Here is a 54,924-nt window from a genome sequence, read left to right on the forward strand (position 1 = left end):
CCGCAGGTCACCGGGATGGCCTACCGCACCGGCGAGCACCGGTTCGTCGTCGATCCGCACGACGCGCTGGTTCCCGGGTTCGTGCTGCGGTGAGGTTCTTCGACGCGGACGCCGTCGCCGCGCTCGGCCCGGCCGGCGCGGTCCGGGCGGTCACCGATGCACTGCGCGGCGGCCTGGACCCCGCCGCCGACCCACCCCGCACGGCGGTCGGCCTCTCGCACGGCCACTTCCCGCTCATGCCGTCGGAGTCGCCGGCCGTGGCCGGGGTCAAGGTGGCCACCGTCGCCCCCCGGTGATGCGCCACCTCGGCGCGCGCCGCTGTTCGACTCGACGCTGCTCGGCAACGGCGCCGCGGTGGTCGCGGTCGGCTCGCACCAGCCCGACGCCCGCGAGCTCGACGCCGCCCTGCTGGGCCGGGCCACCGTAGTGGTCGAGGACGTCACCACCGCGCTGCGCGAGGCCGGGGAGGTGGTGCTGGCGATCGCCGAGGGCGCTGACCGCCGCCGACCTCGTGCCCGTGCGCGACCTCGTGACCGGCGCGGCTCCCCCGCCGGCCGACCGGCCGCTGGTCTTCACGAGCGTCGGGATGTCCTGGCAGGACCTCGCCGTCGCAGCCGCCGTCGTGCGCACGGCGGCGGCTGGCTGTCCCTGAACGGGCTGCTCTGGGTCATGCGGCCACGTCCCTGTGGGGGGCGACAAGCGGGCTCCCCGGTGGTCCGATCTGCCATGACTGCATCCTGCTCAAGGACTGGAGTCTCCGGACTCGCCGGGGTGGTTCAGGCAGCGATGCTCACCCACGCGCCGATCAGCTGTGCGCGATGTCTGAGGACGTCCTCGTCGAGCAGTGACCGCTCAGGCGAACCGCTTGACGAAGTCGAGCGCCGTCCGGGCGACCTCGCGCCAGCCGTGGTCGATCGTGAGCGAGTGGCCCCGGTTCGGGATCCTCACGATCTCCGTCACGGCGGGGTTGCGCCGCTGCAGCTTGTAGGCGGCGTTCGCGATCGCCCAGGGCACGGTGTGGTCCTTCTCGCCCTCGATGATCAGCAGGGGACCGCGGTCGGGGTTCTTCGTGTCCACCCTCGCCTCGCTCCACGGGTTGAGGTTCGCGGTGCCCATCTGCACGAGGGCCATCCCAGAGCCGGCGACGTGGAACCGGTCGTAGAGCTCCCGCGCCTCCTCCTCGTCCAGCGCGTTCGCCCAGCCGTACGTGAACTGGTCGAACGTGAGGGTGATCGCGCGGCCGCGCGTGCGCGGGTCGACCAGGAACGGGCCCACCCCCTTGAGCACGGAGGCCGGCAGGGGCAGAACGCCGCGGAAGACCCCGGGGTCCATCGCCACCGTGGCAGCCGCGAGGCCGCGGCCCGCGAGCATCTGCGCCAGCAAGCCCCCGGTCGAGTGCCCCATGACAGCCGGCTTCCTGTCCAGGGCCTTGATGACGTCGGTGGTGTGATCGGCGATCTGCTCCAAGGTCTTCCTGGCGAACACGCTTGGCTTCGCCCGGGCCTCGTCAACCGTCTCCGGATCGTCCGGCCAGTCCGGCGTCAGCGGCGCGTAGCCGGCCTGCTCGAAGAAGTCCGCCCAGTTGGCCCAGCTGCTCGGCAGCAGCCAGAGGCCGTGGATGAAGACGACCGGGGTGTTGCCGGAGGAGTTGGCCGCCTCGATCTCCCGGTTCTCCCGCGCGGAGATCGACGCCATGACCAACTCCTCTCCGGTCGGGATGACCTGTCGAGCCCGGCCGACTCGGCGGCCCTGCGGAACCGTCCCAGCTCCTCGTGGAGGTCCGCCAGGGGTTCAGCACTCCCGGCCATGGCTCAGCGTGCCACTCGGCAACGCGGACGTGGTCGGTGGTGCAGCCGCATCAGGGGACGAGGCGTCCTGCGGGCACCGGGCTGACCCAGACCGGGCGCTCAGGAACACCTCGGCGGCATCGCACTCAGCCGAAGGCACCTCCCTCGCTCGCCGTCCTCACCCGGCCGCGGCCGGCCCGAGCGGCCAGCAGTCCGTAGCCGAGCACGTTGGGCACCAGCGCGACGGTGTAGATGCCGGCCTGGACGGCGGGACTGGCCACGTCCAGCCCGAACGGCGCCAGGGCGTAGTGGCCGAGGAACCCGCCGGTGTACGGCTCGCCACCGGCCCGCTCACGCAGCGCCAGCTCCAGGTCGGTGAGCGGGCACGGCGCCCCGGCCAGGTTGACCGCGAGGATCGCTGCGGCCACCGGCGCGTGCACCCACAGCAGCCGGGGCCGGCGCAGCGCGACCAGCGCGCCGGTCACCATGAGGACGACGGCCAGCGCGTGGACCACCGCGACCAGGTGCGCCCACAGCACGCACCCAGCCTGGCACGCCGGAAGGGCGCCGGGGACCCCCCGGCGGGAGGATGAGGCCATGAGCGAGAGCGATGCGGGCGGCCGCGAGAGCGGGTCGGGCAGCCGGGTGAGCCGGTCGGTCGAGGAGTTCGTCGGCCAGCTGCGCAGCTTCACCGACCGGGCGCGCGGCGCGGTGCCGTTCTCGCTGCCGCGGCTGCCCTCGCCGCCCGGTGCGATGTCGGCGGCCCAGCTGCGCGCCATCGACCGGGCGGTGCGCAGCCAGCGGCAGCAGATCGCGGCGATGACCGCCCAGCTGCAGGCCTTCGACGAGCAGCTGGCCGTCTTCGAGCGGATCCTCGACCCGCTGGTGGAGTGGAGCGCGACGTGGGCGCGGCTGGAGGAGTCGGTGGCCGACCTGGTGCGCCGTCCGGGCGACGCCGCCGATCCCGACGACGGGACGGCGGGGACCACGCCGCGCGCCTGAGCTACCGCCGGTCGCGCCGCAGCGGGTGGTCGGGCGGCACCTCGACCAGCGCGATCCGCACGCCCTCGGGGTCGGCGACCCACGCCTCGACCAGGCCCCACGGCTCGGTCCGCGGGTCGCGCAGCACCGTCGTCCCGGCGGCGCGCAGCCGCTCGACCTCGGCGTCGACGTCGCGCACCTGCACCCACAGCGCCATGCCCCGGAGTGGCTCGTCACCGGGCCCGGACACCTCGAGCAGGCCATTGCCCAGGAAGAACACCACCCCGGGGTGCTCGGGCGGACCGAACTCGCGGTACACCGCCAGCCCCAGCACGTCGCGGTAGAAGGCCTGCGACCTCGCGGGGTCGACCGGCCGGAGGAGGACCCGGCTGCTCAGCACGTCCACCCGGGCATCCTGCACCGCTCGAGGGCCTCCCTCGCTACGGCACCAGCTCCTGCTCCTCCCCGGTGAGCCACTCCAGGACGACGATGCTGGCGTCGTCCTGCAGCCGGCCGCCCTGGTGGGCCAGCACGCTGCGCATCAGCCGCCGTACGGTCTCCGGTGCCCGGTCCCCGGCCGCGGACGCCGAGAGGATGAAGTCGGCCAGCCGCTGCTCGCCGAAGAACTCCCCGTCCGGCGAGCGGGCCTCGGTGATCCCGTCGGTGTGGAGCAGCAGCCGGTCGCCGGGCTCGAGGCGGGTCTCGCCGCAGAGCGGCCGGTCCTCCTGCAGTCCCAGCGGCCGGGACGGAGCATGGTGCGGCAGTTGCACGAGCGACGAGCCGCGCAGGATCAGCGGTTCGGGGTGCCCGGCGTTGATCCACCGCAGCCGGCCGGTGTCGATGTCCAGGCGTGCGATGACCGCGGTGGCGAACTGGCTGCCGGGGAACTGGCCGGCGACGGCGGCGTTGACCTCGGCGGCGATCTCGGGCAGGTCGAGCATGTTGCGGCGGGCGTGGCGGTAGGCGCTGATCGCCACGCTGGCCAGCACCGCGGCGGGCAGGCCGTGCCCGACGGAGTCGATGACCAGCAGGTCGGCGGTGTCGCCGTTGACGGCGTAGTCGAAGCTGTCGCCGCCGACGTCGTAGGCCGGTTCCAGGCCCCCGGTGATGACCACCCGCTCGGTGCCGAAGGTCGGCGGCGGGAGGAGCTCCCACTGCATCTCCGCCGCCAGGCTCAGCGTCTTGCGCCGCCGCAGCCGGGAGAACACGTCGCTGTAGGCGTCCTTCGTCACGACGAGCTCGGCGACCAGGCTCACGAAGGCCTTGAGCCGCTCCTCGGACTCCTCGTCCGGAGTCGACGGCAGCGCCAGCTCCACCACGCCGAGGCGCTCGACGCCGTCGAGCAGCGGCAGCCACATCCGGACGGCCGGCCCGGCGCTGCTGGTCAGTACCTCGACCCGGCGGAACGACCGGCCGGCCATCGTGCCCTCGATCGGCAGCTCCTCGCGCTCGGGGACGCCGTCGCCGGGTACCGGCAGGAGGGCGACCTGTTCGTAGTCGGCCCAGGTACAGGACGGTCTCGGCCACCCCCAGAGCCCGGCCGTGGGTGGCCACGGTGGTCGCCAGCCTCGACGGCGACATCAGGTGCGCCGCCCGCAGCAGCGAGCTCAGGGGGTCGGTCACCGAGCTCGTCCTGTCCGTCGGCGGGATCGGGTCGCAGGCAGGGTATCCGCTGGTCGCCACCGCGGCCGGTCTACGGGTCGGGGCCCGGGAGGCATCGTCCGGGCCGCGCCGGGGCAGGGACAGGGAACACCGGCCGACGAGAGGAGACGGGACGTGGCGCAGCGCTACGAGTACCGGGTGGTCGAGCTCCGGGAGGGGCTGATCGGCGGCAAGATGTCCGGTGACAAGCTGGAGAAGGTGCTCAACCAGCACGCCCGCGAGGGCTGGCAGCTCAAGGCCATCACCTCGGTCGAGGTCAAGGGCCGGATCGGCCCGGGCGGCGTCGAGGGCGTGCTGGTGACCCTGGAGCGCCCGACCACCTGACCGGAGGAGCGCCCGTGCCCGACGCCGTCGCGGTCCGCGCCCGGCTGCGCGCGGACTGCACCCGCTGCGCCGGGCTGTGCTGCGTCGCCCCGGCGTTCGCCGCCTCGGCCGACTTCGCGATCGACAAGCCGGCCGGGCGGGCCTGCCCGAACCTGCGGGACGACGACCGCTGCGGCATCCACGCGCAGCTGCGCGAGCGCGGCTTCCCCGGCTGCACGGTGTTCGACTGCTTCGGTGCCGGGCAGCAGACGGTGCAGGTGACCTTCGCCGGCGCCCCGCACTGGCGGGACTCCCCGGAGCAGGCGGCGGCGGTGTTCGCGGCCTTCGGCGTCCAACGGCTGCTGCACGAGCTGCTCTGGTACCTCGCCGAGGCACTCGCGCTCGACGCCGCCGAGCCGCTGCACCGGGAGCTGGCCGCCGCGCACGAGCGCGCCACCGGCCTCGCCGCCGCCGGACCCGACGAGCTCGCGGCCGTCGACGCCGGCGCTCTGCAGGCGGAGGCCGGCGCGCTGCTGCTGTCGGTGAGCGAGCTGGCGCGGGCGGGCGTCCGGCCGCGCGCAGGAGGCCGGCGGCGGGCCGACCGGCGCAACGCCGACCTCGTCGGTGCCGACCTCCGGCGCGGGGACCTGCGCGGCGTCAGCCTGCGCGGAGCCCTCCTGATCGGGGCGGACCTGCGCGGTGCCGACCTGCACCTGACCGACCTGCTCGGCGCCGACCTGCGGGGCGCGGACGTGCGCGGCGCCGACCTCTCCGGCGCGCTGTTCCTGACCCGGCGCCAGGTGGCCGGCGCCCGCGGCGACGCCGCGACCCGGCTGCCAGCCGGGCTCGAGCACCCGGCGCACTGGGAGGCGGCGTGAGCGAGCTCGCGAGCTCACCGGTCGGCACAGCAGCGCCGGGAGCGCGCCCGACGAGCGCCGGCGAGGAGGACTCGTGAGCGACGACGCCCGCCGCTGGGTCGAGCGGCACCGCGGCGGGGCGGCGCCGGCCGACGTCCTGGCCCTCGCCGACCGGCTGCCCGGTGTCGCGGTCGAGGAGATGACCGGCCGCTGGCGCGGCGCCGAGCTGCCCACCGGCTCACCGCTCGACGGTCTGCTTCCCGCGCACCGCTGGTGGGGCAAGGAGGTGCGCGACGCCGACACCGTGCACCCGCTGCTGTTCCCCGACCGGGCGGGCCGGCCGCGGCCGATCGACCCCGCGCCCGCGCCGCTGACCCTGCTGCGCCGCGCCCCCGGTCTGGCCCGTAGCGCCCCGGCCCGGTTGGCGTTCACCGCCGTCCGGCCGCTGCTGACCACCCGCCGTCCCACCGCCCGGCTGCGCGCGGTGGTGCACCGCGGGGTGCCCACGGCGGCGCTGGTCTACGACCGGCTGCCGGTCGTCGACGTCTTCCGCCGGGTGACCCCGGACCTGCTGCTCGGGCTCATGGACATGCGCGGCCTACCCGGCCCGTTCGCCTTCCTGCTCGAACGGGCCCGCGAGACCGCCTAGAGGTCGTCCTCCGGCCGGTCCTTGTTCCCGGGCGCGTGGCGGCGCAGGAAGCCGGTGACCGAGCCGACCCGATCCGTGGCCTGCCGCAGCCCGTGCACCAGCGGCAGCAGGTCGTCGGCGACGGTGCGCAGGGTGTCCGGCACGGTCTCGATGGCCGGGTCGTCCAGCACCCGCCCCACGCGCTCGAGCCCGGGGCGCAGTGCCCGCACCGGCTCCTCGAGTTCCTCGACCAGGCCCTCCAGCCGTTCAGCGGTCCGCTGCGCCGACGCGATGGTCTCGGTCGCCACCCGCGTGGCGGTGATCAGCTCGCGGACGGCGGCGTTGAGGTCGGCGATCGTCCGTGGCAGCTGCGCGAGCGCCTCGGTCTGCTTCTGCAGGACGTCGACCAGCTCGGACAGCCCCGGGATGCGGGGGAGGCCGAGGCCGCGGAAGGGGTCCACGTGCCCACCGTCGGGGACCCGGGCCGCCGCCGCAACCGCCAGTCCGCCGGAAGGGTCACAGGGCCTTGAGGATGTCCTCCACCCGCTCGCGGGCGTCGCCGAAGAGCATCCGGGTGTTCTCCCGGAAGAACAACGGGTTCTGCACGCCGGCGTAGCCGGTGCTCATGGACCGCTTGAAGACGACGACGTGCTCGGCCTCCCACACCTGCAGCACCGGCATGCCGGCGATCGGACTGCCCGGGTCCTCGAGCGCGGCCGGGTTGACCGTGTCGTTCGCCCCGATGACCAGCACCACGTCGGTCTTGGCGAGGTCGTCGTTGATCTCGTCCATCTCCAGGACGATGTCGTAGGGCACCTTCGCCTCGGCCAGCAGCACGTTCATGTGGCCGGGCAGCCGGCCGGCCACCGGGTGGATGCCGAACCGCACCTCCACGCCCTTCTCGGTGAGCGTGCGGGTCAGCTCCGCCACCGGGTACTGGGCGTGGGCCACCGCCATGCCGTAGCCGGGCGTGATCACCACCGACTCGGCGTCGCGCAGCAGCTCGGCGACCTCCTCGGCGGTGATCTCGGTGTGCTCGCCGTCCTCGGTGCCGGAGGCGGTGCTGCCCTCGTTGCCGAATCCGCCGGCGATCACCGACAGGAAGGAGCGGTTCATCGCCCGGCACATGATGTAGCTGAGGTAGGCACCCGAGGAGCCGACCAGCGCGCCGGTGATGATCAGCAGGTCGTTGTCGAGCAGGAAGCCCGACGCCGCGGCCGCCCAGCCCGAGTAGCTGTTGAGCATCGACACGACGACCGGCATGTCGCCGCCGCCGATCGAGGCGACCAGGTGCCAGCCCAGCGCCAGCGCGAGCACGGTGACCGCCGCCAGCACCCCGAGCGACGGCGAGACGACGAAGACGACGGTGAGCGCGGCGAAGGCCACCAGCGCGCCGAGGTTCAGCCAGTTGCGGGCAGGCAGCATGAGCGGGTTGCTCTTGATCCGCGCCGAGAGCTTGAGGAAGGCGACGATGGAGCCGGTGAGGGTGACCGCGCCGATGAAGACGCCGATCACGACCTCGGCGGAGTGGATGCCGAGCAGGTCGGCCGGCACCTCGGTCTGCTGCCCGGCGTCCGCCTCGACGGACAGGTAGCCGTTCCAGCCGACCAGGACGGCGGCCAGGCCGACGAAGCTGTGCAGCAGCGCGATCAGCTCGGGCATGCCGGTCATCTCGACCCGGCGGGCCCGCCACAGTCCGATGGCTGCGCCGCCGGCCATGGCGACGACGATCAGCCCGACGGCGGCGGCCTCGAGGCTGCGGGCGGCCAGCCCGACGGTCGCGGCCAGGGCGATCGCCATGCCGGCGATGCCGAAGGCGTTGCCCGACTTGGCGGTCTCGTGCCGCGACAGCCCGGCGAGGCTGAGCACGAACAGCAGCGCGGCGACGATGTAGGCCGCGGCAGCGGCTGAGGTGGCGGTCATGTCAGCGCTCCGTGGTGGCGCGGGCCGGCCCGCGGGTGAACATGCCGAGCATGCGGCGGGTCACGGCGAAGCCGCCGAAGACGTTGATGCTGGCCACCAGCACGGCGACCGTGGCCAGCACGGTGACCACGGCACTGGTGTGGCCGATCTGCAGCAGGGCGCCGACCACGATGATCCCGGAGATGGCGTTGGTGACGCTCATCAGCGGCGTGTGCAGCGCGTGGTGCACGTTGCCGATCACGTAGAAGCCCACGACGACCGCCAGGGCGAACACCGTCAGGTTGCCGATCAGCTGGTTCGGGGAGAACGCGGCGGCCAGGAACAGCAGCAGCGCCGCGACGCCGACGACGGCCGCGGTCCGGGCGGGGGAGCGCGGCTCCCTCGGGGCGGGCGCGGGCGGGGCCGGGCGCGGTGCCGGCGCAGCAGCCGGTGCCGCGGACACCTGCACCGGCGGCGGGGGCCAGAGCAGCTCGCCGTCCCGCACCACGGTCATCGAGCGCTGGACGACGTCGTCGAGGTCGAGCACCAGCTGCCCGTCCTTGCCGGGGGTGAGCAGCTTGACCAGGTTGACCAGGTTCGTGCCGAACAGCTGCGAGGCCTGGCCGGGCAGCCGGCCCGGCAGGTCGGTGTAGCCGATGATCGTGACGCCGTTGCCGGTGACGACGACCTCGTCGGGCACCGAGCCGGCCACGTTGCCGCCCTGCGCGGCGGCCATGTCCACGACCACGCTGCCCGGCGCCATGCTGGCCACCATCTCCTCGGTGATCAGCCGCGGCGCCGGGCGGCCGGGGATCAGCGCCGTGGTGATGACGATGTCGACCTCGCGGGCCTGCTCGGCGTACATCGCCGCGGCTCGCCGGTCGTAGTCCTCGCTGGTCACGCTCGCGTAGCCGGTGCCGCCGCCGCCCTGCTGCTCGGTGCCGTCCGTGGGGGAGGCCGGCACCCCCACGTACTCACCGCCCATCGAGGCGATCTGCTCGGCCACCTCGGGGCGCACGTCGGTGGCCCGCACGATCGCACCCAGGCTGCTGGCCGCGCCGATCGCGGCCAGCCCGGCGACGCCCGCGCCGACGACGAGCACCGTCGCGGGGGGCACCTTGCCCGCCGCGGTGACCTGGCCGGTGAAGGAGCGGCCGAACGCGTGCGCGGCCTCGATCACCGCCCGGTAACCGGCGATGTTGGCCATCGAGCTGAGCACGTCCAGCGACTGCGCGCGGCTGATCCGCGGGACGGCGTCCATCGCCAGCGCGGTGATCGGCCGGGCGGCCAGGGTCGCCAGCAGGTCCGGGTCGAGCGCGGGCGCGAGGGTGCTGACCAGCACCGCGCCCTCGCGCAGCCGCCCGACCTCCTCCGGCGTCGGCCTGGCCACGTGCAGGACGACGTCGGCGCCCCACGCGTCGGCCGCCGTCCCCACCCGGGCCCCGGCCCCGTGGTAGCCGTCGTCGGGGAAGCTGGCCGCCGCCCCCGCGCCGGTCTCGACGACGACGTCGTAGCCCAGCGCGGTCAGCTGGCGCACGGTGGTCGGCGTAGCCGCCACGCGCGTCTCGCCGGGCCGGGTCTCCCGAGGGACTCCGATGAGCACGTCCGGTTCCTCCTGCACGGGGTCGGTCGCCGCCCATCCTCGGCGACGGAGCCGGGGACGGGTCGGTCCGGAACGGCGTGCACCGGTGGCGCAGCCAGGGAGATCATGCCGAACCGCGGAACTCCTCCGTGAGTGGGCTGCGTCACCCTCCGCAGCGGGCGCCGCCTCCGCGCCTGCGGGGCCGAGGGTGCACCCCGGGAGGGTGAGGCCGCCGTCCCACGACTGGTGGACGCACCCCCGGGTGCCGTACTCCTGTCCAGGCGGACGAGGGGCACGGATGCCGGTCGACGCCTGTTCGGGAGGGGGGCGCGTGTCAGCGACGACCGCGACCGCTGAGCCACTGGTGCCGGCGGAGATCGTCTCGTCGGTCTTCTACGGGGCCGCGGTGAGCGACGGCCTCGTGCTCCTGGTGGCCGAGGTCGTGGACGGGACGCCGCGGATCGTCTGGGGCAACGAGGGCGCGACGCAGCTGCTGGGCTACGGGGCGGACGACCTGCGGTGGCTGCCGGTCGCCTCGCTGATGCCGTCGTTGCGCGGCGCGGAGACCGGACTGCTGCTCCGCCCCGAGCGCAGCGCACGCATGAACCTGTCCGTCCGCACCGCCAGCGGCGCCCTCGTCGGGGCACTCGTGCTGTGCACCCCCACGCCCAGCGGACGGACGTGGACGCTGCAGGTGGTCCCGGCCGACAGCGGGTCCGAGCGGGTCCTGCGGGCCACCGCCGACGCCCACGAGCGGCGCCTGGCCACGCTGGCCGAGCGCTCCCCGGTGCCCACGCTGCTCTCCGAGCAGGGCATGCGGCTGGCGCACGTCAACGACGCCTTCTGCAGCCTGGTCGGGCTGCAGGCCGAGCAGCTGCTCGGCACCGGCTGGATGGCCACGGTGCACCCCGACGACCTCGACGCCGTCATCGAGCAGGTCGTCGCCGTCCTCGGCGGGCACGACGGGGAGACCAGGGCCCGGTTGGTCCGCGCGGACGGCACCGAGCGGACGACGGTCATCCGCTTCTCGCAACTGTTCACCCCCGGCGTCGGGGCCGGCTTCGTCGGCACCATCGAGGACATCACCGACCGGCTGGCCTTCGAGGCCCGGCTGGAGCACCAGACGCACCACGACCCGCTCACCGGGCTGCCCAACCGCAGCCTGCTCGCCGAGCGGGTGGCCGAGCGGTTCCGTCCCGGCGCCGGCGGCCTGGCCGTCATCTCCCTCGACCTGGACGACCTGACCGTCGTCAACGAGTCCCTCGGCCACGCCGCCGGTGACGAGCTGCTCGTGGAGGTCGCCACCCGGTTGCGCGCCACGGTGCCGTCCGCTGACCTGGTGGCACGCCCGGGCGGCGACGGGTTCGTCGTCGTCTGCGCGGACCTCGACGAGGACGCCGCGGTGGCGCTGGCCGAGCGCATCGGTGCGGCGCTCGCCCAGCCGTTGCGGCTCAGCGGGGTCGACGTCCGCCCGCACGCCAGCATCGGCGTCACCGTGCAGACCGCCGAGCACGGCACGGCGGAGGAGCTCGTCCGCGACGGCGACATCGCGGTGTGCCAGGCCAAGGCCGGCGGCAAGGGCCGCATCACCGTGCTCGACCCGAGCGCCCGGGCCGAGGCGCGGGACAAGCTGCGGCTGGTCGCCGAGCTGCGCGAGGCGATCGAGCGGCGGGAGATCACGCTGCTCTACCAGCCGATCTTCCGCGCCGCCGACGGCGCCCCGGTGGCCGTCGAGTCGCTGGCCCGCTGGCACCACCCACGCCGTGGCCCGATCAGCCCGGCGGTGTTCGTCGCGCTGGCCGAGGAGGGCGGGCTGATCGGCGCGCTGGGCCTGCTGGTGCTCGACGAGACCTGCCGCCAGTTGGCCGAGTGGGACCGCGTGCTCGGCGACGCCGCCCCGCAGCGGGCCAATGTCAACGTCTCGGCGCTGCAGCTCGACGACCGGTTGCACGGCCACGTGGTCACCGCCCTGGATCGGCACGGGCTGGCCCCGGCGCGGCTGCAGATCGAGATCACCGAGTCTGCCCTGATGGAGGACCCCGCCTCGGCCCGCGAGGTGCTCGTGCAGCTGCGCGACCTCGGCGTCTCGTTGGCCATCGACGACTTCGGCACCGGCTACTCGTCGCTGTCCTACCTGCGCCACCTCCCGGTGGACGTCCTCAAGGTGGACCGCTCGTTCGTCGCCGAGCTCGCCGACGGGCACCCCGAGATCGCCTCGGCGGTGATCGCGCTGGCCCGCAGCCTCGGCCTGACGAGCGTGGCGGAGGGGGTGGAGACCGAGGAGCAGTCCGCGCGGCTCGCCGACCTCGGGGCCGGCTTCCTGCAGGGCTTCGCCCTCGCCCGGCCGATGACCGGCTCCCGCGCCGCCGCCTGGTACGCCGCCCACACCCGATGACCGTCAGCCGCCTCGTCCTCCCGGGAGCAGCCGTGCCCACGACCCTGGCCACCACGCAGTCCTTCGACCTCGAGGCGGTGCTGAGCAGTATCGAGACGATGGCCGCGCAGGAACCGACCGCCGCGCAGATCGTGTCGATGGCCGACTCCGACGACACCGACGCGCGCACCCTCGCCCGGACCCTGGCCTCCGACGTGGCGCTGGCGGGGCGGGTGATGAAGCTGGCCAACTCCGCCTACTTCGGCATGCGCGGGCGGGTCACCTCGCTGCAGGTCGCGGTCACGGTCGTCGGCTTCCCCACCGTGCGCACCATGGCCGCCGTCGCGCTGTCCGGCCTGGACGACGAGTCGCGGCTGCCCGAGGGGTTCTGGGCCATGAGCACCTGCGTCGCACTGGCCGCCGCCACGCTGGCCCCGCGGTTCGGCGAGCGGCCGCAGGACGCGCTGTGCCTGGGGCTGCTCGCGCCCCTGGGCGTCGCGCTGCTGCACCACAGCGACACGGAGGGCTACGCCGAACTGGCGGCCGCCGAGCCGACCGCCGCCGGTCGCCGGGCGGCCGAGGTCCGCCGCTACGGCATCCACGCCTTCCGGCTCACCGCGGTGGCGCTCGAGCAGTGGGGCTTCCCACCGAGCATGGTCACCCCGCTGGGCGCGGTCGACGACCACGGCAGCCAGGACGGCGCGCTGCTGCGGGCGGCCCTGGAGGTCGCCACCCGGCTGACGGTCGCGGACCACGTGCCGGTGCCGGTCGAGGAGCTCACCGGCGGGCAGCTCGGCGAGGACGTCGTCGTCGCGGCGCTGGACCGGGTGTGCGCCGAGGCCGACGAGCTGCGCCTGGGGGTGCTCGGGGAGTAGGGCCGCTCACGACCCGGCGGCCTGGACCCGGTCGGCCACGTCCCGCAGGACCGCGGGCCAGTCGTCGATGCCGTACTCGCGGCCCATCCGGACGACGACCACGTCGGTGGCCGGGTCCACGTAGACGTGCTGGCCCTTGTTGCCCCGCGCGGAGAAGCGCCCCTCCCGCTCGGTGTCGACCCACCACCAGTACTGGTAGTGCTCGGCCGGGTCGGCGGAGGTGTCGCGGGCGGTCGCCTCGGCGATCCGGGCCGCGGACACCACCTGCCGGTCGCCGACCCTGCCCTCGTGCGCGACGAGGTACCCGAAGCGGGCGTAGTCGACGGCCCGGGCGTTGAAGCCGCTCTCCATCTTCGGGAAGCGGGAGGCCTCGCTGTCGGCGCTCCACGACGCGTCGGCCTCGGCGCCGAGCGGCTGCCACAGCACCTCGCTCGCGTACTCGGCCACCGGGGTGCCGGTGGCCCGCTCCAGGACCAGTCCCACGAGCAGCGGGTTGTAGTTGTCGTAGTGCCAGCGGACGCCCGGGGCCTCGTCGATCTCCACCGAGAGGGCCGTCGCGCGCAGGTCGGGGGAGTAGTAGGTGACCGAGTCGTCGCTCCAGGGCAGCCCGTGCTCCTCGTAGTGCAGCCCCGACGACATGGTGACCAGGGACCGCAGGGTGACCCGGGCGAAGTCGGGGTCCCGGTCCAGCAGTTCCGGCACGTAGATGGTGACCGGGTCGTCGAGGCTGCCGATCTGGCCGCGGTCGAGGGCGATGCCGACCAGGGTGGAGAGGATCGACTTGGCGACGGAGAACGACGTCTGGGTCGCCTCCCTCCCTCCGCCGTGCAGGTACCGCTCGACGACCAGCTCGTCGCCGCGCAGGACGAGGAACGCCTGGGTCCCGGTGCGCTCGAGCAGCGCGTCCAGGTCCTCGGTCCCGCCGTCGGGCACGGTCACCTCGTCGAGGACGCCGTCGGGCAGGGACGCCGGCCGGAGCTGCAGGGTCTGCGGGCCGGCGGGGACCGGCAGCGCCGGGAAGCGCCGCCAGTCGTCGACGTCGGCGTCGCGCCAGACGACCGCCCGCGCCACCGCGGAGGAGTCGAGCGCGGCCAGTGCCCACAGCTGCACGCCCCCGGCGGTGACCGCGAGGAAGGCCAGGGCCGCCACCAGCGCGGTGACCGTCCGGCCGCGCCTGCGGCGGACGAGCCGGGCGACGCCCCAGCCGGCCAGGCCGGCGACCGCGAGGAGGAGCGGCACGAGCAGCGGGGACGTGAGCACACCGGGAGGCTAGGGACCGCCGGGCACCGCGCGGCCGGGTGGAAGGCCGCGCGTGTCCGGACCGGGAGACGACTGCGGCCGGCGTCGCACGTGGGGACGCCGGCCGCAGGCCGTTCGCTCGTTGCTCAGCCGGTGTAGGGCGCACCCAACGGGTCGACGGTCTCGTGCCCGGTCACGTCCGCGGCGAGGCGGGACAGCGCCCAGTCGCCGTCGCCGAGGACGTGGTCGATGGCGGTGAGCCGGCTGGTGTGGTGGCCGATCGTGTACTCGGCGGTCACGCCGATCCCGCCGTGCAGCTGGATCGCCTCCTTGCCGATGTGCCGGCCGGCGCGGCTGGTCTGCAGCCGGGCGCGGTCGGCGGCGGTGACGACGTCCCCGCCGGCGTCGGCCACCATCGACGCCCACAGCGCGGTGCTGCGGGCCAGCTCGAGCGAGACGTACATGTCCGCGGCGCGGAAGGTGAGCGCCTGGAACCGGTTGAGCGTCACGCCGAACTGCTTGCGGGTCTTAAGGTACTCGGCGGTGGTGCGCAGCGCCGTGTCCATCGAGCCGATCGCCTCGTGGGCGTAGGCGGTGCGCGCCTCGGCGAGCACCCGCTCGATCTCCGCGGTGCGGTCCGCAGTGCCCTCGCCGAGCAGCTCGGCCGGGGTGCCCTCGAAGCGCACGTTGGCCGCGCGGCCGCCGTCGTGGGTGCGGTAGCCGCTGCGGGTCAGGCCCGCCGCGTCGCCGCGGACGAGGAACAGCGCCGTCCCCCCGTCGACCACCGCGGAGACCACGAGGACGTCGGCCCGCGCACCGTTGAGGACCGGCTCCTTGACGCCGGTGAGCGTCCAGGAGTCGCCGTCCTGGCTCGCGGTGACGGCCTCGGCAGCCGGGCTCCAGCGGGTGCCCGGCTCGGCGTGCGCGGCGGCGGCCAGCGTCGTCCCCTCGGCGATGCCGCCCAGGATCTCGCCCTTCTGGGCGTCGGTGCCGACGGCGGCGACCAGGCCGCCGGCGAGCACGACCGCCTCGACGAACGGCTCGGGCGCGAGCACCCGGCCGATCTCCTCGGCGACGATCGCCACCTCGATCGGCCCGGCGCCCATGCCGCCGTGCTCCTCGGCGAAGGGCAGCCCCAGCAGCCCCATCTCGGCCAGCCGCGACCAGGTCTTCTCGTCGAAGCCGGGGTCGGTGCCGGTCACCCGGCGGCGCTGCTCCCCGTCGCCGTAGGCGCGCTCCAGCAGACCGCGCACGGCCTCCCGGAGGTCGTTCTGCTCACTGTCGAAGGTGAAGTCCACGGTTGCCTCAGAGCCCCAGGATCGTGCCGGCGATGATGGTGCGCTGCACCTCGTTGGAGCCTCCGTAGATGGAGACCTTGCGGTAGTTGAGGTACTCCGGCGTGGCCACGCGGGCCCAGTCGGGGACCTCGGAGCCGCCGTCGGCGAACGAGGACAGCGAGAGCGGGCCGGCGATGTCGACCACCAGCTCCGTGGCGGCCTGCTGGAGCTCCGAGCCACGGAGCTTGAGCACCGACGAGGCCGGGTGCGGCTTGCCGTCGGCCGAGTGCGCGGCCACGCGCAGCGCGGTCAGCTCGAGCGCGAGGAGCTCGTTCTCCACCTCGGCGATACGGCTGGCCATGCGCGGGTCCTCGGCCAGCGGGCGACCGCCCACGGTGACCTCCTGCGCGTACGCCTTGGCCTGGGCCAGCAGCCGCTTGGTGCTGCCGACCCGCGCGATGCCCACCCGCTCGTTGCCGAGCAGGAACTTCGCGTAGTCCCAGCCGCGGTTCTCCTCGCCGATCAGGTTCTCGGCCGGCACGCGGACGTCCTCGAAGAAGACCTCGTTGACCTCGAAGCTGCCGTCGATGAGCTCGATCGGCCGCAGTGTGACGCCGGGGGTGTCCATCGGGAACACCAGCAGCGAGATGCCGCGCTGCTTCTTCTCCGCGGTCGGGTCGGTGCGGACCAGGCAGAAGATCCAGTCGGCGTGCTGGCCCAGCGTCGTCCACGTCTTCTGGCCGTTGACGACCCAGTCGTCGCCGTCGCGGACGGCGGTGGTGCGCAGGCTGGCCAGGTCGGAGCCGGCGTCGGGCTCGGAGAAGCCCTGGCACCACCAGATGTCGAGGTTCGCCGTCTTGGCCAGGAACCGCTCCTTCTGCTCCTGGTTCCCGAAGGCCGCGATCACCGGGCCGATCATGCTGGCGTTGAAGGCCAGCGGTTCGGGCACGCAGGCCAGCTGCATCTCCTCGCGCCAGATGTGCCGCTGCAGCGGCGTCCAGTCCCTGCCGCCCCACTCCACGGGCCAGTGCGGTACGGCGAGCCCAGCGGCGTTCAGGATCCGCTGGGTCTGGACGTACTGGTCCTTCGAGACGTGCCGGCGGGCCGCGACGGTGTCGCGGATCTCCTGCGGCACCTGGGTGGTGAAGAACGTCCGCATCTCCTCCCGGAAGGCCTCCAGTTCCGGGGACAGTTGCAACCGCATCGGGCCTCTCTCCTGACGGCGACCGTGCCGTCTCGCAGGGTGGGAGACCGACTCTCCCACAATTCCTACCGACGGGTAGAACCGGTCGGTACGGGTTCCCGCGGCGTGTCGGTCGGGGGGAACGTGGGCGGTGTGCCGCCCGTTGCCGGGCCATGGAGCTGACCTGTCCCAAGTGTCACGGTCCGATGCGCACCTACGAGCGCAACGGGGTCCACGTCGACCAGTGCACCGAGTGCCGCGACATCTTCCTCGACCGCGGTGAGCTCGAGCGGCTGATCGACGCGGAGAACGCCTGGCACGGCGGCCGGTCCGCGGCGTCCGCGTCCCCCGGCGGGTCGGCCGGGTACGGCACGGCCCAGGGGACGTCGGGCCACGGCAGCGGCCACACCGCCGGCGGGCGGGCTCGGCGCGGTGGTCGGCGAGGTGCTCAACCAGGTCCAGAAGAAGCAGCACTCCTCCGGGTACGGCCACAAGCGCAAGCAGTCGTTCCTGGGCGAGCTCTTCGGCTGAAAGAGGACCACCCTTCCCCCCACGCCTCGCAGGCTCGGCGCGGGCCCCTGAAGGGTGGCCGTTCCGGTGCGTGATGGGGCTGGCGGCGGGCCCCGCTCCGCGGGGGGACGCTGGGAGGCGTGTTCGACGTCGACTGGATGGGCCAGCTCGGCCGCGAGGTGCTGCAGGAGCGGCTGCCCGCGCTGATCGCCGAGACCTGCGCGTGGACCGTCGGGATGTCCGACCGGCCGCACCACGAGCGGCGCCGCGGCCGGCTGGGCGAGACCGGCGGGACCATCGGCGACCGCATCGCCCATGGGCAGCCGCTGTCCGGCGAGGAGGACGGCCGGCTCGACCTCGGCGACGCCCGGCCGGGCAGCTTCCGCGACGTGCTGAACGCGGTGGACGCCACCGGGGTCCTCTACGCCGACCGGTTCGACCGCGAGGTGCTCGAGCCGTTCGTGCTGGCCACCTGCGTGCTGGCCGCCGAGCGGGCGCGGGCGACCCGGCGGGCGGAGTGGGCCGAGCTGCTGGACGACCTCGGGGAGGACGGCCGCGACCTGGTCGGCGTGGTCCGGGCGGGGGAGTGGGAGGCGTCGCTGCGCACGGAGGCCGAGCACCTGGTGCTGGCCGCGCTGGCCGACGTCCCGCTGCTGGAGGTCGAGGCCGAGGGGCTGCCGCTGTCGCTGGTGCGGGCGGCCGAGGCGCTCACGTGGGAGGCCGCGACCGCTCCGCCGTCAGCACCCTCGGGGGAGGACCCGGCCGCCTCGGGTGCGGTCTTCCTGGCCCGGGCCGCGGTCGCGGACCTCGACGAGCCGGTGCCGCCGTCCCAGGCCGACCGGGTGCTCACCGCGCTGCTCGCCGAGGGCATCGAGCCGGAGGAGCTGCCCGCCGTCCTGCCGCACCTGCCGCTGGCGCCGGGCACCGCGGACGCCGTCCTCACCCTGCTCGACGCCGGCCGCTGACCCCCCCGCCGGGTCCGAGCGTGCCTCGCTGGACACCGCCCTCGCGCCGGGGTGCCTGCCTCCGTCACGATGGGCGCCGGTGGTGGTCCAGGGCGCCTGGGTGCCCCGGTGGACGGAGGACGGGATGACGGAACGACAGCCGGTCGAGCCCGACGCGATCATCGGGAGGGACGGGGCCGCGGTCCCGGGTCCGCGCCCGCGGGGTTCCGGCGTGGCGCCGCAGCGGCGCCCCTCGCTGGTCCCGGCGCTCGCGCGCGTGGCGCTCGCCGGGCCGCTGCTCACCGCGTCGGCGGTCGCGCTCACCGCGGCCGCGGCCGCCAAGGCGGTCGAGCTGGCCGGCCGGATCGCCCAGCAGCGGATGGGTGCCGGCGCGGTGGAGCAGGTGTTCCCCGGCGGGTTCGAGGTCACCTGGACCAGGGTCGAGGTCCGCTGGCGCCCCTGAGAGTCGCCGCTCCCCACAGCCCGGCGCGACGAGGCCGACCAGGCCGCTGCCCGGCGCCGCGAGGGATCCCGAAGCCGGTGGCCGGCAGCTGTGGCCTCGTCAGAGCTCGAGCGGGAGACCGGTGTAGTTCTCGGCCAGCTCGCGCGCGGCGGCCTCCGACGAGCAGACCCGCCGCAGCTGGGAGAGCTGCAGCTCGGCGTCGAAGTCGTCGCCGGAGCGGTGCAGCATCGACGTCATCCACCAGGAGAAGTGCGTGCACCGCCAGACGCGGGCCAGGGCGCGGTCGGAGTAGGAGTCGACCAGGTCGGTCTCCTTCTCCTGCAGCAGCCGCACCAGCGCCTGGGCCAGCAGGGTGACGTCGGCGACGGCGAGGTTGAGGCCCTTCGCGCCGGTCGGCGGGACGATGTGCGCCGCGTCCCCGGCGAGGAAGAGGCGGCCGCGGCGCATGGGGGCGCTGACGAACGAGCGCATCGGCAGGATCGACTTCTCCGTCACCGGCCCGCGGTTGACCGACCAGCCCTCCAGCGCCATCCGGGTGTCGAGCGCGTCCCAGATCCGCTCGTCGGACCAGTCCTCGATCAACTCCTTCGGGTCCACCTGCAGGTACAGCCGGGACACCGTGGGCGAGCGCATCGAGTACAGCGCGAAGCCCTCGGGGTGCCAGGCGTAGATCAGCTCGTCGGTGGCGGGCGCGGCGTCGGCCAGGATGCCCAGCCAGGCGTAGGGGTAGGTGCGCTCCCACACCCGCCCGCCGGCCTCCTGCACCACGGCGCGGGAAGGGCCGTGGAAGCCGTCGGTGCCGGCGACGACGTCGCACTCGAGCACCTGCGGGACGCCGTCCGCGTCGGTGAACCGGATCCGCGGGTTGTCGCCGTCGACGTCCTCGGGCCGGACGTCGGAGACCTCGAACAGCAGCGGCGGGCCGCCGTCCAGCTGGGCCTTGATGAGGTCCTTGGTGACCTCCGTCTGCCCGTAGACCCACACGGTGCGCCCGCACAGCTCAGGGAAGTGCAGGGTGTGCCGCACACCCGGGTACTGCAGGTGGATGCCGGAGTGCTCCAGACCCTCGCGCTGCAGCCGGTCACCGACCCCGGCCGCGGTCAGCGTGTCGACGGTGTGCTGTTCGAGGATGCCGGCGCGGATCCGCGCCTCCACGTAGTCCCGCGACCGGTTCTCCAGGACGACCGAGTCGATGCCCTGGAGGGCCAGCAGCCGCGACAGCAGGAGGCCGGCCGGGCCGGCGCCGATGATCCCCACCTGGGTGCGCACGGGCCGAGTGTGACCGCCGCTACGCCGGGATGGGAACCGTTCGCTCCCGCTCAGTGGAAGGGCTGTGCCCGTGCCAGCTCCCGCCCGATGCCGCGCGCGGCCACCTCCAGCACCGGCACCAGCCGCAGCAGGTCCCGCCGGTGACTGGGGACGACGACGCCCAGGGCGGCGACGACCGCCGGGCCGGCCGGTCGCTCCACCCGCACCGGGACGGCGACCGACAGCGTGCCCAGCGACATCTCCTCGGCGGTCCGCGCGTAGCCGCGGCGGCGCACCTCGGCGATCTCCCGGCGGAGCCGCCCGGGGTCGACGATGGTGTGCCGCGTCTCGCGGGTCGGCGTGCGCAGCACCGCCTCGGCGACGTCCTCCGGCGCGGCGGCCAGCAGCACCTTGCCCACCCCGGTGGCGTGCAGCGGCAGCCGGCTGCCCACCTGGCTGACCACCGGCACCGACTCGCGGCCGGAGACCCGCTCGACGTACAGCGCGCTGCGGCCCTCGCGGACCGCCAGGTGCACGGTGTCGCGGGTCGCGGTGTGCACGTCGAGCAGGAACGGCGCGGCGACCTGGCGCAGCTCCAGCTGCACCGGCGCGAGCAGGCCGAGGTCCCACAGCCGCCGGCCGATCTCGTAGCGGCCGTCGGGACGCCGCTGCAGCGCACCCCAGTCGGTGAGCTCGCCGAGCAGCCGGTGCACGGTGGTCAGCGGCATGGCGGATCGCTCGGCGATCTCCGACAGCGACAGTCGCGGGGCGCCGGTGTCGAAGGCGCCGAGGACGGCGAGCGCGCGGGACGTGACCGACCGCCCGGGCGTGCTGCTCCGACCGGCCATCGCACCTCCCGGCTTCCGTCCATCGGAAGCGATCGCTTGGGCAGCGTAGAGCCGGGCCGTACCTTCCACGCTATGACCGGCACCACATCGGAGAGCAGGCTGATCCTGCCGCGCTACCTGCGCGAACCCGCCGAGAAGCGGACGCCCGTCGGGTTCCCCGACTACCGGAGCACCGCGCTGCGCGCGCCGTTGCGGACGCCCGTCGACCTGCCGCACCGGCTCACCGAGATCACCGGCCCGGTGCTCGGCGAGGACCGGGTGCTGCCCCAGGACGCCGACCTGACGCTGCGCAACGGCGGCGAGGCGATCGGCCAGCGGATCCTCGTGTACGGCCGCGTGCTCGACAGCGACGGCCGCCCGGTGCCCGACGCGCTGGTCGAGGTGTGGCAGGCCAACGCGGCCGGCCGCTACCGGCACGTCGCCGACAACTGGCCGGCGCCGCTCGACGCGCACTTCGACGGGCTCGGCCGGGTGGTCACCGACAGCCTGGGCCGCTACGAGTTCCTGACGATCAAGCCCGGCGCCTACCCGTGGGGCAACCACCACAACGCCTGGCGCCCCGCGCACATCCACTTCAGCCTGTTCGGCCGGGCGTTCACCCAGCGGCTGGTCACCCAGATGTACTTCCCGGACGACCCGCTGTTCGGTCAGGACCCGATCTTCAACGCGATCCCACCCGTCGCCCGGCACCGGGCGGTCAGCCGGTACTCCCTCGAGCGCACCCAGGACAACTGGGCGCTGGCCTTCGAGTGGGACATCGTGCTGCGCGGCACGGACCAGACCCCGTTCGAGACCGAGGACGACGGAGACGTGGCGTGATGACAGCCGAGGGAGCATCGCAGGGAGCGCCAGCGACCGAGGCGCGGAATCGCACGGGAGGTATGGCGTGAGCGCGCAGTTCGTGGACCCCCTGGACGTCCCGCCGGACCCGGCCACCCCGTTCCAGCCCCGGTCCGGGCAGCGCGGCAGCGGCTTCCTCACCGAACCGTTCCGGCTGGGCACCACCCCGAGCGCCACGGTCGGCCCGTACCTGGCCATCGGTCTGACCTGGCCGGACGGCATCTGGGCCGCGCAGGAGGGCACCGAGGGCGGGATCTGGATCCGCGGCCGCGTGCTCGACGGCGCGGGCGACGTCGTCCCCGACGCCATGCTGGAGACCTGGCAGGCCGACCCGGACGGCCGCTTCCCGTCGCCCGAGGACCCCCGCGGCGGGTCGTCCCACCCGGGCTTCCGCGGCTACGCCCGCGCCTCGACGGTCCACCCGCCGGGGGAGTTCGAGATCTTCACGCTCAAGCCCGGCCGGGTGCCCGACGGCGAGGGCGGTCTGCAGGCGCCGCACATCGACGTCTCGGTCTTCGCCCGGGGCCTGCTCGACCGCGTCGTCACCCGGATCTACTTCGCCGACGAGGCCGCGGCCAACGCCGAGGACGTCGTCCTGCGGGGGCTGACCGAGGAGCAGCGCCGCACGCTGGTCGCGGAGCCGACCGACGACGGCTACCGCCTGGACATCCACCTGCAGGGCGACCAGGAGACGGTGTTCTTCGCCGTATGACGCTGCTCTCCGGGACCTTCGCCCGCGGCGGGGCCGCGGCCGCCGTCTCCGACGACGCCTGGTTCCGGGCGCTGCTGGCCGTCGAGGCCGCACTGGCCCGCGCCGCGGCGCGCACCGGGCTGGTGCCCACCACCGCGGCCGACGCGGTCACCGCCGCCTGCACGCACCCCGAGCGGCTGGACCTGGCGACCGTGGTGGCCCGGGCGGCGGACGCCGGCAACCCGGTGCCGCCGCTGGTGCGGGTGCTGCAGGACGCGGTGGGCGAGCGGGAGGCGGTCGCCGTCCACGTCGGGGCCACCAGCCAGGACGTGCTGGACACCGCGCTGCTGCTGATGGCGCGGGCCGCGATCGCCGCGGTCGACGCCGACCTGGCCGCGGCCGCGGAGACCGTCGCGGGGCTCGCCCGCACCCACCGGGACGACGTCCTGGCCGGCCGCACGCTCATGCAGCAGGCGCTGCCCACGACCTTCGGGCTCAAGGCCGCCGGCTGGCTGGCCGGGCTGGACGGCGCCCGGCTGCGGCTGGCCGAGGTGGTCGCCGAGCTGCCGGTGCAGTACGGCGGCGCGGTCGGCACGCTGGCCGCCAGCGGCGGGGCCGGCGTCGCGCTGCGGGCGGCGCTGGCCGAGGAGCTGCAGCTGACGAGCACCGCCGTCCCGTGGTTCACCGTCCGGCTGCCGGTCGCCGACCTGGCCGGGGCGCTGGGCGCGGCCGCGGGCGTGGTCGCCACGGTGGCCGTCGACGTCGTGCTGCTCGCCCAGACCGAGGTCGCGGAGGTCGCCGAGGTGGGCGAGGGGCGGGGCGGGTCGTCGGCGATGCCGCACAAGCGCAACCCGGTCGCCGCCATCTCGGCCCGGGCCTGCGCCCGCCGTGCGCCGGGGTTGGTCGCCACGCTGCTGTCGGCGATGGAGCAGGAGCACGAGCGGGCCGCCGGCGGCTGGCACAGCGAGTGGCCGACGCTCACCGAGCTGCTGACCACCGTCGGGTCGGCGGCGTCGTGGCTGGCCGAGAGCCTGCGCGGGCTGCGCCCGGACCCCGCGCGCATGGCCGCCACCGCCGCGGCCGCGGCCGAGGGTCCGCTGGCCGGCGCGCTCGCCGAGGCGCTGGCACCCACCCTCGGCAAGGGTGCGGCGCACGACGCCGCGGCCGCCGCCGTCCGCGAGGCCCGCGACAGCGGCCGGCCGCTGGCCGAGGTCGTCGCCGCCCGCACCGACGTCGACGTGCGTGCGGTGCTCGCGGCCGGTACACCCGACGTCGGCGAGGCCGGCGCCCAGGTGGACGCCGCGCTCGCCGAGCACGACCGCCTGACGACGGGCTCGGGAGCATCGCAGCGAGGAACGAGCGAGGAGCGGACCGAGCCGCGGAGTCAGGCCGATGGACATCGGCTCACGGAGGGACGCCCATGACAGCCGTCGAGGTCTCGTACACCGAGGACGGGCCGGCCGACGCGCCGGTCGTCCTCCTGTCCAACTCGCTGGGGGCCACCCGCGGCATGTGGGACCCGCAGGTGCCCCCGCTGGCCGAGCGCTACCGGGTGGTCACCTACGACACCCGCGGCCACGGCGAGTCGCCGTCCCCCGCGGGGCCCTACTCCCTCGACGACCTGGTGGACGACGTGCTCGCGCTGCTCGACCGGCTCGGCGTGCGGCGGGCCCACGTCGCCGGGCTGTCCCTGGGCGGGATGATGGCGCTGCGGCTGGCCGCCCGCGAGCCCGCGCGGGTGGACCGGCTGGTCGCCCTGGCCACGTCGGCCAAGCCCGATCCGCAGGGCTTCCTCGACCGGGCCGCGGCGGCCCGCTCCGGCGGGACCGCGCCGCTGGCACCGACGGTGGTGAGCCGGTGGCTGACGCCGGCGTACGCCGCCGAGCACCCCGACCTGGTGGCGCGGCTCGAGGCGATGATCGTCGCGGCCGACGACGAGGGCTACGCGCTGTGCTGCGAGGTGGTCGCGGCGGTGGACCTGCGCGAGGACCTGGGGCGGATCACCGCCCCGACGCTGGTCGTGTCGGGCGCCGAGGACCCCGCGCTGCCGCCGCCGCACCAGCAGGCGATCGCCGAGGGCATCGCCGGCGCCTCGCTGGTGTCGGTGAGCCCGGGCGCGCACCTGCCCAACCTCGAGCAGCCGCTGGAGGTCACCGGTGCGCTGCTGGGGCACTTCGACGCGGCGGGCGGCCACGCGTGACCGAGCTGCCCGACACCGACGACGCTCGCCGGGCTCTGCACCCCAGCACGGACGACGAGCGCCGTGCTGCCGGCATGCGGACCCGGCGCGAGGTGCTCGGCGACGCCTGGGTCGACCGCGCCGTCGCGAGCACGACGCCGTTCACCACCGACTTCCAGGACTTCATCACCCGGGTGGCCTGGGGCGACGTGTGGCAGCGCCCCGGCCTGGCCCGCCGCGACCGAAGCCTCATGACGCTGTCGATCACCATCGCGCTGCGCCACTGGGACGAGTTCGCGCTGCACGTGCGGGCGGCCAAGAACAACGGCCTGTCCGACGAGGAGATCGCCGAGGTGATCCAGCACGCCGCCGTCTACGCCGGCGTGCCCGCGGCCAACCACGCGTTCAAGGTCGCCGCGCCGATCCTGGCGGAGCTGCGCGGCGAGGGCTGACCGCAGCCGGTGGTGTGCGTCCGTGGCGCGTCGCCCGCCTTGGACGCGCCACGGACGCACACCACCCCTCAGGCCGGGCGGCCGCGGCCTTCCCGCAGCAGCCGGACCAGCGCGTTGGTGGAGGAGTCGGAGTCGTACTCCGGCGCCGTCTCGCTCTGCAGCTTCGGCGCCAGCTGGCTGGCCATGACCTTGCCCAGCTCCACGCCCCACTGGTCGAACGAGTTGATGCCCCAGACGACCCCCTGGGTGAAGACCCGGTGCTCGTAGGCGGCGACCAGCTGCCCGAGCGCCGACGGCGTCAGCTTGGGCGCGACGATCGCGTTCGACGGGTGGTTGCCCGGCATGACCTTGTGCGGGACGACGTCCGGCGCCGTCCCCTCCGCGGCGACCTCCTCGGCCGTGCGGCCGAAGGCCAGTGCGCGGGGCTGGGCGAGGAAGTTGGCCAGGAACAGGTCGTGCATGCCGTCGAGGTCGTGGTTCGGCTGGGCGAAGGCGAGGAAGTCGGCCGGCACCAGCACCGTGCCCTGGTGCAGCAGCTGGTAGAAGGCGTGCTGGCCGTTGGTGCCCGGCTCGCCCCACACGATCTCCCCGGTGGCGACGTCGACCGGTGAGCCGTCGAGGGTGACCGACTTGCCGTTGGACTCCATGCACAGCTGCTGCAGGTAGGCCGGGAAGCGCGCCAGGTACTGCGAGTAGGGGAGCACCGCCTGGCTCTGCGCGCCGAAGAAGTCGACGTACCAGACCGAGATCAGGCCCAGCAGGGCCGGCAGGTTCTCCTCGTACGGCGCGGTGCGGAAGTGCTCGTCGACGGTGTGGAAGCCGTCGAGCATCTCCCGGTACTGCTCCGGCCCGATGGCCACCATGAGCGAGAGGCCGATCGCCGAGGTGAACGAGTACCGGCCGCCGACCCAGTCCCAGAAACCGAACATGTTCTGGGTGTCGATGCCGAACTCGGCGACCTTCTCGGCGTTGGTGGAGACGGCGACGAAGTGCTTGGCGACCGCCTTCTCGTCGCCCCCGTGTCCCCCAGATGCCAGCCCCTCGACCAGCCAGCGGCGGGCCTCCTTGGCGTTGGTCAGCGTCTCCTGGGTGGTGAAGGTCTTCGACGCCACGATGAACAGCGTGGTGGCCGGGTCGAGGTCACGGGTCGCCTCGGCCAGGTCGGTCGGGTCGATGTTGGAGACGAACCGGAAGGCCAGCGACCGGTCGGAGTGGTCGCGCAGCGCCAGGTAGGCCATGGCCGGCCCGAGGTCCGAGCCGCCGATGCCGATGTTCACCACGGTCCGGATCCGCTCGCCGGTGTGCCCGGTCCACGCCCCGCTGCGCACCCGGTCGGCGAAGTCGGCCATCCGGCCGAGGACCTCGTGCACCTCGGCGTTGACGTCGTGCCCGTCGACGACCAGGCCGCTGGTGCGCGGATCGCGCAGCGCCACGTGCAGGACGGCGCGGTCCTCGGTCACGTTGATGTGCTCGCCGCGGAACATCGCCTCGGTGCGCTCGCGCAGGCCCACCCGCTCGGCCAGCGCCGCGAGCAGCCGCACCGTCTCGCGGGTCAGCCGGTTCTTGGAGTAGTCGAGGTACAGGTCGCCGGCGGTGACCACCAGCTCGGTGCCCCGCTGCGGGTCCTCGGCGAACAGGTCGCGCAGGTGCCGGTCGCGCACCGCGCGGTGGTGCTCGGCCAGCGCCTGCCACTCCGCGCTGTTCGTGATGCCCATGGACCCCTCCTGCTCATGGCCGACGGATCGGCTGCCGACGCACCTACCCTGCCGGGACGCGGCCCCCGGGGCGACTCCGGGAGACCCGGGGTCTCACATGTCCCGGTAGCGCGCGGCTGCGTCCAGCTTCTCCCTCAACATCTCCGGTGTGACCTGACGCCCGGGCCACGTGGGGTACTCAGAGCCAGGGACCGCGTACGGCTGGACGTACGCCGCAGTGTCGCGCTGGTAGCGCCAGCCCTCGGAGAGCGGGCCGACGTCGTAGGCGTCGTAGCCGATCGAGTCGAGGAACCCGGCCACCGTCCGCTTGGCCGCCTCGTCGTCCCCGGCGATCGGCAGCACGGAACGCTCGGGGTGACCCGCCGGGCGCTGGAGGCTGCCGAGGTGGCTGACGTAGATGTTGTTGAACGCCTTGACGACGCGCGACTCCGGGAGATGCGCCTGCAGCAGCTCGCTGGTCGTCGTCGACTCGTCGTCGAGCTCGGCGATGTGCCCGTCGCGCTCCGGGTAGTAGTTGTTGGTGTCGATGACCACCTTGCCGCGCAGCGGCTCGGCCGGCACCTCGCGGTAGGCCTTCAGCGGGACGGTCACCACGACGATGTCACCGGCCGCGGCGGCCTCGGCCGCGGTGGCCGCTCGTGCGTGCGGGCCGAGACGATCCACGAGGTCGGTGAGGGTCTCGGGTCCACGGCTGTTGCTGAGCACGACGTCGTGGCCGGCGTCGACCGCGAGCCGGGCGACGGTGCTGCCGATGTTCCCGCTGCCGATGAGTCCGATGGTCGTCACGTACGCCGCAAGCCGTGCTCCGGCGGAGCCATTCCCGCACGGCGTCGTCAGGGCCACGCTCGCAGCTCACATACCGACCCGAACCCCTCGATCACGTCGCGGGCTGACCCTGAGCGGGCCGCTCGGGGCGACGGCGCGGTCCACGAGACGTGATGAGCGCCGAGGAGGAACGGCGCCCGCCGGCGGGGAACCGCAGGGTCTCCTGGGTCGAGCGCTACCTTCCGGGCGGTGTTCCTGCCCTGATCGGCGCGGCCGAGAGCGGGGTCGCCGGCCCACGACCGGGAGATCGTCATGAGCATGCTGATCGCTCGCGCCGGCGCCACCCGGCTGCTGGACCTCCGAGCGATCGCCGTGGCGCTCGCGACCGTGGCCGTTGTCGGGACCCCGTGGTGAGCGCTGCTCCACGCTGGGCCGGTGAGCGCCCCTGCACCACCGAGCGGGCGGCGGCACTGGTCGCGGCCGCCTTTCCCCCGCTGCGCGGCCTGCCCGTGGTGCCGCTGGCCGAGGGATGGGACAACACCGTCCACGTCGTCGGCGACAGGTGGGCCTTCCGGTTCCCCCGTCGAGCGGTGGCACTTCCGGGATTCCGCCGGGAACTGGCCGTTCTGCCGCAGCTGGCTCCACTCGTTCCGCTGCCGGTCCCCGTGCCGGAGTTGGTCGCCGTCGACGACGACCCGGCCGATCCGTGGCCGTTCGCCGGCGCCCGGCTCCTGCCCGGTCGGGAACTGGCCGAGGCCGGCCTCTCCGACGCCGCGCGGACGGCCGCGGCGCGCGCAGTGGGCGGCTTCCTCCGGGCGCTGCACGACGGCCGGACACGAGCGGCCGTGGACGTCGAACTGCCGGTGGACCCCATGCGCCGGGGAGAGCCGCGGGCCCGCATGGACGACACCCGCGAGCACCTGCGGAGGCTGGTCACGGACGGGATCTGGGCAGGGGATCGGGCCGTCGAGGCCGTTCTGCGCTCGGCCGAGCGGCTGGGGGCACCGACCGGCGACCCGGTCCTGGTCCACGGTGACCTGCACGTGCGGCACCTGCTCCTCGACCAGCAGGGCAACGCCGTCGGGGTCATCGACTGGGGCGACGTCTGCCTGGCCGACCCAGCCGTGGACCTGGCGCTGGCCTACACGGCCTTCGTCGGGCCGGCGCGGGTGGCCTTCTTCCGGGCGTACGGCGAGGTGGACGCCGAGCGGGAGCTGCGGGCCCGGGCGTTGGGCGTTCGCCTGAGCGGGTTCCTGGCCGCCTACGCCGCCGCGGTGGACCGTCCCGCGCTGCTCGCCGAAGCCCTCGCCGGGCTGCGCCGAGCGGCCGATCGGCCGTCGCGCGACGGGAGGTCCTGACGCGATGTGGGCGCGGGGCAGCGCACTCGGAGTCACGGTTCGCGGCTGGTCATCGGGAGGAGCGCGGCGACATGGCACCGCAGGCTGACGGCACCGACGAGGAGCGCCGCGACCACCAGCTCCAGGAGATCACGGTCGGAGCGCTGGAACCGCACAACGCCTCGATCACCCTCGCGCCGTACGACCCCGACTGGCCTCGGTTGTTCAGCCGCGAGGCCGACCGCCTGCGCTCGGTGCTCGGCAACGAGGCGCTGCACATCGAGCACGTCGGATCGACCTCGGTCCCCGGTCTGATGGCCAAGCCCATCATCGACATCCTGCTCGTCGTGCCGGATTCGGCTGACGAGCCGAGCTATGTGCCGCATCTGCAGGCGGCCGGCTACGTCCTGCGGATCCGGGAGCCGGAGTGGTTCGAGCACCGCCTGTTCAAGGGTCCGGACACCAGCATCAACCTGCACGTCTTCAGCTCGGGTGCGGCCGAGGCGCAGCGGATGCTCCGCTTCCGGGACCGACTGCGCGACGACGACGTGGCGCGGGAACGCTACGCGCGCACCAAGTGCGACCTCGCCGAGCGGACCTGGCGGCACGTGCAGGACTACGCCGACGCCAAGACCGCCGTGGTCAACGAGATCCTCGACGATGCGGGGGGCACACCGGCTCCGCGCCCATAGCCGACGGCGGGTCGAGGGTGTCGGGGGTGTCGTCGGCCAGGCCGAGCACCAGCTCGGCCTCGTAGGCGGCGTCCATCGCCTGGCGGGCCTGCAGCCGGCGCAGCTCGGCGGCCTTCTCCGCCCGGGTCAGCACGCCCACCGGCAACCGGGCGCTGCTCGGCGGCCGGTCCAGCAGCCGGACCACCAGCGCCGCCTCGATCGGCGTGCGCAGGGAACCGGCCGACGTCATGGATCGAACATACGTACGGGGTGCGACAGGTCCGGCCCGCTGAGCAGGTTTGTCGACCGACCTGCCGGACGTTCCCAGTCGGCCAGGCTTCGCAGGGGCCGGGGAGCCGCGGTCAGTGGCGGGCTCCGGCAGCGCGGGCGGCACCCGTCGTCGCCTCGGTCACCAGCCGCGGCCGGCCGGCGTACAGCCCGGCCGCGAGCTGCAGGACCTGCAGGACGGCCAGGACGGCCAGCCCCGCGCGCCACCCGCCGGTCGCGTCGTGCAGCAGGCCGACGGCCAGCGGGCCGGTCGCGGCCAGCAGGTACCCGACGCTCTGCGCGGCCGCCGACAGCCGGCCGGTCTGGGCGACGTCCCGGGTGCGCACCAGCACCAGGGTCAGGGCCAGCGGGAACGCCGTCCCCGTGCCCAGGCCCCACAGCACCGCCCACACCGCCGGGGCGGCCGTGGGCGCGACGAGCAACCCGAGGACCCCGACGGTCGACAGCAGCGTCGCGCCGATCACCCACCCGACCTGGGACCGCGCCCGCGCCGCCAGCGGCGGGACGACGAGCGCGCAGGGCGCACCGAACGCGGCTGCGGCGGCCACGAGCGCCCCGGCGCTGACCGCGGACGTGCCGGCGTCGTCCTCCAGGACGTCGGCCAGCCAGGTGAGCATCACGTAGAAGGCGAGCGACTGGAGGCCGAAGAAGACCGTCACCGCCAGTGCCACCCGGTCGCGGAGGACGGCGACCACGGGCGGGCGGGCCACCCGCGAGCCGGCCGCGGGCCCGCGGCGCCGGGCGAGCAGCGCCATCGCGGCGGCCGCGAGCAGCACCGGCGCGAGCCACACGGTCAGCCCGGCGACCGCGCTGCCGGTCGCCGTGGTCAGCGGCTGGGCCAGGCCCGCGCCGAGGCTCGCCGAGAACCCCATCGAGGCGGTCGCCGCGCCCAGCACCGGTGCCGCGCGCTTCCCGTACGCGGCCCGCGCGGCCGCCGGGACCAGCACGTTGCCCACCGCGATGCCCGCCGACAGCAGCACGGTCCCGGCGTAGAGACCCCAGGTGCCGGCCGTGCGCAGGGCGATCCCGGCGGCGAGCACGGCCAGGCCGGCCAGGACGGCGCGCTGGACGCCGAGCCGGGCGGCCAGGGCGGGCGCGACGGGGGAGACCAGGCCGAAGCAGACCAGCGGGAGCGCCGGCAGCACCGACAACGCGGCCTGCGGCACGGACAGCTCGGTGCCCAGCTCGCCGAGGACCGGCCCGACGGCGGAGAACGGCGCGCGCAGGCACAGGGCGGCCAGCACCAGAGCGGCGGCAGGGGCGAGCACCACCCACCAGCGGCGTGGGGAGCCGGATCGGGTCGCCGGGTCGGCGGTTCGCACGCGCGTTACTCCCTGGGGATCGGGGACCGGTGATGGGAGGACCTGATCGTCGCGCAGCGCGGGCCGGCCGCTCTCGGCGGTGGCCGGGCAGCCGCTCGGAGGTGACCCGCCGCCCAGTGGTGGACGTGCCGTTCCGGTGGTCGGGCGTCACCCCTTCCGCGGTGGCGCCACGACCAGCGCGACGCCGGCAGCGGTGACCCCGATCCCCACGAACGACAGCCCGCTGACCCGCTCGCCGAAGAGCAGGTACGCCTCGACGGCGGTGGCCACCGGCACGAGGTAGTACAGGCTGGAGACGCCGGCGGCCGTGCCCCGGCGGAGCAGCAGGAGCAGCAGCAGGACTGCGCCGATCGACAGGAACAGCACCAGCCAGACGAACGCGGCGACGAACTCAGCGGTCCACCGGATCGACATGTCCTCGGTCGCCACCGCGACCGCCAGCAGCACGGCCGCGGCCGCCGCGTACTGGACCGCCGTCCCCCAGACCAGCGGGATGCGGTCGCCGTGCCGCTTCTGGTAGACGGTGCCGAGCGTTCCCGAGGCCAGTGCCACCAGGCACGCGACGAGACCGGCCACCGGGAGCGGCTGGGCCGAGCCGGCCTCGCCGACGCCCGGGCCGACGACCAGCGCGACGCCCCCGACGCCGAGCGCCAGCCCGAGCCACTGGCGCGCCGTGGGCCGCTCGCCGAGCACCCGCGCGGCCAGGACGGCGGTGAGCACCGGTTGCAGGCTCACGATCACCGCCGACACCCCCGCGGGCACACCCAGCGAGATGCCGTAGAAGACGCCGCCCAGGTATCCGCCGTGCAGCAGCAGCCCGGCGATCGAGGCGCGGCCGTACTGCGGGCGGGAGGCCATGGCGGCCGAGCGCAGCGCGACGGCGAGGAGGCCGAGCAGGGCCGCGGCGACGCCCAGGCGCAGGCTGAGGAAGGTGAAGGGCTCGGCGTAGGGCAGCCCGTACTTGGCGCCGACGAAACCGGTGCTCCACAGCAGGACGAACAGCGCCGGTCCACCCAGGGTCTGGACCCGCGAGGTCGTCCCCGTCATCGGCTCAGTCTGACGACGCCGGGTCGCCACCCCCGGGAGGTGCTCCGGAGTCGGCCGTTAAGCGGCACGAGGCATCCCGTGCTCTCACGCGCGGGGCGCGGGCTCAGGGGGGAGAAGACGGCGCATCAGGACCCGGGGGAACCCACCTGCGACGGCGTCGGTGTCCGCGGCCTTGGTGAACCCGGCCTGCTCGAACAGGCTCCGGGTACCGACGAAGGCCATGGTCGAGTCGACTCTCCGGCCCCTGTTGTCAGCCGGGTACCCCTCGACGGCGGGAGCGCCCTGGGACGCGGCGTAGTCCACCGCCCCCCGGACGAGCGCGTGCGCGATGCCCCTGCCGCGATGACCTGGACGCACGCGGATGCACCACAGGGACCACACGGGCAGGTCGTCGACGTGGGGGATCTTCCTGGAGCGCTCGAAGGGCAGGTCCGCCCGCGGCGCGACCGCGGCCCAGCCGACCACCTCGCCTCCGTCGTACGCGAGCACTCCCGGGGCGATCGGGCGGCCGGTCAGTTCGCGGACGTACTCACGGCGTGCCGGTCCGACGAGCTCCCGGTTGGTCCTCGAGTCGAGTCGGTGGCTCAGACACCAGCACACGTTGGAGGTCGGGTTCTTGGGACCGAGCATCGTTGCGACGTCGTCGAACCGTGTCCTCGTCGCCGGCTCGATCTCGACACCCACTCGTGCACGCTAGCGCCGGCGGCAGTACCGGACCATGCCCGTCGGTGCAGCCCGAGGGGAGGACGACGGACAGCCGTGCGGTGCCCGTGACGTGAGGGGCCGCGACGGGACAGGGGGCCGCTGCGGGGACCGATGACCCGTCCGTCGCTCTCCGGTCCAACCTGCATGACGTACCAGACGGTCACCTCCGCTGACGGCACCTCCATCGCCTACGAGGTCTTCGGCGCCGGCCCGCTGCTGATCGCGGTCTGCGGTGCCACGTGCGACCGCGCCCTGATGCGTCCCACGGCCCAGGCGCTCGGCGAGCACTTCACGACCGTGAACTACGACCGGCGAGGTCGCGGCGACAGCGGCGACACGCTCCCGTATGCCGTCGATCGCGAGATCGAGGACATCGCCGCGTTGATGGACCGGGTCGGCAGCCCGGCCCACCTCTACGGGCACTCCTCGGGCGCCGGCCTGGTGCTGCATGCCGTTGCTGCCGGCCTGCCCGTCGACGCGTTCGTCCTGCACGATCCGCCCTACTCACCCGACGACGCGTCCTCGCGGGACGAAGCGCGCCGCTACGGACACACCATCCGCAGGCTGCTCGCGCAGGACAGGCGTGCCGATGCGATCGAGACCTTCTGCCGCCTCACCGGGATGCCGGACGACGTGATCGAGGGAATGCGGGGGACGCACAGGTGGGCGGAGTTGACCGCGCTGGCGCCCACCCTCGCGTACGACTCGGCGGTGATGGGCGACATCGAGAACGGTGGCGCCGTCCCGGAGGACGTCGCAGCCCGAGTTCCTCGGCCCGGCGTCGTCCTGGTGGGTGGCGAGAGCCCCCCGTTCATGAGGGAGGTGGGCCGGCGGCTGGCACACCTGCTGCCCGAGGGCCGTTCCCACGTGATCGAGGGGTACGGCCACGTCGTACCGCCGGACGTGCTCGCACCGGTGGTCGCGGAGCACCTGCGCGACTGAGCCGCTCGGTGACACAACGAGCCGACCAGCCGGCAGGTACGGCGTCCAGGCGACGCCGTACCCGGCGGGCGGATCCGTCAGCCCTCCTCAGCGGGGGACGACGGCGCCGCGGAAGCGCAGCGTCTGGCCCGGGCGGAGCTGGCCGCAGCGGTCGACGTCGGCGTCCTCGACGTAGCCGATGACCGGGTAGCCGCCGGTCACGGGGGCGTCGGCGAGGAAGAGCACCGGCTGCCCGGACGGCGGCACCTGCAGTGCGCCACGCACCATGCCCTCGCTGGCCAGCTCGCCGGTCCGCGACCGCTCCAGGGCGACGCCGGCCAGTCGCAGGCCGATCCGGTTGCTCTCGCCGGTCACCTCCCAGGCGGTCGTGGTCAGGACCGCCGCGGCCTCGGAGGCGAACCAGTCGGCGCGCGGGCCGGGCAGCACCCGCACCGTCACCTCGCCGCCGGGCGGGTCGGGCACCGGCGCGAGGTCGACCCCTGGCATCGGCCCCGTGGGCTCGCCGACGGGCAGCACGTCGCCGGCGGAGAGCGCCGGCGGGCCGAGGCCGGAGAGCAGGTCGGTCGAGCGGCTACCGAGCACCGGCTCGACGGCGATCCCGCCGCGGACGGCGACGTAGGTGCGCAGGCCCGTCGGCGGCAGGCCCAGCCGCAGCTCGCGCCCGGCCCGCAGTGCCGTCGGGGCGTTGTGCGCGCCGGAGCACCGGGCGCCGGTCGTGGCCACCACCAGGTCCGCGCCCGCCCGCAGCACCAGCCCGCCGAGGGTCACCTCTAGCACGGCGGCGTCCGGGTCGTTGCCGACCAGCCGGTTGGCCAGCCGCGCGGCGGCCCGGTCACAGGCGCCGGACCGGCCGACGCCGAGTGCGCCCTGCCCGGGCCGGCCGCCGTCCTGGACGGTGGTGAGCGGGCCGGTCGCCAGCACGGTGAGGGAGCGCGTCGCTGCGTCCTGCGACGTGGCGCGGCCGGTCACGGGACCTCCGTGAAGCGGACCCGGACACCGGGGCGCAGCAGCGCCGCCGGCTCGCGGTCGACGTCGAAGACGGCGACGTCGGTGCGGCCGATGAGCTGCCAGCCGCCCGGTGACTCCCGCGGGTAGACGCCGCTGAACTCGCCGGCCAGGGCCACCGAGCCGGGCGGCACCTTGGTCCGCGGGCTGGCCCGGCGCGGGACGTGCCACGGCTCGCCGTCGGGGGTGAGGTAGCCGAAGCCGGGGGCGAAGCCGCAGAAGGCGACGGTCCACTCCGTGCCGGTGTGCCGGCGCACCACCTCGCCGGGGTCCACGCCCAGGTGCGCGGCGACGTCGGCCAGGTCGGCGCCGTCGTAGGCGACCGGAAGCTCGACCAGCTCCCCACCGTCCCGCCGGCCGGAGCGGGGCGTCGTCCGCCGCACCGCCTGCTCCACGGCCGCGAGGCCGGTCACCGCGGGGTCGGTCACCAGCAGCACGGTGCGCGCCGCGGGGACGACGTCCACCACCCCCTCGACCGGCTCGGCCGTGAGCGCGGCGTACAGCCCGAGGACCTCGTCGAGGCCGTCGAGCTCGACCAGCAGCGCGGTCGACCCGCTGGGCAGGACGCGCATCAGTCGGCGAACGGCGCCAGCGAGATCCCGGCCGCGGTGAGGGCCTCGCGCACCTGCCGGGCGATCGCCACTGCGCCGGGGGTGTCGCCGTGGACGCAGATCGAGTCCGGCGCCAGCCGCAGCAGGCCGCCCTCGACGTCGGTGACCGGCTCGCCGGTGGCCATCGCGACGCAGCGGCGGGCGATCTCGTCGGGGTCGTGCAGCACCGCGCCGGACAGCCGGCGGGAGACCAGCGTGCCCTCGGGGGTGTACTCGCGGTCGGCGAACGCCTCGGCCACCGTCGTCAGCCCGGCCTCGTCGGCCAGCCGCAGCCAGGCCGAACCGGGCAGGCCGAGCACCGGCAGCTCGCGGTCGTAGTCGACCACCGCCCGCACCACCGCCGCCGCCTGCTCCTCGTGGCTGACGATGGTGTTGTAGAGCGCGCCGTGCGGCTTGACGTAGCGCACCCGGGTGCCGGCGACCCGGGCGAAGGCCTCCAGCGCGCCGATCTGGTAGAGCACGTCCGCGGTCAGCTCGTCGGGCTCGACGTCGACGAAGCGGCGGCCGAAGCCGGCCAGGTCGCGGTAGGAGACCTGCGCGCCGACGGCCACCCCGGCCTCGGCGGCGCGGGTGCACACCCGCCGCATGATCGACGGGTCCCCGGCGTGGAAGCCGCAGGCCACGTTGGCGCTGGTGACGACGTCCAGCAGCGCCTCGTCGTCCCCCAGCCGCCACTGGCCGAAGCCCTCACCGAGGTCGGAGTTGAGGTCCATCCCGACAGCCTCCCTCACGAGAACAGCGCGATGACCGGGCGGACCGAGTTGACCGCCAGGTAGATCGTCAGCAGCCACGCCGTCCAGCCGACCACGAGCAGCCACCGCGGGTAGCGGTACCCGTGCATCAGGTCCGACCGGCGGGTGGCCACCCAGAGGATCACCGCGATCCCGATGGGCAGCAGCAGCCCGTTGAACGCGCCGGCGAAGACCAGCAACGTGGTCGGCGCCGCGCCGATGAGCAGGAACGCCAGGGTGGTCACGGCGATGAAGCCGACGACCAGCAGCGTGCGGGTGCGGTCGCTGGTGCGGGTGCGGGAGGTGATGAAGGAGATCGTCGTGTAGGAGGCGCCGATGACGCTGGTGATCGCCGCGGCCCACAGCACGACGCCGAAGACCCGCAACCCGACCTCGCCCGCGGCGATCTGGAAGGCGTTGGCCGCCTGGTTCTCGGTGCCGAGGTCGGCGCCACCGGCCACCACGCCCAGGATGGCGAGGAAGAGGACGACCCGCATGATCCCGGTGATCACGATCCCGGTGACCGAGCCGCGGGTGATGTCGCGGACGTGCTCCCGGCCGGTCACCCCCGAGTCGAGCAGCCGGTGGGCGCCGGCGTAGACGATGTAGCCGCCGATCGTGCCGCCGACCAGCGTGGTGATCGCCAGGAAGGAGACCTCCTCGGGGAGGACGACGTTGCGCAGCGCCCGGCCCACCGGGGGGCCCGAGGTGATCGCGATGTAGGCCGTCAGCACGATCATCAGCAGGCCGAGGACGACGACGATCCGGTCGACCGCGACCCCCGCCCGGCGGCTGAGGAAGATGCCGATGGCGATCACGGCGGAGATCGCGCCGCCGATCCTCGGGTCCAGCCCGAGCATCGCGTCGAAGCCGAGGCCCGCGCCGGCGACGTTGCCGATGTTGAACACCAGCCCGCCGATCAGCAGGAAGGCGGCCATCACCCAGCCGAGGCCGGGGGCGACGAGGTTGCCCAGCTCCTGGGCCCGCCGGCCGCTGACCCCGATCACCCGCCACACGTTCAGCTGCAGCGCGATGTCGATGACGATCGACACGGCGATGGCGAAGGCGAACGCGGCGCCCAGCTGGACGGTGAACGTCGTCGTCTGGGTGATGAAGCCGGGGCCGATGGCCGAGGTGGCCATGAGGAACATCGCGCCGAGCAGGGTCGAGCGCGTGCCCGCGGCCATGCGGCCGCTCGTCGGGGCCGCGGTGGCGGGGGCGGGTTCGTGGCTCTGCGACATGGGCTTCTCCACGACGGCGGGGATCCGACGCTAGGGGCCCTTGCAGGTGGCGGCAACGCGAGGGCGGACGGCGCTCCGGTCGCGCCCGCGGCCGGCCGCCCGGGGACGATCATGGTGTCGGCGCGGCGACACGCCGGGGCTCGTCCGCGTGTCGCCCCCGCAGCTCCATGATCGTCTGCGGGTCGGACAGGACGGTGGGCCAGGGGGCAGAAGGGGGCCTGCGGGCGAGCCCGGCGGGGGGACCATGGGGGCATGACGATGCTGCGCCCCGCCGCCGACCCCGCGGCCGCCCGTGAGCACTACCGCGCCGGCCTGGCCGTCCCGTCGTCGGGCTGGGCGCCCGGCTTCACCCAGGCCAACCTCGTCGTCGTCCCGCAGGACTGGGCCTACGACGTGCTGTTGTTCGGGCAGCGCAACCCGAGGCCGGTGCCCCTGCTCGACGTCACCGACGCGGGGTCGACGTCCACCGCGCTGGCGCCGGGGGCGGACCTGCGCACCGACCTGCCGCGCTACCGGGTGTGGCGGGACGGCGAGCTGGTCGACGAGCCGACCGACGTCGTCGACCTGTGGCGCGACGACCTGGTCGCCTTCCTCATCGGGTGCAGCTTCAGCTTCGAGACCGCATTGCTCGACGCGGGTGTGCCGGTGCGCAACATCGAGCAGGGCCGCAACGTGTCGATGTACCGCACGAACCGGGACTGCCGCCCCGCCGGCCGGCTGTCCGGGCCGCTGGTGGTGTCGATGCGGCCGGTGCCCGGCGAGCTGGTGGCCGCCGCGGTGCAGGTGACCGCCCGGATGCCGCAGGTGCACGGGGCGCCGGTGCACGTCGGGGTGCCCGAGGCCCTGGGCATCGCCGACCTGGGCGCCCCCCACTTCGGCGACCCGGTCGAGTTCGCCGAGGGCGACGTCCCGGTGTTCTGGGCCTGCGGGGTCACCCCGCAGGCGGCGCTCATGGCCTCCCGGCCGCCGTTCGCGATCACCCACGCACCGGGGCACATGTTCGTCACCGACGTCCCCGACGCGGTCTACCGGCAGTAGCAAGGACCCCGTCCTCCCCACCGCTCGCGAGCTCGCGGCGGGACCCGGGACGGGGCGGGCCGACCCCTGCAGGGGGGTTGTCAGTCCGTGCCCGACTCCATCGCGGCGCGGTCGAGCAGCTGCTCGTCGGCGGCGACCGTGCCGCGGGAGGCGATGGCCTCCGCACCCCCGGCGTCCATGGCGCCGATCAGCCCGGTCGAGGCCGCCTGCGCGGCGCCGATCAGCTGCGGGTGCCCGCTGCCGACCATGCCGAGGGCCGCGTACTGCTCGAGCTTGGCCCGGGAGTCGGCGATGTCGAGGTTGCGCATGGTCAGCTGGCCGATCCGGTCCGACGGTCCGAAGGCGGAGTCCGCGGTGCGCTCCATCGACAGCTTGTCCGGGTGGTAGCTGAACGCCGGTCCGGTGGTGTCGAGGATCGAGTAGTCCTCGCCGCGCCGCAGCCGCAGGGTGACCTCGCCGGTGACCGCCGTCCCGACCCAGCGCTGCAGCGCCTCCCGGAGCATCAGCGCCTGCGGGTCCAGCCAGCGGCCCTCGTACATGAGCCGGCCCAGGCGCCGGCCCTCGCTGTGGTAGGTGGCGAGGGTGTCCTCGTTGTGGATGGCGTTGACCAGCCGCTCGTAAGCCGCGTGCAGCAGCGCCATGCCGGGGGCCTCGTAGATGCCGCGGCTCTTGGCCTCGATGACGCGGTTCTCGATCTGGTCGGACATGCCCAGCCCGTGCCGGCCGCCGATCGCATTGGCCGCCAGCACCAGGTCGACGGCGGTGTCGAACGTCTTGCCGTCGATCCTCACCGGCCGGCCCTGCTCGAAGCCGATCGTCACGTCCTCGGGCTCGATGTCGACCGCCGGGTCCCAGAACCGCACGCCCATGATCGGCTCGACGATCTCGACGCCGGTGTCGAGGTGCTCGAGGGCCTTGGCCTCGTGGGTGGCGCCCCAGATGTTGGCGTCGGTGGAGTAGGCCTTCTCCGCGCTGTCCCGGTAGGGCAGGCCGTGCGCGGTCAGCCACTCCGACATCTCCTTGCGGCCGCCGAGCTCGGTGACGAAGTCGGCGTCCAGCCACGGCTTGTAGACCCGCAGCGAGGGGTTGGCCAGCAGGCCGTACCGGTAGAACCGCTCGATGTCGTTGCCCTTGAAGGTGGAGCCGTCGCCCCAGATCTGGACGTCGTCCTCGAGCATGGCGCGCACCAGCAGGGTGCCGGTGACCGCGCGGCCCAGCGGGGTGGTGTTGAAGTAGCTGCGCCCGCCGGAGCGGATGTGGAAGGCCCCGCAGGTCAGGGCGGCCAGGCCCTCCTCGACCAGCGCCGCGCGGCCGTCGACCAGCCGGGCGATCTCGGCGCCGTAGGCCGTGGCGCGGCCGGGCACCGAGCTGATGTCGGGCTCGTCGTACTGGCCGATGTCGGCGGTGTAGGTGCAGGGGACCGCGCCCTTGTCGCGCATCCACGCGACCGCCACCGAGGTGTCGAGACCACCGGAGAAGGCGATCCCGACGCGTTGGCCGACGGGCAGGGACGTGAGCACCTTGGACACACGAGGAAGTATGCACGACGGTGAATGGTCATGCGGGCGCGGGTCGGGGAGGCTGCGCCGAGCGGGCTCCCGCGCCGAGTGCGCAGGTGCGGTCGCCGGGCGCGGCGCGTCCTCGCGTGTCGCCGACCGCAGCTGCTCACTCGACCTCGGAGACGCAGGCGCTCACGTGCGGACGACGTCGTAGCGGACGCAGACGAACTCGCCGTTGACCGCCTCCTCGACCCGGGTCAGCTCCAGCCGACGCGGCAGCAGCGGCGCCCCGCCGCCCAGGGTCACCGGGGCGATCGCCACGACCACCTCGTCGAGCAGGCCCCGGTCGGCGAACTGGCCGGCGAGGTCGCCGCCGCCGACGATCCACACGTCGCGGTCCCCGGCGGCCGCGACCATCTGCGCGTGCACCTCGGCGACGTCGGCCGCGGTGAAGCGGATGTCCGCGCCCGGGTACGCGCTCAGCTGCCGGTGCGTGAACACCCACGTGGGCACGCTGTAGGCCCACGAGTCCGGGTCGTGCTCCCGCACCCACTGGTAGGTCGTGGCGCCCATGGCCAGCGCGCCGATCCGCTTCTCGAACTCCGCGTACCCCATCGGGCCGTGCTCGTCGGAGTGCCGGGAGAGCAGCCAGTCCAGCGAGTTGCGCTGATCGGCGATGAAGCCGTCGAGGCTGGTCGCGGTGTAGTAGACGGTGCGCGTCATCGGTCCCTCCTGGTCAGCCACTCGATGGGGTCCCCGTGGTCGACGGCCAGGCCGGCGTCCCGGAGCAGGTGGCGCACCAGCAGCCGCCGGTGCGCCGAGAAGGTGAGGACGTGGGCGACGACGCTGCCGAGGACGAAGGTCTCCGGCGGCTCGCACAGCGCGTCGACCAGCCGGTCACCCCACGCGCCGCGGCGGGCGACGTCCCGGACGGCGGCCAGCCAGCGGGGCGCCACGGCGTCGTGCCGGGCCAGCAGGGTGCCCGGGTCGTCGGCGCCGCGGGCGGGGTGCCCGGCGCCCTCGATCGAGGCCAGCCACACCTCCTTGCTCCACACCAGCGCGTCCAGGACCGCGGCGACCGACTCCTCGGGGCCGTCCCATGGCAGCACCGAGAGCCCGGGCAGCCGGGCGCGCCGGTAGGCGTCGTCCGGCAGCTGCTTGGCCACCTCGAGCAGGGCGCGGGTGTCCTCGACGTCGTGGTGCACCAGCAGCGCGGTCACCTCGTCCGGAGCGCCGCGCCGTCCCTCGTCGGCGACCCACAGCGAGGTCGGCGGGTGGAAGTGGATGCCGTTGGGCGCGGGCAGCCAGTGCTCGTCGCGGGTGCGTGGGCGGTCGTCGTCCGGGGTGCCGGGGGAGCGGCCGTAGGCGCGGGCGAAGGCGCGGGCGAAGCCCTCGACCGATTCGTAGCCGGCGGTGAAGGCGGCCGCGGTGACGCTCGACCCCTCGCGCAGCTGCCACGCCGCGCGCTCCAGCAGCACCCGGCGGCGCAGGGCCACCGGAGGCTCCCCGGCGCCCCGGCTCACCTGCCGGGCGAAGTACCAGGGACTGGCGAAGGCGTCGCCGGCCATGTCGGGCAGTGTGCGGTTGTCCTCGTCGAGGACGGCGTCGAGCAGTTCACGCAGGCGGTCCCGCCCGGGGAGGGGGTCGTCGTCGGCCACGTCAGTGAGTCTGGCCGGGGACGGCGGCCCCGCGCCCGACCGTTCTTGCCCTCCTGCGCCACCGCGAGGCGCGCGGCGGCCGCTGGATGACGCTCCCGGCCGGGGATAGCGTGATCGCGTGGCCGATCGCGTCCCCGGGAACGCCGACCGGTGGCCAGCGGGCACCGTTCCGTCCTTCTCCGACCCCGGGCTGCTCGGTGTTCTGGAGGGCGCGCCGGTCGAGGCCCTCGACGACCTGGCCTTCGGGCTCATCACCATGGACCGCCACGGCGTGGTCCTGCACTACAACGCCGACGAGTCACGACGGTCGGGGCTCAGCCGCGAGCGCGTGGTGGGACGCGACTTCTTCAGGACGGTCGGTCCCTGTGCCGACCACCCCCTGGTGGCCGGGCGCTTCACCCGGGCTGCCGAGGCGGGACGCACGCTGGACGAGGAGCTCGACTTCACGTTCACCTTCCGGATGCGGCTGTCCCCGGTCCGGCTGCGCCTGCTCGCCGCAGCCGGGTCCCCACGGCAGTACCTCGCGGTCCGCGACCCATGAGCGCGGGAGAAGAGCTGGAGCGCATGTACCGGTTCTTCTACCTGTGCCCCGTCGGGTTGATCGAGGTGGACGGCGCCGGCGCCGTGCAGCACGTCAACCCGGCTGCGGTGCGGATGCTGACGCCCGTGGACGGCGACCTGCCGGCGCAGGACCTGGTGCCCGCCCTGGACCGCCTCGCGCCGGGCCTCGGGGCGCTCCTGGACACCCGACCGGAGCACCTGGGTCAGCTCGCGCCCGGCCGTCGCATCGAGCTCCCGGGCTCCTCGGCGGACACGGCGGTCCACGTCGAGGTGCAGCTCCACCGGGTCGATCCGGATCGGGTCGTGGTGCTGCTGCAGGACGTGTCGGCCGAGCACCGGCTCGCCGAGCGTGAGCACGAGATCGCCGTGGAGCTGCAGCGCTCCCTGCTGCGGCAGGTCGACGTCCCCGATCTGCAGACCTGCCACGTCTACCGTGCCGCCGAGCCGGAGCTGGAGGTCGGCGGTGACTGGTACGACGTCATCACCTTGCCGCAGGGCGCCGTCGGCCACGTGGTCGGTGACGTCGTCGGACACGGCGTGCACGCCGCCGCGACGATGGGCCAGCTGCGCAGTGCGCTCCGGGCACTGGCACCCGCCTTCCCCGACCCCGCGGAGTTGCTGGGGCGCGTCGCGGCCTTCGCCGAGACCATCTCCGGCGCGGCCTGCACGACCGTCGCCTACGCGGTGCTCGACCCCGGGGACGGCCGGCTGACCTACGCCTGCGCCGGGCACCCACCGCCCCTGCTGATCGGGTCCCACGGCACCAGCCGCTTCCTCGAGGGCGGCCGGAGCCTGCCGCTGGCCAGCCTGCCCGGGCCCCGGATCGTGTCCGCGCACGACCGGCTGACCGCCAGCGACGCGCTGCTCCTCTACACCGACGGGCTGGTCGAACGACGGGGACAGGACCTCGGCGCCGGGCTCGACCGACTCCGCACCGCCGCGCAGTCCCTGTCCGGAGCACCGGCCGACCAGCTGTGCGACCTCCTGGTCGCCGACATGACCGGGGACGACCCGCTGCACGACGACATCTGCATGCTGGCGGTGCGCTGGACGCCGCCCGACGACCTCGCTGCGGCCTCGGCGGGGAGCCGCGGGCGGCCTCGGCGGCTGACCCGCGCGACCGACCCGGCCGGTCGTCCCCGCTCCGTCGTGAGACGGACGTCCGCCTGGCGGTGACCTGCGGGTACGGCGTCGGCCATGCCGCGAACCGACCGCATCGCCGAGCCGTGGGAGACCCGGACGCCGTACGGGCCGGGGACGCCGCGGTCGTCGTCAACGCGGTCCACCGGGCCACCGGCGTGCGGGTGCGGCACCTGCCGGTGACCCTCGACGAGCTGCTGACCGGCCCGCCCTGAGGAAGGACCCCTGCCCACCCCTCGCACGCTCGCGGCGGGTCCCTGCAGGGAGGAGCCCGTCCTCCGTCGGCTCGAGGCGGGGAGGACGGCGTCGCGGCCTCAGCCGGCGATCGTCTGGCGTTCCGGCTCGATCCACACGGTGACGCGCTCGGTCCTGATGTTCTCCGCCGGATACGGCTTGCCGTCGTACTTCTGTGACAGCTCGTCGATCTGGTCGCGGGCGCGCTGGCCCCGCTCGGTCTCGACCACGCGGCCACGGACCTCGGCGTAGCGGTACGGGTTCTGCTCGTCCCGGATCGCCAGGGTCACCCGCGGGTCCTGTTCGAGGTCCTGGAACTTCTGCCGGTGCGGTTCGGTGTTGACGAACAGCCGGTCTCCCTCGACGCCGACCCAGATGTACTGCGTCTGGATCCGGCCGCTGGGCAGCAGCGTGCTGATCGCGGCGTAGTTGGCGCCGCTGGCCAGCTCGCGGGTCGTCGGGTGCAGGTCGGGACCGTCCTGGGTGTCAGCCACGGACCCGGACTACCCACCGGGCGCCGTGGCACGCCCGCCCCCGCCCGGAGCCCGGGAGGCGCGGGGAGGTCGGGGTCCTCCCTCGCTGGAGGACGACGTCCCCCGGTCGACGCGCCGCGGGCTCCGGCCGACCTGGGTGGTGGCTCGGAGGTGACCGGGCAGGTCGGCGGGGGATCCGCTCCGGTCCCGCGGGAGGCGGCGAGGCAGTAGCTTTCCTCGTCCCGGAGCCCACGGGTCGACCAGGGGGACGCCGATGACTGATCGCCGCTCGATCTGCCTCTACACGCCGTCGACCGACCCCTCGGGGATGGGCGCGCACATGGTGGACCTGATCGCCGAGTTCGCCGGGACGGCCGACGTGGCGCTGATGATGAGACCGACGGTGGGCGGCCGGCGGTTGCTGGACCGCGCCGCCGAGCTGGGTGCCCGCACGGTGGAGCTGCCCTCACCCCGCGACCCACGCTTCGCCGCCGTGGTGTCGGACTCCCTCGCCACCCACCCCGCCGACGTCTTCCACTGCCACGTCGGCACCGGCTCCGAGGACTGGGACGGCGTTCGGCTGGCCCGCCGCGTCGGGTGCCCGGCGGTCGTGCAGAGCCAGCACCTGCCCTACCTGGTGTCCTCCCCGCGCAAGCGGCGGGCCTTTCACCACGCGATCGAGGGAGTCGACCGGCTGATCGCCGTCTCGGAGGGACTGCGCCGCAGCTACGCCCGGATCGGCGTCCCCCCGGAGCGGTTCACCACCGTGCCCAACGGCGTGGCCCCGCTGCGCGACCGGATCGGCCGGGACGCCGCCCGCGCCGCCCTGGGCCTGGACCCGCGGCAGCCCGTCGTCCTCACCGTGGGCCGGCTGACCCACATGAAGGGCCAGTGGCACCTGGTCGACGCCGTCCCCGGCCTGCTGGAGCGGTTCCCGGACCTCGCCGTCGTCCTGGTCGGCGACGGGCCGCTGCGCGAGGCGCTGGAGAAGCGGGCGGCCGAGTCGGGCGTGGGCGGCGCCGTCCGGTTCCCCGGTCACCGGACCGACGCCCGCCAGCTGCTCGCCGCGGCCGACGTGTTCGTCCTCCCGTCGCGGCACGAGGGGATGCCGCTGGTGGCACTCGAGGCGATGGAGGCGGGGCTCCCTGTGGTGGGCACCCGCGTGATCGGCACCGAGGAGGTCGTCGTGGACGGCGTCACCGGCGCGCTGGTGCGGCCGGGGGACCCCGCCGCGCTGGGGGCGGCCGTGGGACGGCTGCTCGCCGACCCCGCGCTCCGGCGCCGGCAGGGTGACGCCGGCCGGCGTCGCTACCTGGCCGGCTTCACCCGGGAACGGATGGCCAGGGACACCGCAGCGGTCTACGAGTCCGTCCTGGGCGGGGTGCTGCGGTGAGCCGCCTGCGGGTCGGCGTCGTGGGCACCGGCTTCATCGCCGGTCGGCACCTGGCCGCGCTGGCCGGCTTCGACGACGTCGAGGTCGTCGCGGTCGCCGACGCCGACCCCGCGCGGGCCGAGGAGGCCGCCGCGCGTTCCGGCGCGCGGCCCCACCCGGACGGGATCGCGCTCCTGGAGACCGAGGAGCTGGATGCCGTCTGGCTGTGCGTCCCGCCGTTCGCCCACGGGCCCTTGGAGGCCGCGGCGATCGCCCGCGGCCTGCCGTTCTTCGTGGAGAAGCCGCTGGGGCCGGACCTGGCCACCGCCGAGGCGATCGGGGCCGAGGTCGCGGCGGCCGGGCTGACCACCGCCGTCGGCTACCACTGGCGGCACCTGGGGCTCGTGCACCGGGCGCAGCAGCTGCTGCGGGACCGGCCCGTGCAGCTGGTGACCGGTGCCTGGCTGGACCGCACGCCCGGTGCGCCGTGGTGGTCGCGCCGGGCGGCCTCCGGCGGGCAGGTCGTCGAGCAGACCACCCACCTGTTCGACCTCGCCCGGCTGCTCGCCGGCGAGGTCGACACCGTCGCCGCGGTCGAGCGGGCCGCGCCCGAGGGCGACGTCCCGGCCGCCTCCACCACGCTGCTGACCTTCGCCTCCGGCGCCGTGGGGAGCATCTCCTCGGCGCGGGTCCTCGGCCGTCGCCACTCCGTCGGCCTGGAGCTGGTCACCGAGGGGCTGGCCGTGCAGGTGACCGAGCGCGGCCTGTCCGACCACGAGCTGCGCGTCTCCGGCGCCGACGGGGAGGAGACCACCGGCTCCGCCGAGGACCCCATCGCCGTCGAGGACCGGGAGTTCCTCGACGTGCTGCTGGGGGCGGCCCCGGGAGTGCGGGTCCCCTACGCCGAGGGGCTGCGCTCGCACGCCCTGGCCTGCGCCGCCGACCGGGCAGGGCGCGAGGGCCGGCCCGTCCGGCTCGGGGGCTGACGAGGGTTGCCGCCCGGCCGGCCCGGGCAGGAGGCGGACATGACGACGAGGATCGGCCTGGTCGGGGCCGGGTTCATCGCCGGTCGGCACCTCGACGCGCTCACCTCCATCGAGGGCGTGACCGTCGCCGGGATCGCCGACCGACGCGCCGACCGGGCCGAGGTGCTCGCCGCCCGCGCCGGGGCCGCGGCCTACGCGCACTGGGCCGACCTGCTCGACGTGGAGCGCCTGGACGCGCTGTGGGTCTGCGTCCCGCCGCACGCGCACGGCGAGGTCGAGACGGCGGCCGTCGAGCGCGGGCTGCCGCTGTTCGTCGAGAAGCCGCTGGCGACCGACCTCGCCACCGCGGAGGCGCTGGCCGACCGGATCGACGCCGCCGGCCTGCTCACCGCCGTCGGCTACCACTGGCGCTACCTCGACACCCTCGAGATGGCGCGCGAGCTGCTCGCCGGGGCGCCGGCCCGCATGGTGCTCGGTACGTGGCTGGACCGGGCGCCGCGGGTGGACTGGTGGGCGCGGCAGGACGGCTCCGGCGGGCAGACCGTCGAGCAGGCCACCCACCTCTTCGACGTCGCCCGGGTGCTGGTCGGGGAGGTCGAGGCCGGCTGGGCCACCGGCTCGCGCTCGCCCGACGGCCCCGGCGACATCCTCGACGTCTGCACCGCCGCGCTGCGCTTCGAGAGCGGCGCGGTCGGGTCCTTCTCCAACAGCTGCCTGCTGCCCCACGCGCACCGGATCGGCGTCGAGCTGGTCGCCCCCGGCCTGGGCCTGTGGCTCACCGAGCACCGGCTCGTGGTCACCGACGCCGACGGCGAGCGCACGATCGACCGCGACGTCGACCCCTTCGAGGCCGAGGACCGCGCCTTCGTGGCCGCCGTCCGGGGCGAGGGGCACGACGTCCGGACGCCGTACCGCGAGGCGCTGCGCACCCACCGGCTGGCGGTCGCCGTCGCGACCGCGGCCGCGGACGGCGGGACGGTGCAGCTGTGAGCGGCTCCGTGATCGACCGGCTCTGCCGGGCGGGAGTGAACGGAGGAGCGTTGTGAGCCGCGCGATCCGCAGCATCGGCGTCGTCGAGCCGGGGCGGCCGGCGATCCTGGACGCCGAGGAGCCCGACCCCGGCCCGGGGCAGGCGTGGGTGCGCACCGAGTGGAGCGGCATCAGCGCCGGCACCGAGGTGGCGCTGGTCCGCGGCACCGACCCGCACCACCTGCTGCACTGGGACCCCGACCTGCGCTCCTTCGACGAGGCCGGCCCGCCCGCCGCCTACCCGGTGACCGGCCTGGGCTACATGGAGGTCGGCCGGGTCACCGAGAGCCGCACCCCCGACCTGGCCGAGGGGCAGCTGGTCGCCATGGCCTACGGGCACCGCACCGGCATCTGCGCCGACCCGTCGGTCAAGCCGGTCATCCCGGTGCCCGACGACCTCGACCCGCTGCTGGGCGTCTACCTGGCCCAGATGGGGCCGATCTGCGTCAACGGGCTGCTGCACGCCGCCGCCGACGTCGCCGGACCGGGCGTGGGCGTCGACGCCGGGGTGCGCGACCGGCACGTGCTGGTCACCGGGGCCGGGGTCATCGGGTTGCTCAGCGCGATGCTCGCCGTGCGGCACGGGGCCGCGGACGTCGTCGTCGCCGAGCCCTCCGCCGAGCGGCGCGCGGTCGCCGAGGCGCTGGGCCTGACCACCCTCGCGGACGGCGCCGCTGCCGAGCCCGCCTCCCCGGCCTGGCGCGCGGTCAAGGAGCGCTGGCGGCACGGGCCGGGGGACGCCGGCGCCGACGTCGTGCTGCAGTGCCGCGGGCACGACGCCGCGCTGGCCACCGGGCTCAAGGCGCTGCGCCCGCAGGGCACCGTCGTCGACCTCGGCTTCTACCAGGCCGGTGCCGAGGCGGTGCGGCTCGGCGAGGAGTTCCACCACAACGGCCTCGCGGTGGTCTGCGCGCAGATCGGCCGGGTGCCGCGGGGCATGGCCGGCGCCTGGCCGAGGACGGCGCTCGCGGAGGTCACCCTCGACCTGCTGCGCGAGCGCGGTGACGACGTCCGCCGGCACCTGGTCACCGACGTGCTGCCGTTCGAGGAGGGGCCGCGGCTGCTCGCCGACCTCGCCGGCCGCCGGCTGGCCGCGCCGCCGCTGCAGGCCGTGCTGCGGTTCTGACCCCGTGCGAGTGCTGCTCGTCGGCAACCACTGGACCGAGGGGCCCGGCGGCGCGGAGACGATGCTGATCCTCACCGCGGACCTGCTGCGGGCCGCCGGGCACGAGGTGGTGCCCTTCGCCGTGGCCGAGGAGCGCACCCTGCCCACCCCGGTGCGCGCCTCCCTGCCGGCAGCGGCGGGGGCCGGCGCGCGGACCCGGTTCGGGGAGGCGGCGGCCGGGGTGTGGTCGCCGTCCGCGTACCGGGCGCTGGCGCGGGTGGTCGACGAGGTGCAGCCGGACGTCGCGCACGTGCACCACGTCTTCGAGCGGCTGACGCTCTCGGTGCTCGACGCGCTGCACCGCCGCGGCGTGCCGACGGTGATGACGCTGCACGACTACAAGCCGGTCTGCCCGAACTTCCGGCTGTTCACCGAGGGCGCGCCCTGCACCCGCTGCCTGTCCGGCGGCTACTGGCAGGTGGTGCGGCACCGCTGCCTGGAGGGCTCGCGGTGGCGGTCGGTCGCCGCGGCGGTGGACTCCTACGCCGCCCGCGCCCGCGGCGTCTACGACCGGGTGGACCGGTTCGTGGCGCCGAGCGCGTTCCTGCGCGACCGGGTGGTCGAGGGCGGGCTGCCGGCCAACCGGGTCGAGGTGCTGCCCAACCCGGTGCTCGCGGCCCCCTCGCCCCGGCCGTCCCCCGGCGACCCGCCGGCGGTGCTGTACGCCTCCCGGCTGGTCGCGGAGAAGGGCGTGGACACCCTGCTGGACGCCGCCGGACGGCTGCCGGCGGGCGTGCGGGTGCGGCTGGCCGGGTCCGGGCGGCTGGAGCGGGCGGTGCGGGCGCGGGTCACGGCGGAGGAGCTGCCGGTCGACGTCCTGGGCCCGCTGGCGCCGGACCGGGTCGCCGCCGAGCTGCGGGCCGCGGCGGTCGCCGTCCTGCCGGCGCTGTGGTGGGAGAACTGCCCGATGGCGGTGCTTGAGGCCGCGGCCCAGGGCGCGCCGGTGGTGGCCTCCGCGGTGGGCGGCGTCCCCGAGCTGGTGGACGACGGCACGACGGGGCTCCTGGTGCCGCCCGGGGACGCCACCGCGCTGTCCGGCGCGCTCACCCGGCTGCTGTCGGACCCCGCCGAGGCGGACCGTCTCGGTCGTGCGGGCTGGGCGCGGGTGCGGTCGCGGCACGACCCCGCGGCCCACGTCGCGGTGCTGCAGGAGGTGTATCGGCGTGTCGCCCGGTGAGTCGTTGCGGACGCACTTGTCCCGCAACCCCTGGGGGCGGATCCTGCCGACATCGCCGCGCACGCCGGGTGGGCCGTGCTCCCGCGGCGCTCGGGGAGTGGGTCGTCATGAAGTGGGCGGCTGTCGTCGTGCTCGGCTTCGGGCTGGAGATCGCGCTTGTGATCGTGATGGCGCGGAGCAACACCGCGCGGTGGGAACGTGATCACCGGGCCGCCCGGGCGGCGATCAGAGCGCGTGAGGAAGCGGGATTGCGCGTGCGAGCGGCAGGGCTGGTGGCGCAGCGCGTCCCGCACCCACACCTGGCACACCTCCCGCACGTGCACCTGTCACCGCGGGTCGTCGACCGGCTGGCGCACACCCGCGAGGCGCTGCGCGTCCCGCGCCTGCACCTGCCGCACCTGCGCCTGACCCGGCGGCGTCCGGAGGCGCAGGGGGAGCCGGTGCTCGCCCAGGAGGGGCCGGTGCCCGCGCAGGAGGGGCGGGTGCCCGCGCAGGAGAGGCGGGTGCCCGCGCCGGAGGACGTGAGCCCGCCGTCCGAGGAACAGCCCGCGTCGTAGCGTTCGCCGTCCGGCCGCGGGATGTGCACGCAGCGCTGTCCGCGCGCCGTCCGGCCCACGCGGTGTGCACGCATCGCGCACGGCCTCGCCGTGCCCGGCACCTGCCACCGGCCGCGTCCTCTGCGCGGTGCGGCACACTGCCGCGGCAGATGCCGGACGAGGAGGTGGGCATGACGCCCGAGGACGACCGCACCGAGCCCCCGCTCACCGGGGACGAGGTCACGCTGGTGACCGGGTTCCTGCAGTACCAGCGGGAGACGCTGGCCTGGAAGTGCGCGGGCCTGACACCGCAGCAGCTGGCGACCCGCGCCGTCCCCACGTCCGAGCTCACCCTGCTCGGCATGGTCCGCCACCTCGCGGCGGTCGAGACCGGCTGGCTCGTCGGCTTCGGCGGGCTGCCGTACGACATGTGGCCGGACGTGGTCCGGGACCGCGCCGAGCAGTTCCGGGTGGACCCGGACACCGTCGCCCAGGCCGACGTCGACGCGGCCTGGGCGACCTGGCACGCCGTCACCGAGGCGGTCGGCAAGGTCGTCGACCAGCTCCCGCCGGACACCGCGGACCGGCCGTGGGGTCGGCACGACGAGTACTCGCTGCGCTGGATCCTGCTGCACCTGGTCGAGGAGTACGCCCGGCACAACGGCCACGCGGACCTCCTGCGCGAGGCGATCGACGGCGCCACCGGCGAGTAGCCGGGCGCTTCCGCTACGCGGGGAACGGGAGGACGGGCGGCGCGTCGACCCGCGGGTGGTCCCGCGGCCCCTGCTCCGCGCACCGGGCGGCGCGTCGCGCCGCCTCCTGCCGGTCGGCCGCGCGGCAGGCGTGCAGCGCCCGGGCCTCCGCGGCGCCCGGTGCCTCGAACCCGTCGGGAGTGAGGCGGCAGGCGCCGAGTCGCACCCAGCGCGTCCCGCCGTCGACGTCCCGGACGCCGACGAGGAGCCCGGTGTTGTGCCGGCGCACCGCGTAGGCGACGCCCCGGACGGCCAGCTCGGTGTCGCCGGCCGACTCGGCCGCGGGTCCGTACAGCCAGGTCACGTGCCGGACCTGCCTGCGGTACCGGTCGTCGCGCTCCCGCCAGGCGGTGTCCGGCAGAGGCGAGAGCTGCACGACGACGGCGCAGCTCACCTCGGCCACGACGACGCGCAGCCCGCCGCTCCCGGGGACCTCCTCGAGCACCGCCCGGAACCCCTGCGCGGCCAGCCACGCCCCCAGCGCCCGCCGGTGGCGGAGGTGCTCGTAGGCCGGTCCGGCGTCGGATGCCGTGAACGCACAGCGCACGTCGCCGGAGTGCCGGAACTGCGGCCGGGCGCCGTCCCGGGCTTCCAGGACCAGCCGGCCGCCGCACCCGCCGGCCTCGCGCGAGCACCAGAAGCCGCGGCTGCGGTCGAGGCCGAGCACGCGGACGGCCGTCCCGTCCTCGGGCAGCGTGACGGCAGCGGTGCCCGCCGGCCCGTCCGTCACCGCCCACCGAAGCTCGATCGACACGCCGCGACGGTAGGCCGGGGGACCGACAGGTCCGGGCGTCACGACCGGCCGGCCGCACCGGTCCCGCCTGGGCCGTGGTGCTCCGCGAGCCACTCGTCGAACGACTGGTGGCCGCGCCGGCCCCCGGTGGGCAGCTGCGCCCCGTCGCGCATCGCCCGCCCGGCCCGACCCGGCCAGACGACCGGCACCACGACGCCGCGGTCGCCCCGTGCGCGCAGGAGCACGCGGACCAGGTCCACGAACTCCTCCTCCCGCGGTCCCCCGATGTCAGGTGCCCGACCGCACGGCCCACCCTCCACCACGTCGGCCAGCGCCCGGGCGACCTCGACGGCGGCCACGGGTGCGGTGCGCAGCCGGGGGACGAGGACGAACGGGCCGACGCGGCCGCGGCGGGCCACCGTGGCGACGAACTCGTGGAACGGCGTGGCCCGCAGCACGGTGGACGGGACCGGGCCGGCCGTGACCGCCTCCTCCTGGCGGAGCTTGGCGGCGTAGTAGGGGTAGGGGATCCGGTCGATCCCGACGATCGACAGCAGCACGTGGTGGTGCGCGCTGGCCGCGGCCCCGGCGTCGAGCAGCCGGCGGGTGCCACGCACCAGCACGGCCTCGGCGCGGCCCCGTCGGACCGTCTCGACGTTGAGGCAGTCGACCACGGCGTCGACACCGGCCACCGCCTCGTCGACACCGGTGCCGGCGGCCACGTCCCCGCGGTAGCCGACGGCGCCGGTGGCGCCGGCCGTGCCGCCGCTCCTGCTGAGGACCCGGACCTCGTGACCGCGGCGGACCAGCTCCGCGGTCAGGGGCCGGCCGACGGTGCCGGTCCCGCCGACGACCAGGGTGCGCACGGCGTCCTCCTCGGTGCGTGCTGGCCGTGAGGGTGCCGGGCGGTGGCCCGCACCACCAGGGCCGAGCGTCACCGGGCGCCGAGCACCGAGCCGAACAGCTCCAGCACGCGGTCGGCGTGCGCGTCGAAGGTGTGCTGCTCGCGCACCGCCAGCGCCGCGGCCGCGCCCTGCCGGGACGCCAGCTCACCGGCCAGGACGTCGGCCACGTCGTCGGCGGACCGGTAGGACAGGCCGGTCCCGTCGCGGCGCAGCACCCGCTCCACCGACACCAACGACCCGGGGTTGGCCTGCTGCAGCAGCGGCAGCCCCGCGGCCAGGTAGACCGGCAGCCGGGCGGGGGAGTTGAGGTCGTCCCACGTGGCCCGCCGCAGGTCGCCGCCGTTGGCGCTGTCGAAGCGGTGCAGCCACCCGGCGTCGTACCGCGACAGCTCACGCACCCACCCGTCCGGCCCGACCGGCGGGTGCACGTGCACGAAGCCCGGCGCGGCCGCGAGCGCGGCGTCGAGCCAGCCGGTCCACGAGCCCTTCGGCCCCGGCGCCCGCACCTGCCCGTAGAGGTGGGTGTGCACGCCGCGCGCGGCCAGCCCGAGCACCCAGTCGAGGTCCAGCCCCGACGGCCGGCCGGTGACGACGGTGTGCGGCTGACCGTCGGCGTCCGACAGCTTCGGCGTGAGCGGCGCGTCCAGCCAGTCCCGCTTGGGCAGGTCGCCGTCCAGCACCCCGAGCCGGGACGGGTCGACCCGGCCGGACAGCGCCAGGGCGAACCAGTCGCGCTCCTCCGCGGTGGCGAACAGGGACGCCGAGGCCCGCCTCACCAGGTCGGCCAGCAGCGGCCACTCCCCGCGGACGGTGCTGCGCTGCGGCGCCTCCTTGAACGTCCACACGAACGGCAGCTCGGGGAACGCCGACTGCACCGCGTGCGCGAACGGCACCGCCCGCCAGTTCAGCTGCGCCCACACCACGTCGGGTGCGAGTGCGCGCACGGCGTCGCGCCACCGGTCCCGGGGGAGGTCGGGCACGTGCCCGAACGGCAGCGGACCCACGGTGGCGTCGCCGAGGCCGTCGGTCGTCCAGAGCCCGGTCAGCCGGGTGCCGCGCTCGGCCAGGGCCAGCACCCGCTCGGGGTTGAGCGCGAGCTCGCCGACCAGCAGCACGGACAGCCCGTCGGCCGGGTGGGACCGCGACCGGAACCGCGCGTAGCGGGCGACCTCGTCGACGTCCCCGCCGTCGGTGGAGGCGAAGCGCAGCGGCTCGCGCACCCGGTAGCGGCTGCGGAAGACGTTCAGCCCGCCGTCCCGCGACTCGCGCAGCGCGGCGGAGCGCTGGCCGGGGTGGCGGGTCCACGAGCAGGTGACCCGGCCGGTGTCGGCCGTCCGCCCGCGGGTCCGCAGCCGGTCCCACATCAGCCGGCCCAGGTCGTCGGACTCGAGCTCCGCCCGCTCGATCCACCGATCGGCGGTGAGCCGGTGCGCGACCTGCACCAGCTGCTCGTAGGGGGTGTCCGACGGCTCGGCGAGGCCCGACCGCGCCAGGACGACGCCGGGCGCGGCCAGGCAGTCGAGCAGCGCGGGGAGGTGGTCGGGGGACCAGACGTCGTCGGCCGGGAGGTAGGCGACCAGGGGGGCGTCCAGCGCGTCGAGCCCGGCGTTCAGCGTCGCGCCGAGCCCGCGGTTGTCCGCCCAGCGGACCAGCCGCACCCGCGGGTCGTCGAGGGCGGCCACGACGTCGGCGACCGCCTCCGGGTCCGGTGAGCCGTCGTCGAGCACCAGCGCCGTCCAGTCGCCGGACCGCTGCGCGCGCAGGCCCTCCAGCGCGCGGGGCAGGAAGGCGGCCTGGTCGTACACCGGCACGAGCACACCGACCGCCGTCACGCGGCGACCCCCACCGCGCACCCTCCCCGCACCCGCGCGTAGACGGCGGCCACCCGCGCGGCCAGCCGGGGCCAGGCGTACTCGGCGGCCCGGGCACGCGCCCCCGCCGACAGCCGGGCCCGCAGGCCGGGGTCGGCGGCCAGCCGGTCCAGCGCCGCGGCCAGCGCGGCGACGTCCTCGGGCGGTACGAGCAGGCCGGTCTGCCCGTCGCGGACCACCTCGGGGATGCCACCGACGTCGCTGGCCACCACCGGCAGCCCCGAGGCCATGGCCTCGGTCAGCACCGAGCCCATCTCCTCGTAGGCCGACGGCAGCACCAGCACGTCGAGCGAGGCCAGCACGGCCGGGACGGCGGTGTGCTCGACGAACCCGCTGAGGTGCACCCGCGGCAGGCCGGCCGCCAGCCCGTGCACCCGCTCGCGGTCGGGGCCGTCGCCGACGACGACGAGGGACGCCGGCTCCCGCATCCGCCCGAACGCCTCGACCAGCCGGTCGGCCCGCTTCTGCGGCGCCAGCCGGCCGACGTAGCCGATCCGTGGCCGCGTGACGTGCGGGAAGACGTCGGGGGAGCCGCCGGTGAAGAGGCCCGGGTCGAAGCCGGACGGGATGGTGTGCACCCGGGCGGACGG

Annotated in this window: 60 protein-coding genes (2 of these 60 only partly in view); 30 read left to right on the forward strand and 30 right to left on the reverse strand. The window is 75.1% G+C overall.

Annotated features, from left to right (window positions below):
• The 3 genes from ACWIX7_RS23050 to ACWIX7_RS23060 form a co-directional block, all read left to right on the forward strand.
• Nucleotides 1-93 carry the 3' end of a proline racemase family protein gene (locus ACWIX7_RS23050; RefSeq protein WP_448618727.1) on the forward strand. It extends 924 nt beyond the left edge of the window, so 93 of the gene's 1,017 nt are visible here — the last part of the coding sequence; the start codon falls outside the window, past its left edge; the stop codon is at nt 91-93.
• On the forward strand, nt 90-296 hold the full coding sequence (locus ACWIX7_RS23055; protein ID WP_448618728.1) for a hypothetical protein: 207 nt from the start codon (nt 90-92) through the stop codon (nt 294-296). The genes ACWIX7_RS23050 and ACWIX7_RS23055 overlap by 4 nt, the downstream gene beginning before the upstream one ends.
• Before the next feature lie 221 nt (nt 297-517).
• Nucleotides 518-652 (forward strand): hypothetical protein, encoded by a 135-nt coding sequence (locus ACWIX7_RS23060; RefSeq protein ID WP_448618729.1) that lies wholly within the window; start codon nt 518-520, stop codon nt 650-652.
• Between the two features lie 200 nt (nt 653-852).
• On the opposite strand, the gene ACWIX7_RS23065 is transcribed toward ACWIX7_RS23060, so the two are convergent.
• Together ACWIX7_RS23065 and ACWIX7_RS23070 are read right to left on the reverse strand one after the other, a co-directional pair.
• Nucleotides 853-1,695 carry an alpha/beta hydrolase gene (locus ACWIX7_RS23065; protein ID WP_448618730.1) on the reverse strand — a complete coding sequence of 281 codons (843 nt, stop codon included), beginning with the start codon at nt 1,693-1,695 and terminating at the stop codon, nt 853-855.
• 238 nt (nt 1,696-1,933) lie between these two features.
• Nucleotides 1,934-2,326 carry a DUF2784 domain-containing protein gene (locus ACWIX7_RS23070; RefSeq protein ID WP_448618731.1) on the reverse strand — a complete coding sequence of 131 codons (393 nt, stop codon included), beginning with the start codon at nt 2,324-2,326 and terminating at the stop codon, nt 1,934-1,936.
• 58 nt (nt 2,327-2,384) lie between these two features.
• Between ACWIX7_RS23070 and ACWIX7_RS23075 the strand changes: the two genes are divergently transcribed.
• Complete coding sequence (locus ACWIX7_RS23075; protein WP_448618732.1) at nt 2,385-2,789, forward strand: hypothetical protein; 405 nt, start codon at nt 2,385-2,387, stop codon at nt 2,787-2,789.
• Nucleotide 2,790: 1 nt separating this feature from the next.
• Here the strand turns inward: ACWIX7_RS23075 and ACWIX7_RS23080 are convergent, their stop codons facing one another.
• The gene (locus tag ACWIX7_RS23080) at nt 2,791-3,174 is read right to left on the reverse strand and encodes a VOC family protein (protein ID WP_448618733.1); all 384 of its coding nucleotides are present in this window, start codon (nt 3,172-3,174) and stop codon (nt 2,791-2,793) included.
• A 34-nt stretch (nt 3,175-3,208) separates the two neighbouring features.
• Complete coding sequence (locus tag ACWIX7_RS23085; protein WP_448618734.1) at nt 3,209-4,189, reverse strand: PP2C family protein-serine/threonine phosphatase; 981 nt, start codon at nt 4,187-4,189, stop codon at nt 3,209-3,211.
• A gap of 355 nt (nt 4,190-4,544) precedes the next feature.
• Between ACWIX7_RS23085 and ACWIX7_RS23090 the strand changes: the two genes are divergently transcribed.
• The 3 genes from ACWIX7_RS23090 (at nt 4,545) to ACWIX7_RS23100 (ending at nt 6,239) form a co-directional block, all read left to right on the forward strand.
• Nucleotides 4,545-4,754 carry a DUF4177 domain-containing protein gene (locus ACWIX7_RS23090; RefSeq protein ID WP_091439226.1) on the forward strand — a complete coding sequence of 70 codons (210 nt, stop codon included), beginning with the start codon at nt 4,545-4,547 and terminating at the stop codon, nt 4,752-4,754.
• Between the two features lie 14 nt (nt 4,755-4,768).
• Nucleotides 4,769-5,611 carry a pentapeptide repeat-containing protein gene (locus ACWIX7_RS23095; protein ID WP_448618735.1) on the forward strand — a complete coding sequence of 281 codons (843 nt, stop codon included), beginning with the start codon at nt 4,769-4,771 and terminating at the stop codon, nt 5,609-5,611.
• A 73-nt stretch (nt 5,612-5,684) separates the two neighbouring features.
• A complete protein-coding gene (locus ACWIX7_RS23100) occupies nt 5,685-6,239 on the forward strand; it encodes a DUF4334 domain-containing protein (protein WP_448618736.1) in 555 nt (184 codons plus the stop codon).
• Here the strand turns inward: ACWIX7_RS23100 and ACWIX7_RS23105 are convergent.
• The 3 genes from ACWIX7_RS23105 to ACWIX7_RS23115 are packed head-to-tail and all read right to left on the reverse strand — an operon-like array spanning nt 6,236 to nt 9,741.
• On the reverse strand, nt 6,236-6,679 hold the full coding sequence (locus ACWIX7_RS23105) for a hypothetical protein (RefSeq protein WP_448618737.1): 444 nt from the start codon (nt 6,677-6,679) through the stop codon (nt 6,236-6,238). The genes ACWIX7_RS23100 and ACWIX7_RS23105 overlap by 4 nt on opposite strands.
• A gap of 55 nt (nt 6,680-6,734) precedes the next feature.
• Nucleotides 6,735-8,141 (reverse strand): Re/Si-specific NAD(P)(+) transhydrogenase subunit beta, encoded by a 1,407-nt coding sequence (gene pntB, locus ACWIX7_RS23110; protein WP_448618738.1) that lies wholly within the window; start codon nt 8,139-8,141, stop codon nt 6,735-6,737.
• Nucleotide 8,142: 1 nt separating this feature from the next.
• Nucleotides 8,143-9,741, reverse strand: coding sequence for a Re/Si-specific NAD(P)(+) transhydrogenase subunit alpha (locus ACWIX7_RS23115; protein ID WP_448618739.1), 1,599 nt, complete (start codon nt 9,739-9,741; stop codon nt 8,143-8,145).
• Between the two features lie 292 nt (nt 9,742-10,033).
• Here ACWIX7_RS23115 and ACWIX7_RS23120 point away from each other — a divergent pair, with 292 nt between their 5' ends.
• Together ACWIX7_RS23120 and ACWIX7_RS23125 are read left to right on the forward strand one after the other, a co-directional pair.
• The gene (locus ACWIX7_RS23120) at nt 10,034-12,097 is read left to right on the forward strand and encodes a putative bifunctional diguanylate cyclase/phosphodiesterase (protein WP_448618740.1); all 2,064 of its coding nucleotides are present in this window, start codon (nt 10,034-10,036) and stop codon (nt 12,095-12,097) included.
• A 32-nt stretch (nt 12,098-12,129) separates the two neighbouring features.
• Entirely contained in the window at nt 12,130-12,951 is an 822-nt protein-coding gene (locus tag ACWIX7_RS23125; protein ID WP_448618741.1) for an HDOD domain-containing protein, read from the forward strand.
• Between the two features lie 6 nt (nt 12,952-12,957).
• Here the strand turns inward: ACWIX7_RS23125 and ACWIX7_RS23130 are convergent, their stop codons facing one another.
• From ACWIX7_RS23130 to ACWIX7_RS23140, 3 genes are all read right to left on the reverse strand, one after another.
• Nucleotides 12,958-14,211 (reverse strand): serine hydrolase domain-containing protein, encoded by a 1,254-nt coding sequence (locus tag ACWIX7_RS23130; RefSeq protein WP_448618742.1) that lies wholly within the window; start codon nt 14,209-14,211, stop codon nt 12,958-12,960.
• A 125-nt stretch (nt 14,212-14,336) separates the two neighbouring features.
• The gene (locus ACWIX7_RS23135) at nt 14,337-15,488 is read right to left on the reverse strand and encodes an acyl-CoA dehydrogenase family protein (protein ID WP_448618743.1); all 1,152 of its coding nucleotides are present in this window, start codon (nt 15,486-15,488) and stop codon (nt 14,337-14,339) included.
• A gap of 7 nt (nt 15,489-15,495) precedes the next feature.
• Complete coding sequence (locus tag ACWIX7_RS23140) at nt 15,496-16,671, reverse strand: acyl-CoA dehydrogenase family protein (protein ID WP_448618744.1); 1,176 nt, start codon at nt 16,669-16,671, stop codon at nt 15,496-15,498.
• A gap of 629 nt (nt 16,672-17,300) precedes the next feature.
• Here ACWIX7_RS23140 and ACWIX7_RS23145 point away from each other — a divergent pair.
• Nucleotides 17,301-18,125: a hypothetical protein gene (locus tag ACWIX7_RS23145; RefSeq protein ID WP_448618745.1), complete on the forward strand. Its 825-nt coding sequence runs from the start codon at nt 17,301-17,303 to the stop codon at nt 18,123-18,125.
• 124 nt (nt 18,126-18,249) lie between these two features.
• Nucleotides 18,250-18,567: a hypothetical protein gene (locus ACWIX7_RS23150; protein ID WP_448618746.1), complete on the forward strand. Its 318-nt coding sequence runs from the start codon at nt 18,250-18,252 to the stop codon at nt 18,565-18,567.
• A gap of 99 nt (nt 18,568-18,666) precedes the next feature.
• On the opposite strand, the gene ACWIX7_RS23155 is transcribed toward ACWIX7_RS23150, so the two are convergent.
• Nucleotides 18,667-19,836 (reverse strand): 4-hydroxybenzoate 3-monooxygenase, encoded by a 1,170-nt coding sequence (locus tag ACWIX7_RS23155; RefSeq protein ID WP_448618747.1) that lies wholly within the window; start codon nt 19,834-19,836, stop codon nt 18,667-18,669.
• Nucleotides 19,837-19,886: 50 nt separating this feature from the next.
• Nucleotides 19,887-20,663 (reverse strand): IclR family transcriptional regulator, encoded by a 777-nt coding sequence (locus ACWIX7_RS23160; RefSeq protein ID WP_448618748.1) that lies wholly within the window; start codon nt 20,661-20,663, stop codon nt 19,887-19,889.
• A gap of 72 nt (nt 20,664-20,735) precedes the next feature.
• On the opposite strand from ACWIX7_RS23160, the gene pcaH reads away from it, so the two are divergent.
• The 5 genes from pcaH (at nt 20,736) to pcaC (ending at nt 24,825) form a co-directional block, all read left to right on the forward strand.
• On the forward strand, nt 20,736-21,482 hold the full coding sequence (gene pcaH, locus ACWIX7_RS23165) for a protocatechuate 3,4-dioxygenase subunit beta (protein ID WP_448618749.1): 747 nt from the start codon (nt 20,736-20,738) through the stop codon (nt 21,480-21,482).
• Nucleotides 21,483-21,549: 67 nt separating this feature from the next.
• On the forward strand, nt 21,550-22,215 hold the full coding sequence (pcaG, locus tag ACWIX7_RS23170) for a protocatechuate 3,4-dioxygenase subunit alpha (protein ID WP_448618750.1): 666 nt from the start codon (nt 21,550-21,552) through the stop codon (nt 22,213-22,215).
• Nucleotides 22,212-23,618: a 3-carboxy-cis,cis-muconate cycloisomerase gene (pcaB, locus tag ACWIX7_RS23175; RefSeq protein WP_448618751.1), complete on the forward strand. Its 1,407-nt coding sequence runs from the start codon at nt 22,212-22,214 to the stop codon at nt 23,616-23,618. Before pcaG ends, pcaB begins: the two co-directional genes overlap by 4 nt.
• Complete coding sequence (gene pcaD / locus ACWIX7_RS23180; protein WP_448618752.1) at nt 23,615-24,394, forward strand: 3-oxoadipate enol-lactonase; 780 nt, start codon at nt 23,615-23,617, stop codon at nt 24,392-24,394. Before pcaB ends, pcaD begins: the two co-directional genes overlap by 4 nt.
• Complete coding sequence (gene pcaC, locus ACWIX7_RS23185; protein ID WP_448618753.1) at nt 24,391-24,825, forward strand: 4-carboxymuconolactone decarboxylase; 435 nt, start codon at nt 24,391-24,393, stop codon at nt 24,823-24,825. The genes pcaD and pcaC overlap by 4 nt, the downstream gene beginning before the upstream one ends.
• Before the next feature lie 68 nt (nt 24,826-24,893).
• On the opposite strand, the gene pgi is transcribed toward pcaC, so the two are convergent.
• On the reverse strand, nt 24,894-26,540 hold the full coding sequence (gene pgi / locus ACWIX7_RS23190; RefSeq protein WP_448618754.1) for a glucose-6-phosphate isomerase: 1,647 nt from the start codon (nt 26,538-26,540) through the stop codon (nt 24,894-24,896).
• Between the two features lie 93 nt (nt 26,541-26,633).
• Nucleotides 26,634-27,326: an NADPH-dependent F420 reductase gene (locus tag ACWIX7_RS23195; RefSeq protein ID WP_448618755.1), complete on the reverse strand. Its 693-nt coding sequence runs from the start codon at nt 27,324-27,326 to the stop codon at nt 26,634-26,636.
• A gap of 389 nt (nt 27,327-27,715) precedes the next feature.
• Here ACWIX7_RS23195 and ACWIX7_RS23200 point away from each other — a divergent pair, with 389 nt between their 5' ends.
• Both ACWIX7_RS23200 and ACWIX7_RS23205 read left to right on the forward strand, forming a co-directional pair.
• Complete coding sequence (locus tag ACWIX7_RS23200; protein WP_448618756.1) at nt 27,716-28,663, forward strand: phosphotransferase; 948 nt, start codon at nt 27,716-27,718, stop codon at nt 28,661-28,663.
• Between the two features lie 71 nt (nt 28,664-28,734).
• Nucleotides 28,735-29,334, forward strand: coding sequence for a GrpB family protein (locus ACWIX7_RS23205; protein ID WP_448618757.1), 600 nt, complete (start codon nt 28,735-28,737; stop codon nt 29,332-29,334).
• On the opposite strand, the gene ACWIX7_RS23210 is transcribed toward ACWIX7_RS23205, so the two are convergent.
• The 4 genes from ACWIX7_RS23210 to ACWIX7_RS23225 form a co-directional block, all read right to left on the reverse strand.
• Nucleotides 29,285-29,563: a hypothetical protein gene (locus tag ACWIX7_RS23210; RefSeq protein ID WP_448618758.1), complete on the reverse strand. Its 279-nt coding sequence runs from the start codon at nt 29,561-29,563 to the stop codon at nt 29,285-29,287. The two genes, ACWIX7_RS23205 and ACWIX7_RS23210, sit on opposite strands and share 50 nt — an antisense overlap.
• A 112-nt stretch (nt 29,564-29,675) precedes the next feature.
• On the reverse strand, nt 29,676-30,923 hold the full coding sequence (locus ACWIX7_RS23215) for an MFS transporter (RefSeq protein ID WP_448618759.1): 1,248 nt from the start codon (nt 30,921-30,923) through the stop codon (nt 29,676-29,678).
• A gap of 147 nt (nt 30,924-31,070) precedes the next feature.
• Nucleotides 31,071-31,970: a DMT family transporter gene (locus ACWIX7_RS23220; protein ID WP_448618760.1), complete on the reverse strand. Its 900-nt coding sequence runs from the start codon at nt 31,968-31,970 to the stop codon at nt 31,071-31,073.
• An 84-nt stretch (nt 31,971-32,054) separates the two neighbouring features.
• Nucleotides 32,055-32,654, reverse strand: coding sequence for a GNAT family N-acetyltransferase (locus tag ACWIX7_RS23225; RefSeq protein WP_448618761.1), 600 nt, complete (start codon nt 32,652-32,654; stop codon nt 32,055-32,057).
• A 165-nt stretch (nt 32,655-32,819) separates the two neighbouring features.
• On the opposite strand from ACWIX7_RS23225, the gene ACWIX7_RS23230 reads away from it, so the two are divergent.
• Nucleotides 32,820-33,617 carry an alpha/beta fold hydrolase gene (locus tag ACWIX7_RS23230; protein WP_448618762.1) on the forward strand — a complete coding sequence of 266 codons (798 nt, stop codon included), beginning with the start codon at nt 32,820-32,822 and terminating at the stop codon, nt 33,615-33,617.
• 87 nt (nt 33,618-33,704) lie between these two features.
• Here the strand turns inward: ACWIX7_RS23230 and ACWIX7_RS23235 are convergent, their stop codons facing one another.
• The 4 genes from ACWIX7_RS23235 to ACWIX7_RS23250 are packed head-to-tail and all read right to left on the reverse strand — an operon-like array spanning nt 33,705 to nt 37,205.
• Nucleotides 33,705-34,586, reverse strand: coding sequence for a 5-oxoprolinase subunit C family protein (locus ACWIX7_RS23235; protein ID WP_448618763.1), 882 nt, complete (start codon nt 34,584-34,586; stop codon nt 33,705-33,707).
• Nucleotides 34,583-35,194, reverse strand: a complete 612-nt coding sequence (locus tag ACWIX7_RS23240) for a 5-oxoprolinase subunit B family protein (RefSeq protein WP_448618764.1) — start codon at nt 35,192-35,194, stop codon at nt 34,583-34,585. The genes ACWIX7_RS23235 and ACWIX7_RS23240 overlap by 4 nt, the downstream gene beginning before the upstream one ends.
• Entirely contained in the window at nt 35,194-35,964 is a 771-nt protein-coding gene (locus ACWIX7_RS23245) for a LamB/YcsF family protein (protein WP_448618765.1), read from the reverse strand. The genes ACWIX7_RS23240 and ACWIX7_RS23245 overlap by 1 nt, the downstream gene beginning before the upstream one ends.
• Nucleotides 35,961-37,205, reverse strand: coding sequence for an NRAMP family divalent metal transporter (locus tag ACWIX7_RS23250; protein ID WP_448618766.1), 1,245 nt, complete (start codon nt 37,203-37,205; stop codon nt 35,961-35,963). Before ACWIX7_RS23250 ends, ACWIX7_RS23245 begins: the two co-directional genes overlap by 4 nt.
• 252 nt (nt 37,206-37,457) lie before the next feature.
• Here ACWIX7_RS23250 and ACWIX7_RS23255 point away from each other — a divergent pair, with 252 nt between their 5' ends.
• Entirely contained in the window at nt 37,458-38,243 is a 786-nt protein-coding gene (locus ACWIX7_RS23255; protein ID WP_448618767.1) for a putative hydro-lyase, read from the forward strand.
• A gap of 80 nt (nt 38,244-38,323) precedes the next feature.
• On the opposite strand, the gene argG is transcribed toward ACWIX7_RS23255, so the two are convergent.
• The 3 genes from argG to ACWIX7_RS23270 form a co-directional block, all read right to left on the reverse strand.
• Nucleotides 38,324-39,772 carry an argininosuccinate synthase gene (argG, locus tag ACWIX7_RS23260; RefSeq protein ID WP_448618768.1) on the reverse strand — a complete coding sequence of 483 codons (1,449 nt, stop codon included), beginning with the start codon at nt 39,770-39,772 and terminating at the stop codon, nt 38,324-38,326.
• Nucleotides 39,773-39,934: 162 nt separating this feature from the next.
• Nucleotides 39,935-40,465, reverse strand: a complete 531-nt coding sequence (locus ACWIX7_RS23265; RefSeq protein WP_448618769.1) for a dihydrofolate reductase family protein — start codon at nt 40,463-40,465, stop codon at nt 39,935-39,937.
• Nucleotides 40,462-41,400 carry a helix-turn-helix domain-containing protein gene (locus tag ACWIX7_RS23270; protein ID WP_448618770.1) on the reverse strand — a complete coding sequence of 313 codons (939 nt, stop codon included), beginning with the start codon at nt 41,398-41,400 and terminating at the stop codon, nt 40,462-40,464. Before ACWIX7_RS23270 ends, ACWIX7_RS23265 begins: the two co-directional genes overlap by 4 nt.
• 118 nt (nt 41,401-41,518) lie before the next feature.
• Here ACWIX7_RS23270 and ACWIX7_RS23275 point away from each other — a divergent pair, with 118 nt between their 5' ends.
• From ACWIX7_RS23275 to ACWIX7_RS23285, 3 genes are read left to right on the forward strand one after another with little or no spacing between them, the layout of a single operon-like run.
• Nucleotides 41,519-41,941, forward strand: coding sequence for a PAS domain-containing protein (locus ACWIX7_RS23275; RefSeq protein WP_448618771.1), 423 nt, complete (start codon nt 41,519-41,521; stop codon nt 41,939-41,941).
• The gene (locus ACWIX7_RS23280) at nt 41,938-43,137 is read left to right on the forward strand and encodes a PP2C family protein-serine/threonine phosphatase (protein ID WP_448618772.1); all 1,200 of its coding nucleotides are present in this window, start codon (nt 41,938-41,940) and stop codon (nt 43,135-43,137) included. The genes ACWIX7_RS23275 and ACWIX7_RS23280 overlap by 4 nt, the downstream gene beginning before the upstream one ends.
• Nucleotides 43,138-43,187: 50 nt before the next feature.
• Nucleotides 43,188-43,316 carry a hypothetical protein gene (locus tag ACWIX7_RS23285; protein WP_448618773.1) on the forward strand — a complete coding sequence of 43 codons (129 nt, stop codon included), beginning with the start codon at nt 43,188-43,190 and terminating at the stop codon, nt 43,314-43,316.
• Between the two features lie 99 nt (nt 43,317-43,415).
• On the opposite strand, the gene ACWIX7_RS23290 is transcribed toward ACWIX7_RS23285, so the two are convergent.
• A complete protein-coding gene (locus tag ACWIX7_RS23290; protein ID WP_448618774.1) occupies nt 43,416-43,829 on the reverse strand; it encodes a TIGR03618 family F420-dependent PPOX class oxidoreductase in 414 nt (137 codons plus the stop codon).
• 253 nt (nt 43,830-44,082) lie between these two features.
• On the opposite strand from ACWIX7_RS23290, the gene ACWIX7_RS23295 reads away from it, so the two are divergent.
• From ACWIX7_RS23295 to ACWIX7_RS23325, 7 genes are all read left to right on the forward strand, one after another.
• A complete protein-coding gene (locus tag ACWIX7_RS23295; RefSeq protein ID WP_448618775.1) occupies nt 44,083-45,201 on the forward strand; it encodes a glycosyltransferase family 4 protein in 1,119 nt (372 codons plus the stop codon).
• Entirely contained in the window at nt 45,198-46,166 is a 969-nt protein-coding gene (locus ACWIX7_RS23300) for a Gfo/Idh/MocA family protein (RefSeq protein ID WP_448618776.1), read from the forward strand. Before ACWIX7_RS23295 ends, ACWIX7_RS23300 begins: the two co-directional genes overlap by 4 nt.
• Nucleotides 46,167-46,205: 39 nt before the next feature.
• Nucleotides 46,206-47,156: a Gfo/Idh/MocA family protein gene (locus ACWIX7_RS23305; RefSeq protein WP_448618777.1), complete on the forward strand. Its 951-nt coding sequence runs from the start codon at nt 46,206-46,208 to the stop codon at nt 47,154-47,156.
• Between the two features lie 52 nt (nt 47,157-47,208).
• The gene (locus tag ACWIX7_RS23310; protein ID WP_448618778.1) at nt 47,209-48,321 is read left to right on the forward strand and encodes a zinc-binding dehydrogenase; all 1,113 of its coding nucleotides are present in this window, start codon (nt 47,209-47,211) and stop codon (nt 48,319-48,321) included.
• A 4-nt stretch (nt 48,322-48,325) separates the two neighbouring features.
• Nucleotides 48,326-49,537, forward strand: a complete 1,212-nt coding sequence (locus ACWIX7_RS23315) for a glycosyltransferase (protein WP_448618779.1) — start codon at nt 48,326-48,328, stop codon at nt 49,535-49,537.
• 107 nt (nt 49,538-49,644) lie between these two features.
• On the forward strand, nt 49,645-50,094 hold the full coding sequence (locus ACWIX7_RS23320) for a hypothetical protein (RefSeq protein WP_448618780.1): 450 nt from the start codon (nt 49,645-49,647) through the stop codon (nt 50,092-50,094).
• A gap of 170 nt (nt 50,095-50,264) precedes the next feature.
• Nucleotides 50,265-50,786, forward strand: coding sequence for a DinB family protein (locus ACWIX7_RS23325; protein ID WP_448618781.1), 522 nt, complete (start codon nt 50,265-50,267; stop codon nt 50,784-50,786).
• Between the two features lie 13 nt (nt 50,787-50,799).
• Here ACWIX7_RS23325 and ACWIX7_RS23330 read toward each other — a convergent pair whose 3' ends face one another.
• The 4 genes from ACWIX7_RS23330 to ACWIX7_RS23345 form a co-directional block, all read right to left on the reverse strand.
• Nucleotides 50,800-51,579 carry a competence protein CoiA family protein gene (locus tag ACWIX7_RS23330; RefSeq protein WP_448618782.1) on the reverse strand — a complete coding sequence of 260 codons (780 nt, stop codon included), beginning with the start codon at nt 51,577-51,579 and terminating at the stop codon, nt 50,800-50,802.
• A gap of 38 nt (nt 51,580-51,617) precedes the next feature.
• The gene (locus ACWIX7_RS23335; RefSeq protein WP_448618783.1) at nt 51,618-52,424 is read right to left on the reverse strand and encodes an SDR family oxidoreductase; all 807 of its coding nucleotides are present in this window, start codon (nt 52,422-52,424) and stop codon (nt 51,618-51,620) included.
• A 68-nt stretch (nt 52,425-52,492) separates the two neighbouring features.
• Nucleotides 52,493-54,295, reverse strand: coding sequence for a glycosyltransferase family 2 protein (locus ACWIX7_RS23340; RefSeq protein WP_448618784.1), 1,803 nt, complete (start codon nt 54,293-54,295; stop codon nt 52,493-52,495).
• Nucleotides 54,292-54,924, reverse strand: the 3' portion of a protein-coding gene (locus tag ACWIX7_RS23345; RefSeq protein ID WP_448618785.1) for a glycosyltransferase family 4 protein. 564 nt of this gene lie beyond the right edge of the window; only the last 633 of its 1,197 coding nucleotides appear in the window; its start codon lies off the right edge, out of view; the stop codon is at nt 54,292-54,294. The genes ACWIX7_RS23340 and ACWIX7_RS23345 overlap by 4 nt, the downstream gene beginning before the upstream one ends.

It is taken from the genome of Geodermatophilus sp. URMC 65 (genome assembly GCF_053502545.1).

What these genes read in the sequence shown, in the direction of transcription:
- ACWIX7_RS23065 (WP_448618730.1), bottom strand. Translation starts at nt 1,695, where the DNA reads ATGGCGTCGATCTCCGCGCGGGAGAACCGGGAGATCGAGGCGGCCAAC.
- ACWIX7_RS23075 (WP_448618732.1), top strand. Translation starts at nt 2,385, where the DNA reads ATGAGCGAGAGCGATGCGGGCGGCCGCGAGAGCGGGTCGGGCAGCCGG.
- ACWIX7_RS23085 (WP_448618734.1), bottom strand. Translation starts at nt 4,189, where the DNA reads ATGGCCGGCCGGTCGTTCCGCCGGGTCGAGGTACTGACCAGCAGCGCC.
- pntB (WP_448618738.1), bottom strand. Translation starts at nt 8,141, where the DNA reads ATGACCGCCACCTCAGCCGCTGCCGCGGCCTACATCGTCGCCGCGCTG.
- ACWIX7_RS23140 (WP_448618744.1), bottom strand. Translation starts at nt 16,671, where the DNA reads ATGCGGTTGCAACTGTCCCCGGAACTGGAGGCCTTCCGGGAGGAGATG.
- ACWIX7_RS23150 (WP_448618746.1), top strand. Translation starts at nt 18,250, where the DNA reads ATGACGGAACGACAGCCGGTCGAGCCCGACGCGATCATCGGGAGGGAC.
- ACWIX7_RS23160 (WP_448618748.1), bottom strand. Translation starts at nt 20,663, where the DNA reads ATGGCCGGTCGGAGCAGCACGCCCGGGCGGTCGGTCACGTCCCGCGCG.
- pcaH (WP_448618749.1), top strand. Translation starts at nt 20,736, where the DNA reads ATGACCGGCACCACATCGGAGAGCAGGCTGATCCTGCCGCGCTACCTG.
- pcaB (WP_448618751.1), top strand. Translation starts at nt 22,212, where the DNA reads ATGACGCTGCTCTCCGGGACCTTCGCCCGCGGCGGGGCCGCGGCCGCC.
- pcaD (WP_448618752.1), top strand. Translation starts at nt 23,615, where the DNA reads ATGACAGCCGTCGAGGTCTCGTACACCGAGGACGGGCCGGCCGACGCG.
- pgi (WP_448618754.1), bottom strand. Translation starts at nt 26,540, where the DNA reads ATGGGCATCACGAACAGCGCGGAGTGGCAGGCGCTGGCCGAGCACCAC.
- ACWIX7_RS23205 (WP_448618757.1), top strand. Translation starts at nt 28,735, where the DNA reads ATGGCACCGCAGGCTGACGGCACCGACGAGGAGCGCCGCGACCACCAG.
- ACWIX7_RS23210 (WP_448618758.1), bottom strand. Translation starts at nt 29,563, where the DNA reads ATGACGTCGGCCGGTTCCCTGCGCACGCCGATCGAGGCGGCGCTGGTG.
- ACWIX7_RS23220 (WP_448618760.1), bottom strand. Translation starts at nt 31,970, where the DNA reads ATGACGGGGACGACCTCGCGGGTCCAGACCCTGGGTGGACCGGCGCTG.
- ACWIX7_RS23230 (WP_448618762.1), top strand. Translation starts at nt 32,820, where the DNA reads ATGACGTACCAGACGGTCACCTCCGCTGACGGCACCTCCATCGCCTAC.
- ACWIX7_RS23240 (WP_448618764.1), bottom strand. Translation starts at nt 35,194, where the DNA reads ATGCGCGTCCTGCCCAGCGGGTCGACCGCGCTGCTGGTCGAGCTCGAC.
- ACWIX7_RS23250 (WP_448618766.1), bottom strand. Translation starts at nt 37,205, where the DNA reads ATGTCGCAGAGCCACGAACCCGCCCCCGCCACCGCGGCCCCGACGAGC.
- ACWIX7_RS23255 (WP_448618767.1), top strand. Translation starts at nt 37,458, where the DNA reads ATGACGATGCTGCGCCCCGCCGCCGACCCCGCGGCCGCCCGTGAGCAC.
- ACWIX7_RS23265 (WP_448618769.1), bottom strand. Translation starts at nt 40,465, where the DNA reads ATGACGCGCACCGTCTACTACACCGCGACCAGCCTCGACGGCTTCATC.
- ACWIX7_RS23280 (WP_448618772.1), top strand. Translation starts at nt 41,938, where the DNA reads ATGAGCGCGGGAGAAGAGCTGGAGCGCATGTACCGGTTCTTCTACCTG.
- ACWIX7_RS23295 (WP_448618775.1), top strand. Translation starts at nt 44,083, where the DNA reads ATGACTGATCGCCGCTCGATCTGCCTCTACACGCCGTCGACCGACCCC.
- ACWIX7_RS23305 (WP_448618777.1), top strand. Translation starts at nt 46,206, where the DNA reads ATGACGACGAGGATCGGCCTGGTCGGGGCCGGGTTCATCGCCGGTCGG.
- ACWIX7_RS23320 (WP_448618780.1), top strand. Translation starts at nt 49,645, where the DNA reads ATGAAGTGGGCGGCTGTCGTCGTGCTCGGCTTCGGGCTGGAGATCGCG.
- ACWIX7_RS23325 (WP_448618781.1), top strand. Translation starts at nt 50,265, where the DNA reads ATGACGCCCGAGGACGACCGCACCGAGCCCCCGCTCACCGGGGACGAG.